This is a genomic window from Lysinibacillus capsici (genome assembly GCF_003367505.1).
In the GTDB taxonomy this organism is placed as follows: domain Bacteria; phylum Bacillota; class Bacilli; order Bacillales_A; family Planococcaceae; genus Lysinibacillus; species Lysinibacillus capsici.
The window spans coordinates 1-57,671 of sequence record NZ_PXXX01000025.1 but is presented as its reverse complement, the minus strand read 5'-3'; the positions used below and the strand labels follow the sequence as shown (position 1 = coordinate 57,671).

58 protein-coding genes and 1 riboswitch (1 of these 59 running past the window's edge) are annotated in these 57,671 nt (G+C 37.6%); of the genes, 41 read left to right on the top strand and 17 right to left on the bottom strand.

The window, feature by feature from the left end; translation table 11 throughout:
* The 5 genes from C7B89_RS21165 to C7B89_RS21145 all read left to right on the top strand — a co-directional run.
* Nucleotides 1-311, top strand: partial view of a DEAD/DEAH box helicase gene (locus C7B89_RS21165; protein WP_004225614.1) — the 3' portion only. The gene continues 838 nt to the left of window position 1, outside the view; only the last 311 of its 1,149 coding nucleotides appear in the window; its start codon lies beyond the left edge, outside the window; it ends in the stop codon at nucleotides 309-311.
* Between the two features lies 1 nt (nucleotide 312).
* Entirely contained in the window at nucleotides 313-1,542 is a 1,230-nt protein-coding gene (locus C7B89_RS21160; protein ID WP_004225611.1) for an aminopeptidase, read from the top strand.
* A 31-nt stretch (nucleotides 1,543-1,573) separates the two neighbouring features.
* Nucleotides 1,574-2,476, top strand: a complete 903-nt coding sequence (locus C7B89_RS21155) for an SGNH/GDSL hydrolase family protein (protein ID WP_115674543.1) — start codon at nucleotides 1,574-1,576, stop codon at nucleotides 2,474-2,476.
* 140 nt (nucleotides 2,477-2,616) lie between these two features.
* The gene (locus C7B89_RS21150; protein WP_115674542.1) at nucleotides 2,617-3,774 is read left to right on the top strand and encodes an exonuclease SbcCD subunit D; all 1,158 of its coding nucleotides are present in this window, start codon (nucleotides 2,617-2,619) and stop codon (nucleotides 3,772-3,774) included.
* Nucleotides 3,771-6,851: an AAA family ATPase gene (locus C7B89_RS21145; RefSeq protein WP_115674541.1), complete on the top strand. Its 3,081-nt coding sequence runs from the start codon at nucleotides 3,771-3,773 to the stop codon at nucleotides 6,849-6,851. Before C7B89_RS21150 ends, C7B89_RS21145 begins: the two co-directional genes overlap by 4 nt.
* Before the next feature lie 40 nt (nucleotides 6,852-6,891).
* On the opposite strand, the gene C7B89_RS23485 is transcribed toward C7B89_RS21145, so the two are convergent.
* Both C7B89_RS23485 and C7B89_RS21140 read right to left on the bottom strand, forming a co-directional pair.
* Nucleotides 6,892-7,014, bottom strand: coding sequence for a hypothetical protein (locus C7B89_RS23485; protein WP_004225603.1), 123 nt, complete (start codon nucleotides 7,012-7,014; stop codon nucleotides 6,892-6,894).
* Between the two features lie 55 nt (nucleotides 7,015-7,069).
* Nucleotides 7,070-7,393: a magnetosome magnetite crystal formation protein family gene (locus tag C7B89_RS21140; RefSeq protein WP_115674540.1), complete on the bottom strand. Its 324-nt coding sequence runs from the start codon at nucleotides 7,391-7,393 to the stop codon at nucleotides 7,070-7,072.
* 125 nt (nucleotides 7,394-7,518) lie between these two features.
* A riboswitch (TPP riboswitch) is annotated at nucleotides 7,519-7,626 on the top strand.
* 134 nt (nucleotides 7,627-7,760) lie between these two features.
* Here C7B89_RS21140 and thiT point away from each other — a divergent pair.
* Nucleotides 7,761-8,321: an energy-coupled thiamine transporter ThiT gene (gene thiT / locus C7B89_RS21135; protein ID WP_036076950.1), complete on the top strand. Its 561-nt coding sequence runs from the start codon at nucleotides 7,761-7,763 to the stop codon at nucleotides 8,319-8,321.
* Nucleotides 8,322-8,483: 162 nt separating this feature from the next.
* A complete protein-coding gene (map, locus tag C7B89_RS21130; protein ID WP_048394807.1) occupies nucleotides 8,484-9,239 on the top strand; it encodes a type I methionyl aminopeptidase in 756 nt (251 codons plus the stop codon).
* A 29-nt stretch (nucleotides 9,240-9,268) separates the two neighbouring features.
* On the opposite strand, the gene C7B89_RS21125 is transcribed toward map, so the two are convergent.
* Complete coding sequence (locus tag C7B89_RS21125; RefSeq protein ID WP_115674539.1) at nucleotides 9,269-9,982, bottom strand: hypothetical protein; 714 nt, start codon at nucleotides 9,980-9,982, stop codon at nucleotides 9,269-9,271.
* 199 nt (nucleotides 9,983-10,181) lie between these two features.
* Here C7B89_RS21125 and C7B89_RS21120 point away from each other — a divergent pair, with 199 nt between their 5' ends.
* Nucleotides 10,182-11,006, top strand: a complete 825-nt coding sequence (locus C7B89_RS21120; RefSeq protein WP_115674538.1) for a polyphosphate kinase 2 family protein — start codon at nucleotides 10,182-10,184, stop codon at nucleotides 11,004-11,006.
* A 160-nt stretch (nucleotides 11,007-11,166) separates the two neighbouring features.
* A complete protein-coding gene (locus C7B89_RS21115; protein WP_054549012.1) occupies nucleotides 11,167-11,754 on the top strand; it encodes a GNAT family N-acetyltransferase in 588 nt (195 codons plus the stop codon).
* A 72-nt stretch (nucleotides 11,755-11,826) separates the two neighbouring features.
* Here the strand turns inward: C7B89_RS21115 and C7B89_RS21110 are convergent, their stop codons facing one another.
* The 3 genes from C7B89_RS21110 to C7B89_RS21105 form a co-directional block, all read right to left on the bottom strand.
* Nucleotides 11,827-12,390: a beta-class carbonic anhydrase gene (locus C7B89_RS21110; RefSeq protein WP_004225593.1), complete on the bottom strand. Its 564-nt coding sequence runs from the start codon at nucleotides 12,388-12,390 to the stop codon at nucleotides 11,827-11,829.
* 180 nt (nucleotides 12,391-12,570) lie between these two features.
* Nucleotides 12,571-12,705, bottom strand: a complete 135-nt coding sequence (locus C7B89_RS23480) for a hypothetical protein (RefSeq protein ID WP_004225590.1) — start codon at nucleotides 12,703-12,705, stop codon at nucleotides 12,571-12,573.
* A gap of 140 nt (nucleotides 12,706-12,845) precedes the next feature.
* The gene (locus C7B89_RS21105; protein WP_112116680.1) at nucleotides 12,846-14,087 is read right to left on the bottom strand and encodes an aminopeptidase; all 1,242 of its coding nucleotides are present in this window, start codon (nucleotides 14,085-14,087) and stop codon (nucleotides 12,846-12,848) included.
* Between the two features lie 191 nt (nucleotides 14,088-14,278).
* On the opposite strand from C7B89_RS21105, the gene motA reads away from it, so the two are divergent.
* Both motA and motB read left to right on the top strand, forming a co-directional pair.
* A complete protein-coding gene (gene motA / locus C7B89_RS21100) occupies nucleotides 14,279-15,082 on the top strand; it encodes a flagellar motor stator protein MotA (RefSeq protein WP_004225583.1) in 804 nt (267 codons plus the stop codon).
* On the top strand, nucleotides 15,066-15,830 hold the full coding sequence (gene motB / locus C7B89_RS21095) for a flagellar motor protein MotB (protein WP_115674537.1): 765 nt from the start codon (nucleotides 15,066-15,068) through the stop codon (nucleotides 15,828-15,830). The genes motA and motB overlap by 17 nt, the downstream gene beginning before the upstream one ends.
* A gap of 55 nt (nucleotides 15,831-15,885) precedes the next feature.
* On the opposite strand, the gene C7B89_RS21090 is transcribed toward motB, so the two are convergent.
* A complete protein-coding gene (locus tag C7B89_RS21090; RefSeq protein WP_004225580.1) occupies nucleotides 15,886-16,107 on the bottom strand; it encodes a DUF1128 domain-containing protein in 222 nt (73 codons plus the stop codon).
* A gap of 177 nt (nucleotides 16,108-16,284) precedes the next feature.
* Here C7B89_RS21090 and C7B89_RS21085 point away from each other — a divergent pair, with 177 nt between their 5' ends.
* Together C7B89_RS21085 and C7B89_RS21080 are read left to right on the top strand one after the other, a co-directional pair.
* Nucleotides 16,285-16,611, top strand: coding sequence for a YtxH domain-containing protein (locus tag C7B89_RS21085; RefSeq protein WP_115674536.1), 327 nt, complete (start codon nucleotides 16,285-16,287; stop codon nucleotides 16,609-16,611).
* 22 nt (nucleotides 16,612-16,633) lie between these two features.
* Nucleotides 16,634-17,551, top strand: coding sequence for a YihY/virulence factor BrkB family protein (locus C7B89_RS21080; protein WP_004225576.1), 918 nt, complete (start codon nucleotides 16,634-16,636; stop codon nucleotides 17,549-17,551).
* Nucleotides 17,552-17,725: 174 nt separating this feature from the next.
* On the opposite strand, the gene C7B89_RS21075 is transcribed toward C7B89_RS21080, so the two are convergent.
* Complete coding sequence (locus C7B89_RS21075; RefSeq protein WP_115674535.1) at nucleotides 17,726-19,630, bottom strand: heavy metal translocating P-type ATPase; 1,905 nt, start codon at nucleotides 19,628-19,630, stop codon at nucleotides 17,726-17,728.
* A gap of 271 nt (nucleotides 19,631-19,901) precedes the next feature.
* Nucleotides 19,902-21,440, bottom strand: coding sequence for a fumarate hydratase (locus C7B89_RS21070; protein WP_048394791.1), 1,539 nt, complete (start codon nucleotides 21,438-21,440; stop codon nucleotides 19,902-19,904).
* Between the two features lie 188 nt (nucleotides 21,441-21,628).
* Between C7B89_RS21070 and C7B89_RS21065 the strand changes: the two genes are divergently transcribed.
* The gene (locus C7B89_RS21065; protein WP_115674534.1) at nucleotides 21,629-22,429 is read left to right on the top strand and encodes a YwqG family protein; all 801 of its coding nucleotides are present in this window, start codon (nucleotides 21,629-21,631) and stop codon (nucleotides 22,427-22,429) included.
* Nucleotides 22,430-22,469: 40 nt separating this feature from the next.
* On the opposite strand, the gene C7B89_RS21060 is transcribed toward C7B89_RS21065, so the two are convergent.
* The gene (locus C7B89_RS21060) at nucleotides 22,470-22,655 is read right to left on the bottom strand and encodes an SE1561 family protein (protein WP_016995373.1); all 186 of its coding nucleotides are present in this window, start codon (nucleotides 22,653-22,655) and stop codon (nucleotides 22,470-22,472) included.
* A gap of 372 nt (nucleotides 22,656-23,027) precedes the next feature.
* Between C7B89_RS21060 and C7B89_RS21055 the strand changes: the two genes are divergently transcribed.
* Both C7B89_RS21055 and C7B89_RS21050 read left to right on the top strand, forming a co-directional pair.
* Nucleotides 23,028-24,212 (top strand): MFS transporter, encoded by a 1,185-nt coding sequence (locus tag C7B89_RS21055; protein WP_115674533.1) that lies wholly within the window; start codon nucleotides 23,028-23,030, stop codon nucleotides 24,210-24,212.
* A 238-nt stretch (nucleotides 24,213-24,450) separates the two neighbouring features.
* A complete protein-coding gene (locus C7B89_RS21050; RefSeq protein ID WP_115674532.1) occupies nucleotides 24,451-25,086 on the top strand; it encodes a hypothetical protein in 636 nt (211 codons plus the stop codon).
* Between the two features lie 325 nt (nucleotides 25,087-25,411).
* On the opposite strand, the gene rlmD is transcribed toward C7B89_RS21050, so the two are convergent.
* The 3 genes from rlmD to C7B89_RS21035 all read right to left on the bottom strand — a co-directional run bounded on the left by rlmD (nucleotide 25,412) and on the right by C7B89_RS21035 (nucleotide 28,629).
* A complete protein-coding gene (gene rlmD, locus C7B89_RS21045; RefSeq protein WP_115674531.1) occupies nucleotides 25,412-26,791 on the bottom strand; it encodes a 23S rRNA (uracil(1939)-C(5))-methyltransferase RlmD in 1,380 nt (459 codons plus the stop codon).
* Nucleotides 26,792-26,828: 37 nt separating this feature from the next.
* Nucleotides 26,829-27,653: a polysaccharide deacetylase family protein gene (locus tag C7B89_RS21040; protein ID WP_009371550.1), complete on the bottom strand. Its 825-nt coding sequence runs from the start codon at nucleotides 27,651-27,653 to the stop codon at nucleotides 26,829-26,831.
* Nucleotides 27,654-27,720: 67 nt separating this feature from the next.
* Complete coding sequence (locus C7B89_RS21035; protein WP_115674530.1) at nucleotides 27,721-28,629, bottom strand: TIGR01777 family oxidoreductase; 909 nt, start codon at nucleotides 28,627-28,629, stop codon at nucleotides 27,721-27,723.
* A gap of 205 nt (nucleotides 28,630-28,834) precedes the next feature.
* On the opposite strand from C7B89_RS21035, the gene recX reads away from it, so the two are divergent.
* From recX to C7B89_RS21020, 3 genes are read left to right on the top strand one after another with little or no spacing between them, the layout of a single operon-like run.
* Nucleotides 28,835-29,638: a recombination regulator RecX gene (gene recX / locus C7B89_RS21030; protein ID WP_115674529.1), complete on the top strand. Its 804-nt coding sequence runs from the start codon at nucleotides 28,835-28,837 to the stop codon at nucleotides 29,636-29,638.
* A complete protein-coding gene (locus tag C7B89_RS21025; RefSeq protein WP_036076977.1) occupies nucleotides 29,635-29,964 on the top strand; it encodes a YfhH family protein in 330 nt (109 codons plus the stop codon). Before recX ends, C7B89_RS21025 begins: the two co-directional genes overlap by 4 nt.
* The gene (locus C7B89_RS21020) at nucleotides 29,965-30,234 is read left to right on the top strand and encodes a YfhJ family protein (protein ID WP_048394780.1); all 270 of its coding nucleotides are present in this window, start codon (nucleotides 29,965-29,967) and stop codon (nucleotides 30,232-30,234) included. It abuts the gene before it with no gap.
* 36 nt (nucleotides 30,235-30,270) lie between these two features.
* Here the strand turns inward: C7B89_RS21020 and C7B89_RS21015 are convergent, their stop codons facing one another.
* Nucleotides 30,271-31,257: a metal-dependent hydrolase gene (locus tag C7B89_RS21015; RefSeq protein ID WP_054549020.1), complete on the bottom strand. Its 987-nt coding sequence runs from the start codon at nucleotides 31,255-31,257 to the stop codon at nucleotides 30,271-30,273.
* A 197-nt stretch (nucleotides 31,258-31,454) separates the two neighbouring features.
* On the opposite strand from C7B89_RS21015, the gene mutY reads away from it, so the two are divergent.
* The 18 genes from mutY to C7B89_RS20925 all read left to right on the top strand — a co-directional run bounded on the left by mutY (nucleotide 31,455) and on the right by C7B89_RS20925 (nucleotide 51,280).
* Complete coding sequence (gene mutY, locus C7B89_RS21010) at nucleotides 31,455-32,504, top strand: A/G-specific adenine glycosylase (protein WP_048394777.1); 1,050 nt, start codon at nucleotides 31,455-31,457, stop codon at nucleotides 32,502-32,504.
* 77 nt (nucleotides 32,505-32,581) lie between these two features.
* Nucleotides 32,582-32,761, top strand: coding sequence for a gamma-type small acid-soluble spore protein (locus C7B89_RS21005; RefSeq protein WP_004230485.1), 180 nt, complete (start codon nucleotides 32,582-32,584; stop codon nucleotides 32,759-32,761).
* A 318-nt stretch (nucleotides 32,762-33,079) separates the two neighbouring features.
* Nucleotides 33,080-33,631, top strand: coding sequence for a nucleoside tri-diphosphate phosphatase (ntdP, locus tag C7B89_RS21000; RefSeq protein ID WP_004230486.1), 552 nt, complete (start codon nucleotides 33,080-33,082; stop codon nucleotides 33,629-33,631).
* Between the two features lie 179 nt (nucleotides 33,632-33,810).
* A complete protein-coding gene (locus C7B89_RS20995; RefSeq protein WP_048394775.1) occupies nucleotides 33,811-35,556 on the top strand; it encodes an ABC transporter ATP-binding protein in 1,746 nt (581 codons plus the stop codon).
* Nucleotides 35,557-35,852: 296 nt separating this feature from the next.
* Nucleotides 35,853-36,866: an ABC transporter ATP-binding protein gene (locus C7B89_RS20990; RefSeq protein ID WP_115674528.1), complete on the top strand. Its 1,014-nt coding sequence runs from the start codon at nucleotides 35,853-35,855 to the stop codon at nucleotides 36,864-36,866.
* A complete protein-coding gene (locus C7B89_RS20985) occupies nucleotides 36,841-37,821 on the top strand; it encodes an ABC transporter ATP-binding protein (RefSeq protein WP_112116672.1) in 981 nt (326 codons plus the stop codon). The genes C7B89_RS20990 and C7B89_RS20985 overlap by 26 nt, the downstream gene beginning before the upstream one ends.
* Nucleotides 37,822-37,851: 30 nt before the next feature.
* Nucleotides 37,852-39,468 (top strand): ABC transporter substrate-binding protein, encoded by a 1,617-nt coding sequence (locus tag C7B89_RS20980; protein ID WP_048394768.1) that lies wholly within the window; start codon nucleotides 37,852-37,854, stop codon nucleotides 39,466-39,468.
* Nucleotides 39,469-39,693: 225 nt separating this feature from the next.
* Entirely contained in the window at nucleotides 39,694-40,698 is a 1,005-nt protein-coding gene (locus C7B89_RS20975; protein ID WP_048394767.1) for an ABC transporter permease, read from the top strand.
* A 12-nt stretch (nucleotides 40,699-40,710) separates the two neighbouring features.
* Nucleotides 40,711-41,607, top strand: coding sequence for a nickel transporter permease (gene nikC / locus C7B89_RS20970; RefSeq protein WP_054549024.1), 897 nt, complete (start codon nucleotides 40,711-40,713; stop codon nucleotides 41,605-41,607).
* 277 nt (nucleotides 41,608-41,884) lie between these two features.
* Complete coding sequence (locus C7B89_RS20965; RefSeq protein ID WP_048394762.1) at nucleotides 41,885-42,502, top strand: TerD family protein; 618 nt, start codon at nucleotides 41,885-41,887, stop codon at nucleotides 42,500-42,502.
* 30 nt (nucleotides 42,503-42,532) lie between these two features.
* On the top strand, nucleotides 42,533-43,114 hold the full coding sequence (locus C7B89_RS20960) for a TerD family protein (RefSeq protein ID WP_048394760.1): 582 nt from the start codon (nucleotides 42,533-42,535) through the stop codon (nucleotides 43,112-43,114).
* Between the two features lie 34 nt (nucleotides 43,115-43,148).
* Complete coding sequence (locus C7B89_RS20955) at nucleotides 43,149-43,724, top strand: TerD family protein (protein WP_016994007.1); 576 nt, start codon at nucleotides 43,149-43,151, stop codon at nucleotides 43,722-43,724.
* Nucleotides 43,725-44,045: 321 nt separating this feature from the next.
* Complete coding sequence (locus C7B89_RS20950; protein ID WP_103118831.1) at nucleotides 44,046-45,239, top strand: HpcH/HpaI aldolase/citrate lyase family protein; 1,194 nt, start codon at nucleotides 44,046-44,048, stop codon at nucleotides 45,237-45,239.
* Nucleotides 45,220-46,575 carry a phosphoribosyltransferase family protein gene (locus C7B89_RS20945; protein WP_115674527.1) on the top strand — a complete coding sequence of 452 codons (1,356 nt, stop codon included), beginning with the start codon at nucleotides 45,220-45,222 and terminating at the stop codon, nucleotides 46,573-46,575. Before C7B89_RS20950 ends, C7B89_RS20945 begins: the two co-directional genes overlap by 20 nt.
* Nucleotides 46,572-47,672: a cysteine protease StiP family protein gene (locus tag C7B89_RS20940; protein WP_115674526.1), complete on the top strand. Its 1,101-nt coding sequence runs from the start codon at nucleotides 46,572-46,574 to the stop codon at nucleotides 47,670-47,672. Before C7B89_RS20945 ends, C7B89_RS20940 begins: the two co-directional genes overlap by 4 nt.
* A gap of 11 nt (nucleotides 47,673-47,683) precedes the next feature.
* Nucleotides 47,684-48,496 carry an HAD family hydrolase gene (locus C7B89_RS20935; protein ID WP_115674525.1) on the top strand — a complete coding sequence of 271 codons (813 nt, stop codon included), beginning with the start codon at nucleotides 47,684-47,686 and terminating at the stop codon, nucleotides 48,494-48,496.
* Between the two features lie 95 nt (nucleotides 48,497-48,591).
* Nucleotides 48,592-50,223 carry a YceG family protein gene (locus C7B89_RS20930; protein ID WP_115674524.1) on the top strand — a complete coding sequence of 544 codons (1,632 nt, stop codon included), beginning with the start codon at nucleotides 48,592-48,594 and terminating at the stop codon, nucleotides 50,221-50,223.
* Between the two features lie 22 nt (nucleotides 50,224-50,245).
* On the top strand, nucleotides 50,246-51,280 hold the full coding sequence (locus C7B89_RS20925) for a toxic anion resistance protein (protein ID WP_115674523.1): 1,035 nt from the start codon (nucleotides 50,246-50,248) through the stop codon (nucleotides 51,278-51,280).
* Between the two features lie 124 nt (nucleotides 51,281-51,404).
* Here C7B89_RS20925 and C7B89_RS20920 read toward each other — a convergent pair whose 3' ends face one another.
* Nucleotides 51,405-52,493, bottom strand: coding sequence for an FUSC family protein (locus tag C7B89_RS20920; protein WP_048394747.1), 1,089 nt, complete (start codon nucleotides 52,491-52,493; stop codon nucleotides 51,405-51,407).
* A 135-nt stretch (nucleotides 52,494-52,628) separates the two neighbouring features.
* Entirely contained in the window at nucleotides 52,629-53,915 is a 1,287-nt protein-coding gene (locus tag C7B89_RS20915) for a glutamate-1-semialdehyde 2,1-aminomutase (RefSeq protein ID WP_115674522.1), read from the bottom strand.
* A 129-nt stretch (nucleotides 53,916-54,044) separates the two neighbouring features.
* On the opposite strand from C7B89_RS20915, the gene bcp reads away from it, so the two are divergent.
* The 3 genes from bcp to perR all read left to right on the top strand — a co-directional run bounded on the left by bcp (nucleotide 54,045) and on the right by perR (nucleotide 56,027).
* Nucleotides 54,045-54,521: a thioredoxin-dependent thiol peroxidase gene (gene bcp / locus C7B89_RS20910; RefSeq protein ID WP_115674521.1), complete on the top strand. Its 477-nt coding sequence runs from the start codon at nucleotides 54,045-54,047 to the stop codon at nucleotides 54,519-54,521.
* Nucleotides 54,518-55,462, top strand: coding sequence for a D-2-hydroxyacid dehydrogenase (locus C7B89_RS20905; RefSeq protein ID WP_115674520.1), 945 nt, complete (start codon nucleotides 54,518-54,520; stop codon nucleotides 55,460-55,462). The genes bcp and C7B89_RS20905 overlap by 4 nt, the downstream gene beginning before the upstream one ends.
* 121 nt (nucleotides 55,463-55,583) lie before the next feature.
* A complete protein-coding gene (perR, locus tag C7B89_RS20900) occupies nucleotides 55,584-56,027 on the top strand; it encodes a peroxide-responsive transcriptional repressor PerR (RefSeq protein WP_004230508.1) in 444 nt (147 codons plus the stop codon).
* Nucleotides 56,028-56,049: 22 nt separating this feature from the next.
* Here the strand turns inward: perR and C7B89_RS20895 are convergent, their stop codons facing one another.
* Nucleotides 56,050-56,400, bottom strand: coding sequence for a YgzB family protein (locus C7B89_RS20895; RefSeq protein WP_048394737.1), 351 nt, complete (start codon nucleotides 56,398-56,400; stop codon nucleotides 56,050-56,052).
* A 149-nt stretch (nucleotides 56,401-56,549) separates the two neighbouring features.
* Here C7B89_RS20895 and C7B89_RS20890 point away from each other — a divergent pair, with 149 nt between their 5' ends.
* Nucleotides 56,550-57,437, top strand: coding sequence for a nucleotidyltransferase-like protein (locus tag C7B89_RS20890; RefSeq protein WP_016994017.1), 888 nt, complete (start codon nucleotides 56,550-56,552; stop codon nucleotides 57,435-57,437).
* Nucleotides 57,438-57,671: the final 234 nt, after the last annotated feature.

Sequence of the window (57,671 nt, the reverse complement as noted above, 5' to 3'; positions counted from 1 at the left end):
CATTCCGTAAAGGAGATGCACGTATTTTAATTGCAACAGATATTGCAGCTCGTGGTTTAGATATTGCAGGTTTAACACATGTTATTCATGTTGATGTCCCACGAACAATTGAACAGTATTTGCATCGTTCTGGTCGTACTGGGCGTGCTGGAGCTGATGGTGAAGTATTAACCTTATTATCTTATCGTGATGAAAAAACCTATAAAAAATGGACAAGGGAAATTCCGGGCAAGCCTGTGCAAAAAATATGGCATGATGGCGAGCTGATTGAAGGTAATTCTAAAACAATTGGACAGAAGCGAGGGAAATAGTATGACATTTGAAGAGAAATTACAGGCATATGCAGAGCTTGCAGTAAAAGTGGGGGTGAATATCCAACCAGGCCAGTACTTATTAGTCAATACATCTGTGGATGCTTTAGATTTTGCCCGTTTAGTTGTAAAAGAGGCTTACAAGGCTGGGGCAGGCCGTGTTCATGTAAACTTTTCCGATGATGAATTGGATCGTGCTTATTTTGAGCATGCATCCGATGAGGAATTTAATCGCTTCCCTGAATGGGTTGTGAAAATGCGTGATGAACTGATTGAACGTAAAGGAGCTCTATTATGGATTGATGCAGCAGATCCTGATAAGCTAACAGGAATTCCAGCAGACAGACTAGCAACACATCAAAAAGTATCAGGGGCAGCATTGAAAAACTATCGCAATGCAGTCATGAAGGATTTAATTGCTTGGTCCATCGTAGCAGTTCCTTCAGCTAAATGGGCAGCAAAGGTTTTCCCTCAATTAACAGAGGAGCAGCAAGTACCTGCATTATGGGAAGCTATCTTTAAAACGGTTCATATTGGAGAAGGCAATGCAGTTGATAATTGGCGTCAGCATGTAGCTAATTTAGAATCTCGTGCACAGCTTTTAAATAATAAAAAGTATGCAAAGCTTCACTATACAGCACCTGGTACAGATTTAACAATCGCTTTAGCACCACAACATAAATGGCTAACTGGTGGTAGTAAAACACCAGAAGATAATGTCTTTGTGGCCAATATGCCAACAGAAGAAGTTTATACACTGCCAATGAAACAAGGTGTAAACGGTTATGTTAGTAATACGAAGCCATTAGTCTATCAGGGCAATATCATCGATGGCTTTAAATTAACATTTGAAGAGGGCAAAATTATTAAGGCAGAGGCTGAAGTAGGACATGATTTATTGCAAGAGCTTATTCAAGTGGATGAAGGCTCAAGCTACTTAGGTGAAGTAGCACTTGTCCCTCACGAGTCACCAATTTCAGCGTCGGAAATTTTATATTTTAATACGCTGTTTGATGAAAATGCTTCAAACCATTTAGCTATTGGTGAGGCATATCCGACTTGCTTAGAGGGTGGTAGAGACCTAGAAAACGGTCAACTTGAAGCATTGGGTGCCAATATTTCTGTGACACACGAAGACTTCATGATTGGCAGTGGAGAAATGGACATCGATGGTATTTTACCAGATGGTACAGTTGAGCCAATTTTCCGCAAGGGTAGCTGGGCATTTTAAATTTTTAGTCAATAAGAAAAGAGGGAAGCAGATGAAACGATTTTGTAGCTTGATAGGTATGACAATAGTATTCATGACAATTGGGGTTTCATCTGCTTTTGCTCAAACAGAAACCTATGTGGCTATTGGCGATTCCTTAGCAGCAGGTCAAACACCCTACAAAGAAATTGATGTAGGGTATAGTGATTTGATTGCCATGAAATTAAGTTCGATTGATCAATTATCATTTTACACAAAAGAACTTGCTTTTCCTGGCTTTACTACGGCAGATGTATTAGAACGAATACGATCTGAGGAAGCGCAAAATTTATTAGCAAATGCGACGCTTATTACAATTTCAGCAGGGGCTAATGATTTATTACGTCTTGTCCAGGTAAACCCAAATGCAGGGACCTTAGCTTTTTCACAGCTTCAGGCAGATTACGCTTTAAATTTGGCAAGAAAAAATATGCTATCGATTTTGGATGAATTAGAAGAACGTGCGCCTAAAGCAAAAATCTATGTTATAGGGTATTATTTTGCTTATCCAACAGTTCATCCGACGCAAAAAGAAGGAACCAATGCCCAGCTAGTTAGATTAAATACGATTTTACAACAACAAGCAGAGCAAGCTGGCGCAGCTTATATAAATGTCTATGATGCCTTTGGATTGAATGCAACCAACTACTTACCAAATAGTGCTGATGTTCATCCAAATATTGAAGGCTATCGACAAATGGCTAACTCATTTTTACAAGTTTATAGTGGTAGTGATGCTTTAAACATCTCTTCAGCAGAATTGCCAAAGCCAAATCCCAAGTCATTTGAGGAAATCCTAAAGCAACAATCATCAGCAAAGCCTCAGAAGCAAAATGTGACACAACATCAATCTCCTCGTATGACTTACGTAATTCAGGGATTCCCGGGATATAAGGCATTTATCAAATACATCTAAATAACAGGTATCTAAGGCATCTTACTTATAAGATGCTTTTTTCTATGAAAACCAATTTTGGCTAGAACTACTAAACCTTTAGTGTTCACTAGATTGGGAATAGTCATGCTAAAATATAGAGAAGACTAGGAGGTACTAGAATGAAAATATTTCATACAGCAGATTGGCATTTAGGAAAGCTTGTTCAAGGTGTCTATATGACAGAAGATCAACATTATATTCTTCAACAATTTATACAAGCGATTGATGAGGAAAAACCAGATGTAATTATCATCGCAGGTGATTTATATGATCGTTCGATGCCTCCTATTGAGGCAGTTAATTTACTAAATGATGTATTAGCGAAAATAGTATTAGAGAAGAAGATTCCTGTTCTAGCAGTGGCGGGAAATCATGATAGTGCAGGTCGTTTAAATTTTGGTAGCCGTTTAATGAGTGATAGTGGTTTATATATTAAGGGCCAATTTACAAAAAATCATGCACCTATTGTTTTGAATGATCAACATGGGGAAGTACATTTTCACCTAGTGCCCTATGCAGAGCCAGCTGCTATTCGCAACATCTTTGAAGATGAATCAATCCGTTCTCATCAAGACGCCATGCAAAAAATTATTGAGTATATCACGGAAGACATGGACACAAGTAAGCGTCATGTTTTTGTTGGACATGCCTTTGTGACGAAGTATGGTGAGGAGGAAGCAAATACTAGTGATTCCGAGCGACCCCTTTCCATTGGAGGCTCAGATTGTGTGAATGCAGCTTTATTCAAACCTTTTCACTATACGGCGCTTGGGCACTTACATAAGGCACATTTTGTTTTAAACGAAACCATACGCTATGCAGGCTCTATCTTAAAATACTCGTTATCTGAGCATTTACATGAGAAAGGATTTTTAATCATCGAATTAGATGAGCAAGGTAACACCATAGTAAGTAAAAGAAAGCTTGTGCCAAGAAGAGATCTACGAGTAGTAGAAGGTCAATTAGAGGAGTTATTAACGCTCACACCAAGTGAGGATTATGTATTTGTTAGATTGACGGATAAAATATCTGTGACTTCACCGATGGAACGTATTCGTAGTGTATTTCCGCACGCTATGCATGTGGAGCGGAAGGTACTAAGACAAGATATGCCACGTGAACTACAAGTAGTAGAAGCTGAAAAACTAGAAGATATTGATTTATTCCGTTCATTCTTCACCAATATTATTGGCATTCAGCCTGATGAAGATACGGAACGCCTATTCACAGAGATGTTACAGGAGTTATTAGATGAGGAGCGAGAGACTGTAAAATGAAGCCTTTAAAGTTAACAATTACAGCGTTTGGTCCATATAAAGACACGGAAGTAATTGATTTTCAAGAGCTAGGGGAGCATCGATTGTTTGCCATTTCTGGAAAAACTGGTGCTGGTAAAACAACCATTTTCGATGCTATTTGCTATGCTCTTTACGGATCAGGTAGTGGGGAGGACCGGCAGGATACAGCTTTACTAAGAAGCGGCTTTGCACATGATGAAGTTTATACAGCTGTAGAACTCGTCTTTGAAATGCATGAAAAGGTCTATCGAATAGTACGACAGCCAGGACATATTAAAGAAAAAAATAAAACGGTTACTGGAAAGAAAATAGAGCTAGCAGAAGTAAAAGACGGAAAGCTAGATTATAGCATTGTAGAGAAACAGCAAACGCTTGAAGTCGATAAGAAAGTGCAGGAAATCATAGGTCTCACAAAAGATCAATTTAGCCAAATTGTCATGCTACCTCAAGGTGAATTTAGAAAACTATTAACCTCTGATTCAACAAATAAAGAAGTAATTTTACGGAAAATCTTTAAAACAGATCGTTTCGGTGTCATGGCGAAAAAGCTTGATGCCAAGCGTAAAGAAGCAGAAAGTGATCTTGAGCGTGCCAAACAATTAAAAGAACATTTACTTGGCCAAATTGTGGGCGCCTTACCACAACGTTCTTCCGCTTTATTCACATTGATTGCTGATAATACCGAAAATTTACATCAACTGACAGAGGCACTTGATGAGGAGCTTAGCTACTATAAGAAATGTGGAGAAGATGAACAGTCATACTATGAAGAAGCGTATAGCCTTCATCAAAAAGAGCAGGAATATTATCGCTTAGCAAAAACGCTAAATGAGCAATTTGATGAACAAGCTAATCGACAGCAACGGCTGCAAATGCTTTTACAACAGCAGGATTTATACCAAGCAAAGGAGAAGGAGATTGCTTTAGCAGAACAAGCAGAGCGACTGGTGGTCCTCGAACAACAATGCAAGGATTTACGTGCTGAACTGAATGTTAAAGAGATAGCATTTCAACAAGCAAAGGTTAAGCAACAGCAGTCACAAGAAAAGTTGCAAGAAGCGCAAGAAAAATATGAGATAGAGCAGGCTAAAGAATCTGAACGACAGCAAATCTTACAGCAGGAAATGCAGATGTTAGCGCTATTACCGAAATTTGAAGCCTATGAAAACAATATACAGCAGCTGCAAATAGCGGAGCAATATGCTGAAAATGCAAAACGAGCAGTAAATGATAACGTCAAACTTTTGGAAAATGAACAAGAGCAATTACAGCATTTTTCTCAATCATTAGAAGGCTATGAAAAACAGGTTGAACCCTATGAAAGCTATTTAGAACAATTACCGAAACTACGGGAACAGGTTGCTTTAATCAAGCAAGCGGATAAATATAAACATGCCGTTGATTTAGCTAAGCAGGATGTAGTTGCTTCAGAAAGTCTCTATCAAGAAAGTAAAGAGGCTCTTCAACTTTTGCAGCAACGATGGCTGACAAGTCAAGCTAGTATTTTAGCAAAACAACTGAAGGAAGGAGAACCCTGTCCTGTTTGTGGTAGTATGACACATCAGAAAGCACACAATGAGCAACTGGAAGTTATTGAGCTTGCTCAAGTGGAAGCATTAAGAGCGAAGGCATCATCAGACGAGCGTAAGTATTTAGAGAAAGAGGCATTTTTAGCATCAGCGCAGCAACTTCTTCAAGATACATGGCGACAACTCGAGGCTCAACATATTAAACAAGAAGACCAACCACAGATCACCGCTACTTTACATGAAGTGGAACAAGAGATTGCTGCATTAAAAATTATTCAACATCAATTAGCTGATGTGCGATTAAAAATAAAGCATCAGCATGACCGAATAGAGCAGCTACGAAATAAGCATATGAAGCTAGAGCAATATTTAGCAGAGCAGATAAAAGAATGGACAAAATTACAAGCGGTTGTAGACGAACAACTTAAGCAGATGCCCCCTAATTTACCAACTTTACAGCAATTAAAGCAACAACTTAATGAAGTTAGTAAACAGAAAGAAGAGCTTCAAAAAAGTTGGCAAGTGAGTCAAGAAAATTTGCATGCAGCAAAGGAAGCAGCTAGCAATGCAACACTAACTGTAGAAATTGCCAAACAGTCCTTTGAGGAATTACAGCTTAAAATGAATGAAAAGCTTCAGCAATTTTCAGCAGATATGCAAGAAATAGGTTTCGAAAGCTATGAGGCTTATGCAACTGCTAAACGGAGTGCCATACAATTGGATGCACTTCGAAAAGCATGTAGCGACTATGCTTTACAAGTACACACGTTGCAAATTCAGATTACCGAAGGGGCTACATACCTTCAAGGAAAAGAGAAGCAAGATTTAGAGGCGATGGAAGCAAGAGTAGAACAGCATCGAGTTTCCTATGAGGAAGCATTTAAACGTTTACAACAGATCAATGGCTTTATACAAGCATGCCAAGGCTTTAGTAAAAAGGTGGAAGAAATAGCGAAAGAGCTTGATTTACTTGAACAAGAAGCAGGGCGAGTAAAGGAGCTTTATGGATTATTAAATGGACAAAACTCGAAAAAGCTATCCTTTGAGCGTTATATACAAATTAACTACTTAGATCAAATTACAGAAGCTGCCAATATACGTCTGTATCATTTATCAAACGGTCAATTTGAGCTTAGACGTTCAGATAGATTAGAAAAGCATGCGAAGCAAAGTGGCCTTGGTCTTGATGTTTATGATGCTTATACAGATCAATTACGAGATGTCAAAACTTTATCAGGTGGCGAAAAGTTTAATGCTTCGTTGAGCCTTGCATTGGGGATGGCAGATGTGATTCAAAGCTACCAAGGTAATATTCATATTGAAACGATGTTTATTGATGAGGGCTTTGGCTCGCTCGATGAGGAATCACTAAATAAAGCAATCGATACATTAATTGATTTGCAGGATTCTGGTCGTATGATTGGCGTTATTTCGCATGTACCTGAATTGAAATCCGCGATGCCAGCAGTTTTACATGTGGAAAAAACATTAAATGGCCATAGTCAAACCCATTTTGAAGTGAAATAAAACGAAGGCGTATTTCCTCTAAAAGGAATACGCCTTCGTTTTATTTTTTTCGGGTTGTGGTTGTAGGCGTTGTGCCTTTTTTTGCAGCCATTACTTTTTTGACGATAGGAATAACAATAGGTGCTAACTTAACGGCAGTTTTTACAACGTTTGATACTTTCATCCCAAAACAGCTCCTTTTACAATTACTACTACCTGTTTCACTTAAAAATAAAACATTAACGGATAACACGAACAGCCTGAATTATATTCCAAATCACAATACCTAGTGAGACGAGAGCATAGATGGCGAATGAAGCAAACCAAATAATCATCACTGTATTATTACTGGAGGTTGGATCTAAACTAAATGTGGAAAAAACAAAGACAATAAAGAACAGGATGCCAAAAACAAAAGGAACTAAATGAGAGACAAGTGCACGAATCGAATGTTTTTTTACATCACTATCTTTTGTCACGAAATATACAATTAATGGAACGATAAAAGGGGCGAAGAAAATACTAAGATAACTAAAGGCAGCTAAAATTTTTTGATTCTCCATAGTTGTACCTCCTTTTTAAATATTTACGCATGAAAAACAGCAAAGTTTCAAAAAAATGATGTATGGAAGGTTGTAATCCTTCAATCCTTTGCGTACAATGAGAGTGTTCAAATAAATTCAGATGTAACGACCACAAGGGGAGCTGATGATGTCAGCTGAGACTGGGCACGTAATGCCTTGACTCTTCGAACCTGTAAGTTAACGCTTGCGTAGGGATGTGGATAGAAACCGACACTTGTACGATGTGAGGCTCTGTCCTGACATCGTTTTTTCGTCCGTAAAGGAAAAAAGGTGTCAGAAAGAGACATATCAGCGCTTTTCTATTCCTGCTCTTGTATCCTACATCGGAACAAAGGAGAGAATATGTATGGACAAAAAAAGACTATTAATGCTAGTGGAGATTGCGATTTTTGCAGCGATAGGTCTCGTACTGGATCAGGTTTCCTTTAAAGTATGGGCACAAGGCGGCTCAGTTAGTCTTGTTATGGTACCGATTATGTTAATAGCATTTCGCTGGGGCTTAGTAGCTGGTCTTACTACGGGACTACTTGTGGGTGTTATGCAAACAATGTTTGGTTCTTATATCGTCCACTGGCTACAAGGGTTACTGGATTATGGCGTTGCTTTTACTGTTGTAGGATTAGCGGCGGTTGTACGTGGACCAGTGTTAGACGCTGCTAAACATATGAACAAAACAAAAATGGCACTTTATATAATCATAGGTACCGTTTTCGCAGGCTTCTTACGATACACAGCTCATACAATTGCTGGTGCTGTATTTTTTGCCGAATATGCGGGTGACCAAAATGCATGGATCTATTCCATCATCTACAATGGTACATATATGCTACCAGCAACCATTTTAACGGCTATCGTTGGTGTTCTTTTATTCACAGCCGCTCCCCAATTAATGCAAAGAAAAGCTTAATGCTAGTCCCTTCACAGGAGTGGAGGGACTTTTTTGTCGTGAATAACTCTTTTAGCACTTTGCAAAGTAGGAAAGCATACAATATTTAAAGCGTTTATCGTTATACGCATAAAAAGTTATGTTATATTAAAGAATAGATATTAGATGAAAGGGACGTTATACATGATTGTAAAAACGCAAGAAGAGATTGAAGCTTTTAAAAAAATAGGACGCATTTGTGCTGAAATTCGCGAAGCAATGAAAGCTGCCACAAAACCAGGTGTTACAACACTTGAGCTTGATGAAATTGCTGGTCGCATGTTTGCAGAGGCTGGCGCTATTTCAGGACCAAAGGGAGAATATGATTTTCCAGGGTATACATGTATTAGCGTCAATGAAGAAGTAGCACATGGTATTCCAGGAAAGCGTGTTATTCAAGAGGGAGATATCGTAAATATTGATGTTTCAGGCTCTTTAAATGGCTATTTTGCTGACACAGGTATTTCATTTGTTGTGGGTGATGGCTATGAGGACAAAGAAAAGCTTTGCCGTGTTGCTAAAAGTGCCTTTGATCGAGCAATGACAAAGGTAAAGGCTGGATCTAAATTAAATCAAATTGGTAAAGCTGTTGAACGCGAGGCAAATGCTAATGGGTTAACTGTTATTATGAATTTAACAGGTCATGGCTTAGGTCAATCTTTACATGATGAACCAAACCATATTTTAAATTATTACGATGCATGGGATACTACTATTATGAAAGAAGGTATGGTCCTTGCGGTTGAGCCATTTATCTCAGCAAATGCAGAACATATCGTAGAAGCAGGTGATGGCTGGACATTCGTGACGCCTGATAAATCACTTGTAGCACAAATCGAACATTCAGTCATTGTAACAAAAGATAAACCAATTATCTTAACGTCATTAGACGAAGAATAGGATGTAATGAAAAAATCCTGCTAACCAATTTATTTTTGGTAGGCAGGATTTTTTTTAATAAATAAAATGCCAACAAAGAGAACACCGCATAAAAATAAAGCAGCTGTAGTGACAAGTAGCTCATCAAAACCATTATGTATGGCGATTCCAATATAAGCCCAAATAAAAACACTTGGATACATAACATCAAAGTGATGGAAACGGATATGTAGCGCAATGGCTCCTCCTAAAGTAAGTAAAATCACTGCCCAAAGAGGCGTACTAAGACCAAAGCCGTTCCAACCATAAGCCGTTAACGTAAAGCTTGTATTTGTGATAAAAATAAATGTCATCCATGCTAAATAAATAGAGAAAGGAATACGACCAAACAAGGATTTGTCATGAAGAGGGTACGTATTATACAACATAAACAAATACAAGACTAAGAGTAATGTAATGCCAAGAGAAACAATAAATAACTCATGGTGCCAGACATATATCGTCAATGCTTGTAATATATTTATGCAACTAAAAAGCGCAGACTGTTTCAAAGTTGTCTTTTTCATGTTCATAACTAACCAATAACCGAGTAAAAAATAAATGATAATCCAAATTACATGACTTACACTAACTGGTGCAAATACAACAGAAAAACGATTAGCGATTTCTAGCGAAGATTGACCGTTGATGTTCACGAAAAAGGATGAAAAGGTTAGGATGATTGAGACAAGATAAGAGATTGTCATCAAGATAAACCGAGGCATGTTTTCCTCTCCCTTCGTGTTAGATTGTATAGGGAAAAGACAAATAAGTATAGTACTGTCACTTTTTTTATTATAACGGAAATTTCCAACAATGTATCGTGTTGTTTTTCTATTAATACCTACAATTTACCATGTCTAATAGGCATCCATATATTTCTTTAGTACAATAAGAATAGCCAAATAAAAGGAGTGAAGTTTCATGACACAAAATTTGAAAAATCTAGATCTAACTGTTGAACTAGACAAAAAGATGTATAAAAAGAAATTAAAAGTACTCCAATATGAAATGTTGAACGCACAACAATTTTTATTAAAAAACAAGATTGGCTTGATCTTGGTATTTGAAGGAATGGATGCAGCTGGTAAAGGTGGCGCTATTAAACGATTAATCGAACGTGTCGATCCCCGCGGTTATGTTGTACATCCTATTTCTGCTCCTCAAGCTCATGAATTACGCTACAATTATTTACAACGATTTTGGAGAAAATTGCCTCAACATGGGCAAATCGCTATTTTTGATCGCTCGTGGTATGGCCGCGTACTAGTAGAACGCATCGAAGGATTCGCAACAAAGGATGAATGGTCTCGTGCTTATGAAGAAATTAATAATTTCGAGAAGATTTTAACTGCAGGAGATTACATAATTATTAAGTTCTGGCTTCATGTTTCAGATGAGGAGCAATTAAAACGCTTTAAAGAACGTGAACAAAACCCTTATAAATCTTGGAAGTTAACAGCCGAGGATTGGCGCAATCGAGATAAAACACCTCAGTATATTGAAGCAGCAAATGCGATGTTTGAAAAGACAGATAAAAAAGATGCACCATGGGTCTTAGTCGCTGGAGATGACAAAAAGTATGCACGTGTTCAGGTGCTACAGGAAACTATTGCACACATTGAACGAGAGGCTCAAAGACGTGGTCTTCATTTAACAAATGTATTAGACAATACTCAACTAGAGGATGCTGATTCCTCCAGCTTAGAAATAGTAAACGTGAAAAAGAAAGAACAAAAAACTAAATAATTGAATTGTGCTGCTATGACAATAAGACATAAGCTGTTTTGGTTGTAGCAGCCTGTTTTTTTACATACAATGAAATATAAATAGGGTTTGCAATTATGGCTTGTAGCCAATGAAACAAAGAGAAACGTATTGATTTTTATTGGAAGGCTAGTGTGGAGAAATGGTGCTTAAAATTTGGAATCTATTAAGAAAAAAGGGTGGGAATGTGGTAACAATAAAGGGGGAAAAATGCTACATCCGCACATTCCAAGAAAAAGATGCACGAAGTTTAACGGGTCTCGTAAGCCGTAATAAATACTTTTGGTCTATATACGAGCCACTGCAAAGACCTGAATACTATACAGTCGATGCTCAATACAAAAAAATTCAAGAAAGTCTCTATTTAATGGAGTCTAAGCGTGAATTTACTTTTGGTATTTTTGAGCATAGTACAAATAATCTAATAGGGCATATTGCACTTTATGCTGTCAAACGCTTACCGTACTCGAGTGCATTTGTTGGCTATGCGATGGATGAGATTTATGTTGGAAAGGGCATTGTCACAGAAGCTGTGAATATGGTGGTCCGATTTGCATTTGAACAAATTGGTCTACATCGTGTAGAGGCCTACGTATCGACACAAAATAATGCCTCCATGCGTGTATTAGAGAAGGCTGGATTTCAGCAGGAGGGTCTGCTAAGAAAGCTACTGTATATCAATGGTCATTGGGTAGATCACTATATGTATGCACGTTTAGAGGATGAATAGAAAAATAAGTGCCTATCTTCTACATAGAGAGGATAGGCACTTGCTCTTTTATGAATGTATGAAGAAATAATTTTATTGTTTATTTCCATCTTCAATTAAATCTAGATGACCTGTATTTGGATCAATTATTAAACCATGAACAGGTACGTCTTTTACCATTAATGGATGATTACGAATTGTATCGACACTTTTCTTAACACTTGTTGCTACATCACCGAAACCTCGTAAAAACTCTTTCAAATCAAAACCAGAATATTCCAACATTTTGATTGTTTCTGGATCGATGCCTCGTTGTACCATTTCGCTAAGCATGGCGTCAGGATCAACCGCACTCATACCACAGTCATAATGTCCAACAACATACACTTCATCAGCTTGTAGGCCGTAGACAGCAACTAATAAACTACGCATAACTGCACCGAAAGGATGGCTCACTAACGCACCAGCACTTTTCACTATTTTTACATCGCCATTACGCAAATTCATCGCTTTTGGTAAAAGCTCTACAAGACGAGTATCCATACAAGATAAAACAACAATACGTTTATCAGGATATTTCGTAGTGATGAATGGCTCATATTTTTTTTCTTGTACAAACTCTTTGTTAAATTCTAGAATATCTTGTAACATTGTCATGAATATTGCTCCCTTCCTTACAAAAAATATTGTAGAGCAAAATTTTCAATATGCAAACAATAAAGACTTTATTCAGATAATTTTTACAATAAAGGAGCAGTTTCATACGCTTTAGTAGATGAAATAACTTGTAAGCTATAAAAAAACAGCTACCTATAAATAGTAGCTGTTTTTTACACATTAAAATTTTTCGTTTGGCTTTGGATCTACAGTTACTGAAGACTTGCTATCTAAACCAACTTGTAGGTAGTGGATGAAGAATCCCGTTGAAATTAATAAAACTGCTGAAAAGCCAAGAACAGTTGTAATGAACATTATTAGAGCTCCTCTCTACTTAAATGATCTACTAAAATTCCCTAAAACAATTATACAATAGGTTACTAGGAAAATCTAAGGATAATTTATGACAACCTTAACATACTTAGCCTAGAATACTATTAGTAGGAATGGATTATTTAGAATGCCCAATTTCCATCACGGAATATTGGGTCTATTTGATCATCATGTGTTATTCCATCTATATTCATTTTGGTAGAGCCAATCATAAAGTCTACATGTGTCAAGCTTTGATTGAGACCATGCGCGCTTAGTTCCTCAGAAGTCATTTCTTTGCCGCCCTCAATGCAAAAAGCATATGCACTACCAATGGCAAAATGATTGGATGCATTTTCATCAAACAATGTATTGTAAAATAATAGGTCGGATTGTGAAATAGGTGATTGATGTGGTACTAATGCTATTTCACCAAGGTAATGAGAACCTTCATCTGTTTCAATAAGAGAAGCTAAAATTTCTTGGCCTTGCTCCGCCTTGACGTCAATGATTCGACCATCTTTAAATGTTAGTGTGAAATTATCTATAATATTGCCACCATAGCTTAAAGGCTTAGTGCTTGATACATAACCATTAACACCTGTTTTTAACGGTGCTGTAAAAATTTCTTCAGTTGGCATATTGGCCATAAATGTTTGGCCTTGAGTATTTATACTACTACCCCCTGTCCACACATGGTGTGGAGGCAGCTCAATTGTTAGATCTGTGCCTGGTGCAGTATAATGCAGTGATTTAAATTGCTTTGTATTTAAATAATCAGCTTTGCTATGTAATTCCTGATCATGTGTATGCCAAGCTTCAACAGGATTTTCAACGTCTATACGTGTGGCTGCAAAGATAGCTTCCCATAATGCATCCATTTGCTGTTCTTCTGGAAGGTGAGGAAAGACCTTTGCTGCCCAAGCTTTAGATGGAGCAGCAATGACAGACCAGCTAAACTTATCTGCTTGTAACCATTGATAATAGTTGGCAAGTGCTTGGCCAGATGCTTTTTGAAATGCCATGATTCTATCGCGCTCAATACCTTTTAATAAATCGGGATTTTGTGAGCTAATGCTTAAGAAAGCAGCACCATGTTCAGCTAACCATTCACGTTCCTGCACTTTCCAAGGTGGGAAGAAATCAAATGAGTCTTTTGGTGCCCCTTCATAGCGAGCACGTACAAGTTCATCATCGGATATATCGACAAAAACTTGTTTAGCACCATTTTTATAGGCAATTTTAGTAATTATTTGTGCGAGTTTTAGGTTATCAGTCGAACAGCTTATATAAAGATACTGATCTTTTTGGATATTTACTCCTACTTTCACCGCTAACTCGGCATATTTTAGTAATTTTGTGTCAAACGATAATAACAAAATCATATCCCCTTTCAATTTAAGACAGTTAAGTGTAATATTCTTAATTCAATATAATCAAAAATGGTCGAAATGTGAATAAAAAGCATTAATTACATCGAAAAATATATGAAATACATTTATACTAGGAATATATATATTTAAAATATGGAAAAAAAGACGAAATAACATTAGATAGTAGATTTGGAGGTTCTAGAATGGATAAGTCGTCGATTATAGGGTTAATACTTGCTTTAGTAGCACTATTAACAGGGATGGTAATGAAGGGTGTAAGTTTATCTGCATTTTATAACCCAGCAGCTATCCTAATTATCATTTTTGGTACTATTTCCGCAGTAACAATTGCCTTTCCTATGCAGGAGTTAAAGCGTGTGCCGAAGCTATTTAAGATTCTTTTTAAAGAAACAAAATTAGCAAATGATATAGAGATTATTAAAATGTTTTCACAATGGGCTGACTTAGCTCGTCGCGAAGGGCTATTAGCACTTGAAAGTAAGGCCTCAGAGATTGAAGATCCATTTTTGAAAAATGGCCTTACATTAGCAATTGATGGTCAAAATGCTGATTACATACGTGATGTCTTAACAGAAGAAGTAGAAGCGATGGAAGAGCGACATACTAGTGGAGCAGCTATTTTTACACAAGCAGGTACATATGCACCTACTTTAGGGGTTCTTGGTGCAGTAGTAGGGTTAATCGCCGCATTGGCTGATATGAATGATATCGAAAAGCTAGGACATGCTATCTCAGCTGCCTTCATGGCTACATTACTCGGTATCTTTACAGGGTATGTTTTATGGCATCCATTTGCGAACAAGCTAAAACGTAAATCTGCTTTAGAGGTAAAACAAAAGAGAATGATGATTGAGGGTATCCTTTCAGTATTAGAAGGGGAGGCTCCACGTGTAATTGAACAGAAACTATCATCATACTTAACGATGGAAGAACGTCGTCAAATTTCTGGTGAAAGCGGGGCGGGTGGCCTTGGCAAAGAAAGCTAAGAAGAAAAAGCATGATGAACATATTGATGAATCTTGGTTAGTGCCATACGCAGATATTTTAACTTTGCTGCTAGCCGTGTTCATTATTTTGTTTGCCTCAAGTTCAGTCGATCAAGAAAAGCTAGAAAGAATGTCGGCAGTTTTTAGTCAAGTCTTTGATGGTGGAACTAGTTTTCTAGAGCAACCTGCACCAGTCCCTACTCCGAATGCGGATAGCGACCAAACGCCACAGCAAAACTCTGCCTATTTAAAGGATCAACAGGAGTTAGCTGAAATAAAAGATAGTGTGGATAATTTTATTGCAGTCAATGAAATGGAAGATCAGTTTGCCACAGAAATGACGGATGAGGGATTACTAGTGACAATCCGCGATAGTATTTTATTTGACCCAGGGCAGGCAAAAGTTAAACCTGAGTATGTCCCTATTGCCAAAGAGCTATCAACTATGCTGGTATCTGATCCAGCTCGAAATATTGTCATCACAGGTCATACAGATAATGTACCAGCAGGTCCGAATTTCTCATCAAACTTTGAACTATCTGTTTTGCGTGCAACGAATTTTTTAAATCTTCTTATTGAAAGTAATGACCAGTTAGATCCTACGCGCTTTAGTGCAAAAGGAAACGGTGAGTATCGTGCAATTGCACCAAATGACACAGCCGAAGGACGCGCAAAGAATCGTCGTGTAGAAGTTTTAATTCAACCATTAGTTACAGAGGATGGTTCAGAAACAAAGAGTACACCGTAATAAAAGAGCTATTAGCAGCAGACAAATGTCTTGAGCTAATAGCTTTTTGTTTTACCTATTTACGTAAAGATCCTAATTCAGCAACAATCGCTTGCATTTCGCTTGGACTAAAAGTTTCTCTCTTCATAACCATTTCATATAGATACACTAAATCTTCATAATTTGCTTCATCGAAGTTTTCTGATTTCATTGCATCGACATTCACCATACGAAGCTTGTCCTTCATTTGATCAACCATATACATAACGTTTTCTTTAGATGGAACTGATAAATCCATTTTTTACCCTACCTTTCGTCATCCTCGCACATATCATTTCATTGAATAAAAAAAATGTCAACTCCGTATTTGGGCATTGCTTTAAAAATAGACTGTTATTGGGTAGAATAAGTGCAGAAGACTGTTTATTTATGAAATAATAGGGAATATGCAACTATACAAGCAGGGGGTTTTAATATGGGTCAAAGTAAATTATTAGCATCTATTGTAGCAGGAGCAGCAGTAGGAGCAGCATTAAGTATGTTAGATCGTGCTACACGAGAAAAAACAATTGCCTCAACAAAAAAGATGAAGGAAGCCATCTCATACTATGCAGCAAATCGAGAAGAATTGCAGGTTTTGGTAGAGGAAAAAGTACTCGCGGCAAAGGTGCTTTGTGAAAGTGTGTCAGATAATGTCAACACAATTGCTGAAAAGGTAGATGAATTTAAGGATTTACCTTCCACGATACAGGGAATGATTGAAGATACGAAATCAGCCTTTACTTTACCTCATAAGGAGTAAAGGTCGTTTTAGGAGGAATTGTATGGAAAAGAATAAAGCAACATTGCATAACGCTTTTGGGTTTGTAAAATCGTTTGTTTCTCCAGAGGAGGGAGCGATTGATATTATGACATCCAAAGGCTTTATCCAAGATTTAATAGGTCGGCTCAAGCGAGTTGAAATATCTGCGCTTGCTGCACAATTGGCTTATTTCTTTTTACTATCGTTCTTCCCCTTACTTATTTTCTTGGTGACACTATTACCATATCTTAACTTAGAAACAACTCAGGTCTATTCATTTTTAGTGAATATCTTACCTGATGAAGTGTATAAGCTGATTGAAAATACACTGAATGAGATTTTAACAAATCGCAACAGTAGTTTACTGTCCATTGGGGTTTTAGGTACTATTTGGTCTGCATCTAAAGGCATTAATGCATTACTTCGTGCTTTAAATAAAGCCTACGATACAGAAGGGAGAGCAGGCATATTAGATAGGGGTTTATCACTTGTTTTTACAATCGCTCTCGTTATTGTTATTGCCGTTGCGCTCTTATTACCGGTCTTTGGTCAGCAAATTGGACATTTCCTATTCTCAATCGTCGGAATAGAGGAGCAATTTGAATCAGTTTGGCATAGATTAAGATGGTCAATCCCGCCATTATTGATTTTCATCGTATTAATGGGCATCTACTGGTTTGTGCCAAATACAAGTCCTCGTTTGAAAATAATGGGCGTATGGCCAGGAGCGTTATTTGCCACGCTTGCTTGGTTAGCAGTCACATACGGTTTCTCTTTTTATATTAATAATTTTGCAAATTATTCTGCTACATACGGTAGTATTGGTGGCGTCATTATTTTAATGCTCTGGTTATATTTTACGGGAATCATTTTAATCTTTGGTGGCGTATTAAATGCTACAATGCAGAAAAGAGCACTTCAAAAGGAAATTCGTCGATAAGGAAATGATCATTCATTAACAATAGCCTCGCTAAACTCATAAAGAGTAGCGAGGCTATTTTACTTGATTTTACCTGATTAAATGCATCAATTATTCAATGAAAGCCACAGCGCATGTCACAGGAAGAGTAGCTTCAAGCAAGCTGGACTCAATTATGCTGAGGCTTACTTGATGTTAAACATTTTTATTGAGCATACGTAAACCATTTAGAATAACTAGAATTGTACTACCTTCATGCCCGATTACGCCTAATGGCAAGTCGACAACTTGTAAAAAGTTAGAGGCGATTAATAAGATAATAACCCCGATAGAAAAGAAAATATTTTGTTTCACAATACGTTGCATTTTACGTGATAAACGAACAGCATAGGCGATTTTTGATAAGTCATTTTTCATTAGCACGACATCCGCTGTTTCAAGCGCCACGTCTGTGCCTTCACCCATAGCGATGCCAGTAGTTGCGGTAGCCAATGCAGGGGCATCATTAATACCGTCGCCGACCATGCCAACAAATTGATGCTGTGTAAGTAGGCGTTTCATTTCAGTTACCTTCGTTTCTGGCAGACATTCTGCGACGTATTCAGTAACGCCAGCCTCCTTCGCGATAACTTTCGCTGTTTTTTCGTTGTCACCTGTAAGCATCACCACTTGAATACCAAGCTCTTTTAATAATGTAACAGCTTTCTTAGCTTCAGAGCGCACAGTATCTTTTAATGCTGTTAATGCAACAATACCATGTTGATCGCGAATGAAAATAACTGTTTTTCCCTCTGCTGCAAGTTTAGTTACAGCACTATTTGCAAAACTGTTAGCAAGTTGTACATCAACAAACTCTGGTTTGCCTACTTGATACTCCTTGTTTTGAATCGTTCCTTTAATACCCCAGCCAGGAATATCTTCAATTGTTGCTTGTGGCAGTATGTCGATTCCTTCAGCCTTAGCATAGGAGGTAATCGCTTGGGCAAGGGGATGATTGGATTGAGATTCAATTCCTGCAAGAATTGCTAGAGCCGTCTCACGTTCTACTCCATCACGGACAATAAAATCTGTAACAACTGGTTTTCCTTGCGTTAAAGTACCTGTTTTATCGACCGCCAATGCACGTAACACACTAAGATGCTCTAAATGTAAACCACCTTTAAATAGCACACCATTTTTTGCACCATTTGATATAGTAGCGAGTGTTGCAGGCATAATGGAGGCAACGAGTGCACAAGGTGAAGCAACCACTAATAACACCATTGCTCGGTAAAAGGTTGTTGTCCAGTCCCAGCCGAGTAAGAAGTGGGGAAGAACCATCATAATGGCAACACCAAGTAAAACAAATTTTACATAAGTCCCTTCAAACTTTTCGATGAATTGTTGAGAGGGAGATTTTTCACTTTGGGCACTTTGAACGAGCTGTATAATTTTTTGGAAAAGGGTCTCTGAATTCGCCTTTGTCATTTCCATAGTAATAGCACCATTTAAGTTGACTGTGCCTGCAAAAACTTCGTCTCCTTCGCTTTTTGAGATTGGCAGTGGCTCACCGCTAATAGCTGACTCATCAATAGAAGATTGGCCTTTAAAAATAATGCCGTCTGCTGGAATTCGTTCGCCAGGTTTAATCAATAAATGATCCCCGATTTGTAATGTGGAAACTGATACTTTCATAGGCTCAAATCCGCCACGCACTAACCAAGCTTCTTCTGGCTGTAAATTCATAAGTGCAGATATTTCCCGATGACTTTTATTCATCGCATAAGTTTCAAGTGCACCACTTACTGCAAAAATAAATATTAGGATGGCCCCCTCTGTCCAATAGCCAATTGCAGCTGAGCCAATTGCAGCTAATACCATCAACAGCTCAACATTTAGCTTTCGCTCTTCTATGGTTTCTTCAATGCCTTCTTTTGCTTTCGCGAAACCACCTACACAAAAGGCAATTAAATATAGTAGAACGGAAGCTGTTGTTTGTCCACTTGTGTCTAAACGCCATGCTAGTAAGATGAAAATTCCAGCCATTAATGCAGCAATTAATTCTGCATGTTCTTTTATTTTCTCAATTATGTTTATGTTTTCTCGATTAGAGTATTCCATCTTTATCCCTCCTGATAATGAAAATCAATATCAAAACCTTTATAAATTAGCGTTGTTTGAGCTATTCAATTGAAAATGGATTTCAATTACCTTCTCTTTTGTTTAGAATTATTATAACAAAGGAATTTATAAAAATAAAGTAGGAAGTTTGATGGAGATTTTTAAACAATTTGCGAAAGGATTGAAAAAGGCACAGTCTATTCACTAGGAATATTCTGTGCCTTACAAAATTGTGCAATAAAATGAGTTACTACTGCTATCTATTATTTAATTAGAAGACTCTTTCTGCATGCAGAGCAAGTTTTTCTAATGATGATTTATCCACATCTGCATGTAGTGAGTTACCATGTGAATCCATTGTTACAACTGCTGTAAATTTTTCAACATTTAAGTGCCACATGGCTTCAGGAATACCGAATTCCATTAAATCAACACCATCAACGCCTTTAATACAGTCCGCATAGTATTGTGCTGCTCCACCAATTGCATTCAAGTAAACGCCACCATGCTCATTAAGCGCTTTTAATGTTTTTGGTCCCATTCCACCTTTACCAATAACAGCACGGATACCGAATTTTTTCATGATATCGCCTTGATAAGGCTCCTCACGAATTGAAGTAGTTGGGCCAGCAGCTTTCACTGTCCAATTGCCTTCTTCATCCTTAGCCATTACAGGTCCGCAGTGATAAATAACTTGTCCATTTAAATCAACTGGTGCATCGTGGCTCATTAAATGGTGGTGGATTGCGTCACGGCCAGTATACATACGACCAGTAATAGAAACGACATCTCCAACTTTTAATGAACGAATTTGTTCTTCAGTAATTGGCGCAGTAAGTTCTACTACATCTGTAGTTGTATCTTCTGTTGTAGCAGCTACTTCATTCTCTTTGAAGGTAATTTTTTCACCCTCTTGATAGTGCCAATTCAAAATTTCGCCAGTTTGAGGATCGATGTCCACAGCCATACGACGGTAAGCCCAACAATTATATGCTACTGATACATAGAAAGAGGCAGGTATACGGTGCATTACGCCAATTTTACAGCCTAATAATGTTGCTTCACCACCGAAGCCCATTGTACCGATACCAAATGTGTTAGCCGTTTTAACAACATACTCTTCTAACTTAGCAAGATCTGCATTTGGATTTGTATCTTCAACATGGCGGAATAATTGCTCTTTTGCTAAATCATAGCCCGAAGAACGGTCTCCACCAATACCTACACCAATGAAACCAGCAGAACACCCTTGACCTTGTGCTTGGTATACAGAGTGTAAAATACATTTACGAATACCATCTAAGTCACGCCCTGCACGACCAAGACCTTCTAGTTCACATGGTAGACTGTATTGAATGTTTTTATTTTCACAGCCGCCACCTTTGAGAATTAACTTAATTGTAATGTAATCTTTTTCCCATTGCTCAAATTTCATTACTGGCAAACCATCACCAAGATTATTACCACTGTTTGCACCAGATAATGAATCCACCGCATTAGGACGTAATTTAGCATCTGCAGTTGTATCGTTGATTGCTTTTTTGATTGCAGCTTTAATTTCTAATTGGTTTACGCCAACAGGAGTATAAATTTTGAAAGTTGGTAGCCCTGTATCCTGACAAATTGGTGACACGTTATCTTCTGCCATAATAATATTATTTGCAATTGTGTCTAAGCTCATTGCTGCACGAGTACCAGCATTCTCAGCTTCTTTTGCTTTTTTAATAGCACGACGTACATCCTTAGGTAAATTCGTAGATGTTTCAGTAATTAAATCGTAAAGACTTTTCTCCAAATTTTGTAGATTCATTGGTATTGCCCCCCATAGAAAAATTGATTATTTCCACGTTACATTATACTCTTTTCAACTAATGAAAAAAAGGGTCCTTATCTGAGACCGCTAAATTAAAACATATTTTAATAATATAGAAGGAGAGTATTGATTTTATAGAACGTTTGTTCTAAAATAGAATAAATCCAATATTAGGAGGAACTTGCATGACTGCTAAAACTTTACTTGAATTACCCGAAGCATTCGAGCAATATAGACCATTAATAGAAGGGACAATGAAGCCTGTTGTATTGGTTAATACGGAAATAAGTAAAACAACTTTATTTCAAAGTAAGTTTGCAGGAGATCCTTATTTCCCATTGGGAATGGACTATCCAAAAAACATGAAGGGACAACCGTTAAAGCTATTAGCTCAAATTAACTTTGCAGAGGTTCCTATGCATTTACCCAATTTCCCAGAAGAGGGAATATTGCAGTTTTATATTGATGGTTATGACGATGTTTTAGGAATGGATTTTGATAATGGACAAAATCAAGAAGGCTTTCGTGTAATATTTCATGAACAAGTTATACAAGATGAAGCACAGCTTATTCAAGATTTTTCTTTTATAGAAATAGATGATGAAGAATTATATTTTCCTGTCGAGCGTGAAATGGCATTATCCTTTACTACAGGCGTTGAGCCGATGTCGATTGATGATTTTAGAAGCAATGAAAAGTATGCTAGCATCTTAACAGCTTTGGAGGATGACGAAGCATTAGAAGACAGCTTCTACGATGCTATGACTGGTGATGGTCATAAAATTGGAGGGTATCCATTCTTTACGCAAGAGGATCCTCGAGCATATGGAGATTATAAAGATTCAATCATTTTGCTGTTACAGATTGATAGTGTCGGCGACAATATTCTTTGGGGCGATTGTGGCGTTGGCAATTTCTTTATCACAGAGGAAGAGTTAATGAATAAAGATTTTAGCAAGGTACTTTATAATTGGGATTGCCATTAAAAAACAAGCGAGCACACGATGCTCGCTTGTTTTTTATTCATTATTGTTCACGAGCATGAAATTGCTCCATTTTGTCCTCTAAATCATCCATCATTTGGATTAAGCGATCAATATCTTCTAACTCAGCTGTTTCAGGATCAAGGGCATCTAATACTTCTAAAAACATCTCCAGACGCTCTTTTAAATAGGTTACTTGTTGCTCTTTATCAGTGATTGGCTTTGACATTCGTACACCTCATTTCATCCCTTTCATCGTAGCTGATTTGAGCTTAAATTTCAATGTTTAGGGAAACACCTAGGACTAAGAGATTAATTTTAAAAAAACAATAAACAGAATATTTACAATATTGAGGGTGTATGTTAAAGTTGTTTTAAGATAAAGTAAAGGAGCTGATTGGAAAAAGTCATCTGCAACGCTAACTCGAAAAGGAGGGAGTTTAAACAAGTAATCGGTAATATTCAAAAGCCGAAAATCGTGTTTATACAATTAAATGAGGATAAGTATTAGTTAAGCCTTAGCGTAAAATCACATGTGGTGAGCGCTAAGGCTTTTTGGTATGCTGTTCTTTGGAAGAATGACTAGATAGTGGAGGGAAAAATGACGTACTTCTCAGATTACAGCAAAAAAAGATTTACCATTTTAGTAGTAATTGTATCCATATCAGGCTTTTCACAAGGGATGCTATTACCGCTTATTTCAATAATATTTGAACGTGATGGGGTATCCTCTGCATTGAATGGCTTGAATGCAACAGGCTTATACATAGGAACATTACTGATTTCACCATTTATCGAGCAGCCCTTACGCAGGTGGGGCTATAGACCGATTATTTTAATTGGTGGAGCACTAGTTTTTGCGTCTTTACTTGCATTTCCTCTATGGAAAAGTGTGACCTTTTGGTTTGTCCTTCGTTTATTAATTGGCGTAGGCGATCATGCCTTGCATTATGCCACACAAACATGGATTACTAGTACTGCAGATCATAAAAGCTTAGGGAAGGGGATGGCCATTTATGGCTTATCATTTAGCATAGGTTTTGCTGTTGGGCCACTTATGGTGAAGCTCATTGAAATTGCTGAAGCGCTACCGTTTATCGTATCTTCAATAATGTGCCTCTTTGCATGGTCCTTTGTATTTCTCTTACAAAATGAAAAGCCTGAGCGTTTAACAGGTGATTTAAATGCCAGAGGATGGCAACGGTATAAAATGGCTATTGTATTTGGGTGGATTGCCTTTTTAGGTCCATTTGTTTATGGTTTTCTGGAGTCTTCACTAAATGCCTTGTTTCCTGTCTATGCACTACGCAAGGGCTTTGAAGTCGGCATGATTCCTATCATTTTATCTGTGTTTACATTTGGTGGTATTTTAACGCAAGTACCGCTTGGTGCACTAGGAGATAAAGTAGGGAGAAGGAATATTTTGATGATTGGGTCATTTGGTGGCGCAATTATTTTTGCGATTGCAAGCTTTTTAGAGCATTCACAATTCGCTGTGGCTGTCGCATTTTTCTTAACGGGTACGCTGGTTGGCTCGATGTTTTCTTTAGGGATTACATTTATGGCTGATTTGACACCAAAGGAGCTACTGCCTACGGGGAATTTACTTTGCGGAATTGCTTTAAGTATTGGTAGCTTAACAGGTCCATTTTTAGGTGGAGTTTATTTAGAATATGTAAAAAATTATAGCTTCCTTTTACTTGTGGCTATGCTTTTGTTAGCCGTTGCAATCGTTTTATTTATATTTGGACGCCGCAAGCATCAACAACCAAGGATGGCAAAATAAAAAGAGCGGGGCTCATCTCCCGCTCAAAAAACAAAAAACGCCCAGCAAATCCGTGCTGTTATGGCGTTTTTTGCGTAACAAGGATGTTCCGTCCAAGTTACATAGGTTTGGCACCTAGAAAATTATTATACAGACATGTTCTAATGAAAGCAATAAAAAAGAAAATGGGTATTTTTGGACATTATCCATCTTTCTATTTATAATAAAAGAACACTTGCTTAAAAAGGAGGTTTTTATCATGACAGAAATGAAAAAACTATCTATCCACCGTGCTTTAACAGAATTAAAAATGCTGACTCTGCGAATTGAAGCAGCAACAAATGAGGTTAGTGCAGTCGTAGCTAATCGAAAAAGCAATCGTAAAATTAATGGTGTAGACATTCCTGAATATGAAAAACAAATGCAAGCATCCTATGATAAAGTGCTAGGTTTAATTTCCTATCGAAATAAAATAAAAGCACTAGTTGTGCAGTCCAATGCAAACACAAAGGTGTTGGTGGGCAAAGAGGAAATGACTGTAGCGGAGGCAATTGAACGGAAACAATCCATTCAATACGAAAAGAATTTGCTAGAAGTTATACAGCATCAGCATCGTTCAGCTATCAATACGATTGCCAAAGAAAATGATGCATTACCTGCAAAGCTGGAAACCTATTTAATTAACATATTGGGCAATAAAGATAAACAATCATCAGAGGAAGTCAAATTACATACCGAAACATTTATGAAAAGAAATGAGTTTGAAATTATTGATCCCCTAAATGTTAAACAACAAATTGAGAAATTGAGCAATCGGATTGAAGAATTTGAATCAGAGGTGGACGCTGTCTTATCAGAGTCGAATGCCACAACCTTTATTGAAGTACAAGTTTAAAAAGATTTGCATGTCCTAGCGAAAATGGAAAACGAAAAGTCGCTCGCGCTTCAAGGCATGTGTGCGAGTTAAAACGTAAAACATGCCTTACTCCAATGGTAACTTTCAACTAACTGATTTGAAAGCTCAAAGGTAAAAGGTGAAAGTATAAATCTTACGTTTTAAAGTTCTTTGAATAAAAGCTGAAAATTTAACATTTAATAATTATTTAAATCCTGGGTTATTGGTTAAGGTATCGACTTTTCTGGACCATCCATCATCCACCAGGCAGCTTGTGCTGTGCATTAGAAAAAGGACGTCTCCTAGGGGAAACGTCCTTTTCATACTATTTGTTTTTTAAAACAAGTTTTGCAACGCATTCCACCTGCGCCGTTTGTGCGAACATATCCACAGGCTGAATATACTCAACATGATAAAGCTTAGATAATTGTTGTAAGTCCTTTGCCAAAGTGGATGGGTTACAGGAGGTATAAACAAAACGTTTAGGTTTTAGTTTAAGGACTGTTCGAATAAATTCAGGTGCTAGTCCTGTACGTGGTGGATCTACCGTAATTACATCAGGAGTAAATCCTTCCTTACGCCATTTCGCTAGAACACTTTCCGCTGTACCGACTGCATATTTCGTATGCTTGAAGCCATGATTTCGAGCATTTTTACGAGCATCCTGAATGCTTTCAGGAATGATATCCATTCCACGAACTTCCTTCGCTTTATCCGCTAACCATAATCCAATTGTGCCAACGCCACAGTATGCATCAACCACTGTTTCTTTTCCCGTTAAAGCAGCAGCCTTTTTAATTTCATCATAAAGATGAACTGTTTGCTTTGGATTTAGTTGGAAGAAGGCGCGGGCAGATAAATCAAAGGCCAATTCGCCAAGCTCTTCATGAATGGTTTCTTTGCCATCAAGAACAACAGTTTCATCACCGAAGATTAATGATGTTTTTTCACGGTTAATATTTTGTGCAATGGATACAATACTCGGATCAATTTTTTTAATACGTGTAATCAATTCAGCTAAATGAGGGATTTCTTTCCTTGTTGTGACAAGAACGACTTGTGTCTCCCCGGTACGAATACCTGTACGTACAACAATCGTACGCACTAAACCATCTAGGGTACGACCATCGTAAATAGTGATATTTAGCTTTTGCAAAATTTTTCGAGTGGCAACGGTGATTTTGGAAGTAATTGGGTGCTGAACAAGGCAATCATTAATGTTTAACAGCTTATTACTTCCTTCAGCAAATAAACCTGCGTAAACACGCTTGCTTTCTTTACGTACTTGGAATTGGCTTTTATTACGATAATGCCAAGGATCATCCATGCCAAGTGTTTTTCTCACTTCAATTGTTTCGAGTAAAGGTTTGGCATAACGCTCTAATGCTTGTATAACAATGTCTCGCTTTTCTATTAGCTGTTTTTCATAGGTCATATGCTGAAGCTGGCAGCCCCCGCACTCATTGTACACTGGGCAAGGTGCTTCCTGACGATGTTTTGAAGCTTTACGAATGGCTAATATCTCTGCTTCAGCAAAATTACGTTGTGTTTTTGTTACTTGAGCTGTGATCTCTTCACCAGGAATGGCTCCTTTTACAAATATCACATTACGTTTATAAAAACCTACACCTTCACCATTAATGCCTAGCCTTTTTATTGTTAGTGGGAATTTTTGTCCCACGGTCATTGTTGTTTGCTGCGTCAAACGTTCCACGTCCCTGCTCTATATTGTCATCTCCCCATTATAGCGAAGGAGCAGGCGATTGCAAAGCAACAGGGAAATCTTCATATTCTAATACTAAATCGTCAAGCGATAAGAACGTATAACCTTGCTTTTTAGCTTCTGCAATAAACATTGGTAATGCTTCCGCATTATCCTGTGCTACGGTATGCATTAAAATAACGGCACCAGGATGCAGTTGTTCCATAAGTGCATTATAAGCATAATCTGCCCCACGACGCTCATCCTTCATCCAATCCTTAAAGGCCACAGACCAGAAAATATGACGATAACCTTCTGCATTGCCCACCTCTAGCACTTTTGCATTAAAAATTCCTTCAGGTGGACGAGCATATGTTGTACGATCGATGCCTGTCAATTCACGTAACTTGCCATCGAACTTTTGCCATTCTGCACGCATGCCATCTGGTGAAAGTCGAGCCATATTAGGGTGACCATAGGAGTGATTCCCGATAGTATGACCATCCTTCACCATGCGTTTCACTAAGTCGCTTGCACTGTCTAAGTAATGGCCTGTTAAAAAGAAAGTAGCAGGTACATTTTCTTTTTTCAATGTATCCAAAATACTTTCAGTAAAGCCGTTTTCATAGCCATTATCAAATGTTAAATAGGCAATTTTTTTATCTGCCTTCCCTTTATAAATCGCACCATATTTGTCAAGTAACTGATCGAGCTGTGCTCCTGCCTCTGCCTGCTCACCGTTTTTAGCACGTTTAAAGCCCCAATGGTGTTCATCAGAACCAGCAGCAAAAAATGGATTAAAGCTAATTCCTGCGGCAATAATAAAAGTAGCAATTACCGCACCAACAATATGTTGTTTCCACATAAAAACGCATCCTTTCTTTTTCATTAGAATGCGTAATTACTAAAAAAATTATCCAACTTAATTTTTTCTAATTTTGAGCCTTTAACAAATTTTCAAGTGCTTGCTTTAAATAAGGGTATTTAAATATAAAATGTTGTTGTTCTAATAGGGTTGGTAGCACTTGTTGTCCTTCTAAAACAAGTGTGCTTTGTTCGCCGAGAGCTAAACGCATCGCAAAGCTAGGAACAGGCAGCCAATGACGTCTGCCCATGACTTCGGCAATCGTTTGACCAAATTCCTTCATTCTCATAGGATGCGGGGCTGTTATATTAAATGGTCCATGAATATTTTCATTTGTAATAGCGAAATAAATAGCACGTGCTACATCTTCAATATGTACCCACGAAAGCCATTGCTCTCCAGAGCCAATCGTTCCACCTATATGCATTTGATAGGGCAATAGCATTGGTGGAAGTGCGCCACTATTTCTACCTAAAATGACACCAAAGCGTGCAAGAGCCACACGAATACCTAATGCTTCTGCTCGTTTCGCATGTCGCTCCCAATCGTGGACTGTAGTGCCTAAAAAATCAGTTGCGTAATCCGTAAAATCTTCATCATAGATGGCTTGTGTGGAAGTTGGGTATATACCAACTGCACTAGCATTGACAAGGACTTTTGGTTTTATCGTGAGCATGTCCATTATACGTATAATCTCTAATGTGGCATTCATTCTGCTCCAATAGATAGCTTTCTTTTGCTTTTTTGTCCAACGACCATTATTTAATGAAACACCTGCTAAATTCACAAAGGCATCTACACCTTCAAAGATTTCCAAAGCTTGCTCATGCTGATGTAGCCATTGAACATAGTGAACGCCATTTTCTAGCTTTGACTCATGACGCGTTAAGACAAAAATGTCGTGTCCGTTGTGCTGCAATAGCTGTATAAGAGCATTTCCAACAAAGCCAGTGCCACCTGCAATCACTATTTTCATAACAAGCACCTCTTTTCTCGAATAAAACGCTTACTTTTAAGTTTATCATGTAACCAAAAAGTAAACATCTTTAGGCATTAATTGCAGAGAAGAAAGTTTACCCGTGGAAGGGAAGAGAATGCCCGCGAACATAGGGAAATTAACCGTGCTAATTGTCAGATCCCCCATAAAGAAATGCTATAATGATAATAGTGAGGTGTTTGCTATGCGTATGATTACAAAAATTGCACGTCAAAAAAACAATCCTGAACGCTATAATATCTATTTAAATGAAGAGTATGCTTTTCCGGTTGATGAAGCCATTCTCATTCAATTTGGTTTAACAAAGGGAAAAGTGCTCGATGAATTCGAAATTCAAGAGATTGCCTATGAAGATGAGATACGTAAGGCATTTAATAAGGGGTTAAACTTCCTTTCATATCAAATGCGAAGTGAGCATGAGGTTAAGAAAAAACTGCTCAACTTAGAATTTGGAGAAGCTGTAGTGTTAGAGGCAATCCAAAAGTTAAAATCCTATGGCTTTATTAATGATGAAAACTTTTCAAAGGCTCTGCTTGATACAAAGAAAGCTACTATGAAAAAAGGACCAAGAGCCATTAGACAAGACATGATCAAAAAAGGCATTGAGAAAAACTTGCAGGATGAGGTGCTTGCTACATATAGTTTTGAGGAACAAGTAAAACTGGCGAAGCAACTGGCAGAGAAAATTGTTCGAGCGGAGAGCAAGAAGACCCCAACACAGATTAAGACCAAAATTCAGGATTACTTATTAAGAAAAGGGTATGCTTTCTCGATTGTAGAAGAGGTGCTTAGCCAAGTTGAGATAGGGCAGGATGATGACAACTGGCAGCAGCTACTTGATGCTCAAGGCGAAAAAGTTTGGAAAAAGTACGTATCGAAGTATACTGGTTATGAGCTAAAAATGAAGGTTAAACAGGCGCTCTATCAAAAGGGTTTTCCTATAGAAGTAATAGATCTTTTTATAGAAGAGAAGGAGAATGAAGAATGAGTGAAAAAAATTATGCAGCTATGTCTGAACATGAATTGCGAGAGGAAATTGCTTTTCTAAAAGAGAAAGCTCGAAAGGCAGAACAGCTAGGGATCATCAATGAGTTTGCTGTTTATGAACGCAAAGCTTTAATGGCTGCGGCTTATTTAGTGGATCTTGATACAATCGTTCCAGGAGAAATGTATCGTATTGATGGTTCAGATAATGAGTTTTTCCAAGTAGATTATTTGAAGGGACGCTTTGCTTGGGGTCATCGTTTAGGCGGAGACAAGTACCAAGAGGCACTACCAGTATCTATCCTTTCACCAGTAAAGGTGGGCAAATAAATGGATGAAAAAATTGAGAAACTAACACAAGAGTTACTTGCAAAGAATCCTCAGATGTCTGTTGGACGGGCACAGGTTTGGGTGGAGTTGTTATGGAGTGACTTTGAATCAACTGCCGCGAAAGCAGGGTATGATTATCGTGGGGCAGAGTATACAGAAAATCTTGTTCGTCAATTAATTGCTAGCTATGGTGATAAACTACATGCTTTTGCAGGGCGCAATCCGAAGTATATACATTTACTAGATGCTAGTGATGATATGGTACAATAATAAAAACCCTGACCAATATTGGTCAGGGTTTACTGCTTAATTACTCGCACCAATTTGTAGTTTTTTCTGTAGCTTATCTTCTGTAAAGATCCAGCCTGTGTAAGACGTAATAATGTCATTCGCATCATTTAAATGTGCTACGGCAACGAAAGGATAGCGATTGTCACTACGGTAACGCAAATCGATTAACCTTACTTCTATTAGGCCGTTTTCAAGCTCGGAAATCTCCCATCGATACATAGGAGAGAAAGACACAAATGCAGCTAAGTTAGGATCTTTCATTGCAGCATCTACAAGCGCAGTTTTAGGCAAAGGCTTAATTTCGAATTTATCGTAAATATTAACAGTCCTTCCATAAGCACGGCCAACATAATAATGAGTTTTGGACTTTGCTGCGATTCGCCAGTGGAAGAAGCGCATAGTAGGTGCTACAATGACATATTCTTCATCTTGAATAGTATGATGCACCGCGTTTTTTACTGCTTTTTGCACAGCAAAACGCAAAATATAGTAAATCACGATAACCACGTACATGATACTGAATGTCCATACTGGATTTGTGCCAAATGCCCATAACACAATACCTACACAATGTAAGGTAAAAATGATGGGATCGAAGGTATTAATGACACCTAACGCAACCCATTTTCGAGAGAAAGGTCGAATTGCTTGTGTACCATACGCGTTAAAAATATCGACAAAAACATGAAGTGCAACAGCTAAAAATGTCCAAAGCCATAAATGTAACACATTCACATCTTGCAAAATCAGTGATAAAACAATTGTAATTAAAATAGGCCATATAGCTACAGCTGGTAGTGAGTGTGTAATTCCTCGATGATGTCTGATATAGATGGCGTTATTACGTAGTTTTAACACAGTGTCGACATCTGGAGCTTGTGAGCCAATAATTGTACCTGCCATTACTGCTGTAAAAGTCATTGAATGATTGGCTACTACAGGGTCAGCTAATGCAAGACCGCCAAGGGCAATACCCATAACGAAATGTGTACCTGAATCCAAAAATATCCACTCCTAGTATGCATTAAAATCGAGTACAATGTGCATACAACTTTATTTCGAACATAATAAAAGGTATATTGAAATATTCTGACACTCGTGCGAAAGCGACGATTATTGTCGATCTTCCACGAATATTCTTTTCTTCATTGTATACCCTTTTCATCATAAATTAAATCGTAAAAACAACGGAGGTCACTGTGAATTACCCATATGTAACAGAATTTCGACAATCATTAGTTGACTGGTTTAACACAGAGAAGCGTGATTTACCGTGGAGACACACAACAGATCCTTATAAAATTTGGGTATCTGAAGTGATGCTACAACAGACACGTGTCGACACAGTTATTCCTTATTACAATCGCTTTATGGAAAGTTTTCCAACATTAGATTTGCTTGCAGAAGCACCCCAAGAATACTTATTAAAGCATTGGGAAGGTCTTGGCTATTATTCTCGTGCTCGCAATTTACAAGCAGGTGCTCGTGAGGTTATAGAAAATTACGGTGGTATAGTACCTGACAATCGCCATGAAATATCTAAATTAAAAGGTGTTGGTCCCTATACTGCAGGTGCTATTTTAAGTATTGCCTATAATAAGCCTGAACATGCAGTTGACGGTAATGTTATGCGGGTTCTAAGTAGAGTGCTTGATATACATGAAGATATAGCTATTCCCAAAACGAAGAAAATTTTCGAAAGTGCGGTTGAGGAACTAATTGATCCTGATCATGCTTCATCGTTTAACCAGGGCTTAATGGAGCTGGGTGCACTTATTTGTACACCTACCTCTCCAAAATGTTTATTATGCCCAGTCAGAGAGTATTGCACAGCTTTTAATGAGGGAGAACCAGAAAAATTACCTGTCAAATCAAAAAAGATAAAAATGAAGCATCTCACATATGATGTTCTCGTATATGAAAATGACAAAGGACAATTTTTAATGCAACAACGTCCTGAGCAAGGCCTGCTAGCTAATCTATGGCAATTTCCAATGATTGATACAAGCCAATCTTCGGTAGAAAACTTTACAATGGAATATAAAGTAATTGTCCAAGCCAAACATGAATTACTTACATTTAAACATGTTTTTTCACATTTAACTTGGCATTTAAATAGCTATTATATAAAATGCGAATCGACTGAGCTAGGTGATTGGCTAAATCGTGAGCAAATAGAACTTTTACCGATGCCTGTGCCTATGCTAAAAATTTGGGATGAAGTAAAAAAGCAAACAGCAGGAAAATAAATCCTTCTTAAAATCATTGATTCATGAGCATAAAAGTCATCACCTCCGTACACAATAACTAGCGTGGAGGTGAATGAATGATGAAAAAACAAAACAACCAAAATTTCCAACCGAATAAAAACATGCAACGTCAAAGTGAAGAGTTTGGTTATGAAACGGACGTAAATGAAGTGCAAAAGCAAAATGCGAAAGCAGAGCAAAAGAAAGCTCCAGCTTCTGGCCGTTTCTCAAAAACTAACCAAGATCTAGGTGAGTAACACTTTGTAACTGCATAATTGCATTTACCTCTAAGGGGCTGTCTTAAATCCGAACAGATGAAAAAGACAGCCCCTTTCAAATTGTTTAGGTAAGTAAATCGTCCGCTTAAAAGGAAATTCTCTATGGCATTAACTAAAAAATCCCATCAAAGCTGACATTATAATAAAATTCGCTTATAATTGACTAAATTTTATACAAATTCAAAATAGCGTAGTGAAATTTGTGGTTTTCTAACTACACCTTTCGCGTACACATTGCTATAATATACTAGAGACTGCTAGATTTAGGTAGCATAGACGAAAAGGTGGGCTAACAAAATGGCATTACCGGTAGAAGGAGAAACGATACAAATACATAGTTATAAGCACAATGGCCGTATCCACCGTGTTTGGCAAGAAACGATGGTTTTAAAAGGAACGAAAAATATCGTAATCGGTGCGAATGAACGGACACTTGTGACAGAATCCGATGGTCGTACATGGCTAACGAGAGAGCCCTCTATTTGCTACTTCCATGCGGAACACTGGTTTAACATCATCTGTATGCTACGTGAAGACGGTGTGTATTATTATTGCAATCTAAGCTCACCATTTGTTTTCGATAATAATGCCATTAAATATATCGACTATGATTTAGATATTAAAGTTTTTCCTGACATGTCTTATACCCTTTTAGACGAGGATGAATATGAGCTCCATCGTAAGGAAATGTCTTATCCTGATGTCATAGATAAGATTTTAAAGCGCAATGTCGATAAATTAATAAGCTGGATTCAACAAAAAAGAGGACCATTTGCACCCGATTTCATCGATGTCTGGACAAATCGTTACAAGTTCCAGCTTGATATGCAGTCAGATGATCAATCATGACACCTATTAGTTTAACTAATAGGTGTTTTTTTATTGGAGGGGACAGAGTGTTGTTAAGGTAAAGGTAAAATAGTTCGCTATAAAGTCATCATAACTGTATTTTAATCAAAATATTGCTATAATACTTAGGGCATTCATCTTCGGATGTCTGTTTCTTTTTGTAAGGATGTGATGATAAATTGGGAAGCATTAAGCGATATATGCGCTTTGTTAAACCATATACATGGGAAATTATTTTAACGATTATCATTGGTATAGTAAAATTTGCTATTCCACTATTTATTCCACTGCTCATTAAGATTGTGCTAGACGATATTATTGCAGCAGATGACTTAACAGATGTAGAAAAAACAAAAGAACTATTTTATTGGCTAGGTGGAACTATTATTGTGTTCTTTATTATTCGTCCACCTATTGAGTATTATCGACAATATTTTGCACAACACGTAAGCAACAAGGTACTATTTGATATTCGTAAGGAAATTTATGCACATTTACAGCGTTTAAGCTTAAGGTATTATGCCAATACACGGGCAGGGGATGTTATTTCAAGGGTAATTAATGACGTTGAACAAACAAAAACCTTTGTCATGACGGGGTTAATGAATGTTTGGTTAGATTTGGCGACGATTGTAATTGCGATTGCCATTATGCTAACCATGGATGTGAAGCTAACACTAGTAGCGTTGATCGCATTTCCATTTTATGCTTTCAGTGTGAAATACTTTTTTGGCAAATTGAGAGATTTGACACGGAAACGTTCTCAAGCACTTGCAGGTGTACAAAGCTATTTACATGAACGTGTAGCTGGTATGAGCATTATTAAAAGCTTTACTTTAGAAAAGCATGAACAAAAATTGTTCGATTCAGCAAACGGTGAGTTTTTAGAAAAAGCGCTTGATCAAACAAAGTGGAACGCAAAATCATTTGCTGTCGTGAATACCATTACAGATGTAGCACCATTACTAGTTATAGCCTATGCGGGCTATCAAGTAATAAATGGGTCACTTTCAGTTGGAACAATGGTTGCTTTTATTGCTTATATTGAACGTTTATATGGCCCACTTCGTCGACTTGTTAGCTCGTCCACAACTTTAACACAGTCAATCGCTTCAATGGATCGAATGTTCGATTTAATAGATGAACCTTATGAAGTGAAGGATAAGGACTATGCTGGTGAACTCCCACGTGCAAATGGGCAGGTTCGCTTTCACAATGTATCCTTCCAATATGAAGAAACTGGCTCACCTATTATAGATGCTATCGATTTAACGATAAATCCTGGGGAGACTGTTGCCTTTGTAGGGATGAGTGGTGGTGGTAAGTCAACGATTATCAGTTTAATTCCTCGCTTTTATGATACAACAAGCGGGCAAGTGACCATTGATGGAAAAGATGTACGGGATGTCACTTTACATTCCTTACGATCTCAAATTGGTATTGTCCTGCAAGATAATATACTTTTTAGTGATTCTGTCAAAGAGAATATCTTAATGGGGAGACCAGATGCAACAGATGCACAGGTCATCGAAGCTGCGAAAGCGGCAAATGCCCATGACTTTATTATGAGTCTACCTAATGGTTATGACACAAAGGTTGGAGAAAGAGGAGTAAAGCTCTCTGGCGGACAAAAACAACGAGTTGCTATTGCGCGTGTATTTTTAAAAAATCCACCGATTCTAATCCTGGATGAGGCTACTTCTGCATTAGATTTGGAAAGTGAGGCACTGATTCAAGAATCATTAGACAAGCTTGCTCATGAACGAACAACTATTATTATTGCGCACCGTCTTTCTACAATTACCCATGCTGACAAGATTTTCGTCATCGATCATGGTCAATTAATCGAAAGTGGAACACATGAACAGTTAATGGACAGTCAAGGAACATATTATAATTTATTCCAAGTACAGCACTTAGATTAAAATTTCCCGAAAATTACACGGTTTAAGAAATTTTTTCAAAAAAGGTCTTTCATTTATTCGAAAATGGAAGGCTATTTTTTTTTGAAAAATGTAAAAAATTATCTCTTTATAAGATTTTATTATTATGGAAGGCGATTATTGTAGAAATTCTATGTAATTTGCAGAATATTAATGATTGAAAGAGTAAGGATTTTTAGTTAGAATTATCTGAAAATAAGGAATTTAACGAAAGTTATAGTATTCTATTAATATTATTATACATTTAAGTAAAATATAGGTAGGGTGGGGCGTTACACATGAGGAAAAAACTACTAGAAATAAAAGGTTTGAAAACAACCTTTTTCACAGATAATGGGCAAATTCCTGCTGTAGACGATATCGATTTTTCTGTCCATGAAGGAGAAATTTTAGGGATTGTAGGAGAATCGGGAAGTGGTAAAAGTGTTACGTCGCTGTCCATCATGGGATTAATTCCATCACCACCAGGTAAAATAACGGGTGGAGAAATTTTGCTAGATGGCAAAAATATTGCTAAATGTACGGATAAGCAAATGCAAAAAATACGTGGAAAAGACATTGCAATGATTTTCCAAGAGCCAATGACTTCGCTAAACCCTTTGTTCACAATTGGTGACCAGTTAAAGGAAGCTATATTAATCCATAATCCAAAATGGTCGAAAAAGGAAGCGTTTGCAAGAGCGGTTGAAATTATGAAATTGGTGGGTCTACCACGTGCTGAGGAATTGCTAAAGGACTACCCACATCAGCTGTCTGGCGGTATGCGTCAACGTGTGATGATTGCCATGGCACTTGTCTGTGATCCTCAAGTATTAATTGCAGATGAGCCTACAACTGCATTGGATGTTACAATACAAGCCCAAATTTTACAGCTTATGAAAGACTTAAATAAACGATTGAATACAGCTGTGTTGTTAATTACACATGATCTGGGGGTTGTCGCGGAAACCTGTGAGCGAGTGATTGTTATGTATGCAGGACAAATAGTGGAAGAGGCGCCGATTCATGAAATTTTCACTAATCCTAAACATCCCTATACACAAGGACTCATTCAATCAGTACCTGACATGCGTTATAAAAAGGAAAATTTATACTCCATTCCTGGAAGTGTACCGAAACCAGGAAGTATTCAAGTAGGCTGTCGTTTTGCAGCACGATGTCAATATGCAATGGAACGTTGTTTACAGGAAACACCACCTTTATTTGAAGCAGCAGAGAATCATAAATCGAGATGTTTTTTACTAGAAAAACAGGAGGTGGAGCAACGTGTCGAAAGCGTTATTAAAGGTTGAGGGGTTAAAAAAATATTTTCCGATTCGAAAAGGAGTCCTTAATTCACATGCCGGGGATGTAAAGGCTGTAGATGATGTTTCCTTTGAAGTCTTTGAAGGAGAAACATTAGGAATTGTTGGCGAATCAGGCTGTGGTAAATCCACAACGGGTCGCTTATTAATGCGTTTACTAGAGCCAACTGGAGGCAAGATAGAATTCGCAGGTAAAATGATTTCAGAATTATCCAACAATGAAATGAGGAAGGCACGTAGAGATATTCAAATGATTTTTCAGGATCCCTATGCCTCACTAAATCCTCGTCATAACATCGGCAAAATTTTAGAGGAGCCTCTTATTGTTCATGGGATAGGTAATGCCAAAGAGCGAAAACAAAAAGTGTTGGAGCTACTTGAGATTGTTGGATTGAATGAATATCATATCAAACGTTATCCGCATCAATTTAGTGGAGGGCAAAGGCAACGTATTGGCATTGCTAGAGCCCTGATGACCAATCCACGCTTAATTATTGCGGACGAGCCAGTATCTGCACTTGATGTATCCATCCAGGCACAGGTTTTGAATTTATTGCAAAAGCTGCAAAAGGATTTAAGGCTAACTTATATTTTTATTTCCCATGATTTAGGGGTTGTGCGTCATATTAGTAATCGAGTTGGCGTTATGTATTTAGGTAAATTAGTTGAGCTGACAGCGAGTGAGGATTTATATGCTGAACCGCTTCATCCATATACACAAGCACTTTTATCTTCGGTTCCTGTTCCAGATCCTACGTTTGAACGGGAACAGATCATCATTTCTGGAGATATTCCAAGTGCATCAAACCCGCCAAGCGGTTGTACTTTCCATACGAGATGTCCGTTTAAAAAGGATCAGTGCTCACAGGTAGTACCTAAAATGCAAGAAGTGAAACCAGGTCATTATGTTGCTTGCCATCTTTACGAGGCACTCCAACATTAAATGATATAAAAACTCATAGGGGGAAATTCGATGAAGAAAAAGAAGTTTTGGACTTTAGGTGTAATGCTACTCCTTATTCTCTCGACAATCTTAGCAGCATGTGGCGGCTCAGATACTAAGGATACGGGTAGTAAAGATACTTCAACTGGTGGCGATACAGCTAGCAGTGGAGAACCAAAAATTTTAGTGTATGGTCGTGGTGGAGATTCTGTAGCACTTGACCCTGCTGTTGTTACAGACGGTGAATCCTTCACAGTGACAGCTAATATTTATGAAACACTTGTAAACTTCGGAGAGCAAGATGTAACAATTCAACCAGGCTTAGCCAAATCATGGGAGGCATCAGAGGATGGTTTAACGTATACTTTCCAGCTACAAGAAGGTGTGAAATTCCATGATGGCACAGATTTCAATGCTGAGGCTGTTGTTAAAAATATTGAACGTTGGAAAACAGGTGCAGATAAACACCCTTACTTTAGTTCGCAATTTGTCGTTGGTGATAAGCAAGTAATTGAATCAGTAACTGCAGAGGGAGACTACACAGTTGTCTTTAAGTTAAGTCAACCTCAAGCACCATTCCTGAAAAATTTAGCAATGTCTCCATTTGCGATTGCTTCTCCAACAGCATTTGAAGCAGATGAAGAAGGTTTATCTGCAAATCCTGTAGGAACAGGTCCATTCAAATTTGTTAGCTGGGTACGTAATGATTCAATCACAATTGAGAAAAACCCGGATTACTATATTGATGGCTATCCTAAATTAGATAAAGTAATTTATCGTTCTATTCCAGAAAACTCAGCACGTTTAAATGATTTATTAGCAGGCAATATTGATGTAGCTGATGGCTTAAGCCCATCTGATAAAGCAACAATCGAAGGTGATGCTAATTTACAGTTAATCGAACGTCCATCTATGAACGTTGGTTACCTTGGTTTAACTGTTACACGTCCTCCTTTTGATAATGTAAAAGTGCGTCAAGCAGTCAACTATGCAATTGATAAACAAGCATTAGTAGATGCATTTTATGAAGGGCTAGCTGAGCCAGCGAAAAACCCAATGCCACCAGTAATTTCTGGTTATAACGATGAAGTGACAGGCTATACGTATGATCCTGAAAAAGCGAAAGCATTACTTGCTGAAGCAGGCTACGATGGCAAGGAAATTGAGCTATGGGCAATGCCAGTACCACGTCCATACATGCCAGACGGACAAAAAGTGGCTGAAGCGATTCAAAAGAACTTAGAAGACGTGGGTATTAAATCTAAAATTGTGTCATTTGAATGGGCTACGTATTTAGAAAAAGCTCAAAACGGTGAAGCGGATGCATTCCTACTTGGCTGGACAGGCGATAATGGGGATGCGGATAACTTCCTATACACGTTATTAGACGGCGATAATATTGGTTCTAATAACTATACGTTCTATGATAATCCAGAATTACACAAGATATTAACAGCTGCTCAAACTGAGATTGATGAAGACAAGCGTAATGAACTTTATAAGCAAGCTCAAGTAATTATTTCTGAAGATGCTCCATGGGTTCCACTTGCTCACTCTATTCCAATTTTAGCTGCTAACAAGAAAGTTACAAATTACATTGCGCATCCTACTGGTTCTGACCGTTTAGATGCAGTAGATATTCAATAGTAAATTTCATCATTTTTAATTGAACAAAGGAATGTGAAGAATCTGCTTGCTTTTCTGCGGGTAAGCCGTGGAAATCTCGCAGATTCTTTTCAAGTAAAGATAATGATTATTTCCTGTATGAAAGAATTCAACTAAACATTCAAAACCGTTTAGTGAAGGCTCAACCTTTCAACAGTATATAAAGACTTCACAGTAGATTATGAAAATCATAGAGAGGTGATGAAAATGCTTCACTATATGGGGAGACGTTTACTTCAACTAATCCCAGTTTTGCTTGGAATGACTTTTATCGTCTTTATGTTGATACGGGCAATTCCTGGAAATCCAGCACAAGTTATTTTAGGACAACAGGCAACAAAAGAGGCGGTCGAGGCGTTAAACGCAAGTTTAGGATTAGATAAGCCTTGGTATACACAATATTTTAGTTACTTAGCAGGTATTTTTCAGGGAGATTTAGGGGTTTCCCTACGTACGAAACTACCTGTATCAGAAGAAATTTTCCCATACTTAGCAGCAACGGCCGAACTTGCACTATTTGCGATGATCATTGCGATTGTTATTGGTGTGAATGCTGGCATTATTTCTGCGTGGTTCCAAAATTCTTGGTTTGATTATACAGCAATGATTATAGCGTTAATCGGTGTATCTGTACCCGTGTTCTGGCTTGGATTGATGGAGCAATGGACATTTAGTAGTAAGCTTGGATGGCTGCCTACATCTGGTCGAGAAGATGTGCGAAATCCAATTACCGCCATAACCCATTTCTATTTATTGGATACGCTTATTCAAGGCCGCTTTGATCAATTCATCGAAGTTATAAAACGATTAATATTACCAGGAGTAGCACTTGCAACGATTCCGATGGCTATCATTGCCAGAATCACAAGGTCCTCCATGCTGGAAGTTATGCGTTCAGATTATGTAAGGACTGCAAGAGCAAAAGGACAAAAAATGTTTATTGTTGTTTATAAGCATGCATTAAAGAATGCAGTTATTCCTGTGTTAACGGTAATTGGTCTACAAACTGGATTACTGCTAGGTGGTGCCATTTTAACAGAGACGATTTTTAGTTGGCCAGGAATTGGTCGTTATATTTATGATGCGATTGGCTTCAGGGATTATCCCGTTATTCAATCAGGTATTCTCGTCGTTGCATTTATTTTCATCATGATTAACTTAATCGTGGATTTACTGTACACAGTAGTCGACCCACGGATTAAATACAAATAGAAGGGAGTTGCAATGATGACTGGAGCAATCGATATAAAAAAAGAAGTATCACCAGTTCGAGAAAAGGCAGTAGGTCCATGGCTCGAAGGGTGGCGTAGTTTTAAAAAGAGTAAAGTATCCCTTGTTGGAGCAGGAATTGTTATATTTTTTATTATACTAGCTGTCATTGGTCCGTTCATTGCACCACAGGGCATCAATGAACAAGATTTAACGAAGCGTTTACTGGCACCATCCGCTGATCATTGGTTTGGAACGGATGATTTTGGACGGGATATTTTTTCCAGGATCATTCACGGTGCAAGGATTTCGCTATGGGTAGGCTTTTTCTCTGTTATTTTGTCCGTGATAATTGGTAGTTTACTTGGCATCATTGCAGGTTATTATGGAAAATGGATCGATACGATAATTTCACGTATTTTTGATATTATGCTAGCTTTCCCTAGTATGCTACTAGCGATTGCAGTAGTATCAGTGCTTGGTCCATCTTTACAAAATGCATTAATCGCCATTGCTATTATTAACGTACCGAATTTTGGGCGCTTAATCCGTTCTAAGGTTTTAAGTGTCAAGGAAGAGGAATATATAGTAGCGGCAAAAGCAATTGGTATGCGTGATGCACGAATTCTATTTTCGCATATTTTGCCGAATTCCATAACCCCAATAATTGTACAGGGAACACTAGCAATTGCGACAGCCATTATTGAAGCGGCAGCATTAGGTTTTCTTGGGCTAGGGGCTCAAGCTCCAGCACCAGAATGGGGAAAAATGTTAGCGGATGCACGGAAGTTTTTATTAAATGCTCCGTGGACGATGATTTTCCCTGGTTTAGCTATTATGTTAACAGTTTTAGGCTTTAATCTAATGGGTGATGGACTACGAGATGCACTTGATCCAAAAATGAAAAGTTAGTAAATAAGACAATAGCCTTCTACAAGTTAGAAGGTTTTTTTAGCTGCTTGGACCATTGGATATAAAAGGAACATTTTTACTACAAAAACGTTTTATAGTATAGAACAAGACGTGAGGGGCTTTCAAAAATAAGAGAAAACACCTTTTTGGAGCCATTAATTGAATTTTTTGTCACGTTATTTTAGACTTAATTTAAGTAGAAATCTTTTAGCTTAGTAGATTATTGCTTACCATAAAATCTTTCGACTGAAATACATATTTTAGGAGGGTGTTAGAATTGGGGATTAATTTACAAAAAGGACAAAGAGTTGATTTAACAAAGGGTAACGCAGGATTAAATAAAATTAAAGTTGGTTTAGGGTGGGACCCTGTAGGCCAAGAGAAAAGTGGCGGCTTTTTAGGTGGTTTATTTTCTAGCAGAAATAGTGGCAGTGGCAGAAGTATCGACTGTGATGCTTCGGTATTAATGTTACAAGATGATAAGGTTGTAGCGGGTGACGATGTTGTTTATTTCGGAAAATTAACAAGTAGCTGCGGTTCTGTTCGACATTCAGGTGATAATTTAACAGGTGATGGTGATGGTGATGATGAGGTAATTACAATTGAACTATCGTCTGTACCTTCGCAATATAACAAGCTTGTGTTTGTTGTAAACATTTATGATGCGGCAGGTCGCAATCAACACTTTGGTATGATTCATAATGCATATATTCGTGTGTATGATGACAGGACAGGAAGCGAACTAATTCGCTATAATTTAACTGATAATTATTCGAATTTAACGACGTTAGTATGTGGAGAAATTTACCGTCATAATAACGAATGGAAATTTGCTGCGGTTGGTACGGGAACAAATGACATAAAGCTTGGCGACGTTGTTCGAAGATATCAATAAATAATTGACTAAATAGGAGGAATAAAAATTATGGGCATTTCACTACAAAAAGGTCAAAAGGTAGATTTAACTAAAACAAATCCAGGATTAACGAATGTGGTTGTAGGTTTAGGCTGGGATACAAATAAATATGATGGTGGTCATGATTTTGACTTAGACTCCTCTGTGTTTTTACTTGCTGATACAGGTAAAGTTGCAGATCAAAATGATTTTATTTTTTATAACAACACTACAGGTGGCAATGGTTCAGTTGAGCATTCAGGCGATAATTTAACAGGTGTAGGCGAAGGTGACGATGAAGTGGTGAAAGTGGCATTAACTCAAGTACCTGCTCATGTTCAGCGACTAGCCTTCACAGTAACCATTCATGATGCAGAGTCTCGCAGTCAAAACTTCGGTATGGTGTCTAATGCCTATATTCGTATTATGAATGCTGCTTCCAACGAAGAAATTATTCGCTATGATTTAGGCGAGGACTTCAGTATTGAAACAGCTATTGTTGTAGGGGAATTATATCGTCATAACGGAGAATGGAAATTTAATGCGATTGGTGCAGGCTATCAAGGTGGCTTAGCTGCTTTATGTAATGATTATGGCTTAAGTGTAAACTAAAATTTCATCTTTGGACGGAAAGGGAGATTTTTGAATGGCTATACAATTAAGTAAAGGGCAACGCATTGATTTAACAAAGCAAGATCCAGGCTTAAATAGCATTGGCATTGGTTTAGGATGGGATGTAAAGCAATTTGATGGTGGACAAGACTTTGACCTGGATGCATCTGTATTTTTACTAGATGCTTCAGGTAAATGTCGTAATGAACAGGACTTTATTTTCTATAATAATCTAGCCAGCCCAGACCAGTCTGTTGTCCATACAGGAGATAATCGTACAGGTGCAGGGGATGGGGATGATGAAAAAATTCTTGTCAACTTAAAGCAAGTATCACCTCAAATAGAAAAAATTGTAGTGACAGTTACTATTTACGATGCCGAGGGACGTCATCAAAACTTCGGGCAAGTCTTAAATGCCTATGTACGATTGACGAACGAAGAGTCGGGATCAGAGGTATTGCGTTACGATTTAGGTGAAGATTTCAGTATTGAAACGGCTGTAGTATTTTGTGAGCTGTACCGACATAATGGTGAGTGGAAATTTGCTGCAGTAGGTTCAGGTTACCAGGGTGGACTAGCTGCTTTAATCAATGCATATGGCCTACAGTAACTATGGGACATAGGTGCATGGTGGAGGATCTGATGTGGATGTATTAAATGAGATATTAAATACATATGCACAGTTTTTAAACTAGCAGATGTAACAGGGGCTTATCATAATACACTGAAAATGTGTGTTAGTATATTGGGGCTACCATCCTTCGCATGAAATTTTCGTTATTATTTTAATAGCTGCATTCTTATTGACATTTGTTATTTACAAGTTGAAGAAGAAAATAGCAGTGTAAACAAGGCACTGTATTAGTCTGTATGGAACAGGCTGATACAGTGCTTTTTTCACAAAAGGCATAGTTACTGGGGAGAGGATTAGATGCAACATTTTGCAACAGAAGCAGAGATGATTTTTTATAAGAAGCCACAGCCGTTTACAAAATGGGAAACGGCGGATATTTTGTCATATGCCCTAGGTGCGACTTTGTATATGCCAGCTTCCATGCCTACGATTGTGAGCTTGATCCGATCACAAAAATATAAGGAACTCACATCACTTGTCATTGATTTGGAGGATGCAGTTGGAGATGCAGAGTTAGTAGATTGTGAAGCTAAGCTGATAGAGGATATTAGTGAATTATATGCACTCTATCAGCAAAAACAGCTATTACTTCAGGAGCTCCCTTTACTTTTTGTTCGAGTACGTCATGTTGAGCAATTTCAAAGGCTAACAACTGTTTTAGGGAAAAAGCAAGAAATATTAACTGGCTATGTCTTTCCGAAGTTTACAGCAGAACAGGGTGCCCGTTATTTCGAGTTGCTTGAACAAACCATTTTAGAAAATGATTTAATTTTATATGGTATGCCAATTTTAGAAAGTCGTGAGGTACTATATAAGGAATCTCGCATGGAAGCGTTATTAGACATTAAAGCGGTTCTACATCAATACAAAGCCCGTGTATTAAATGTACGAATTGGTGCTACCGATTTTTGTGGTATTTACGGAATTCGCCGGCGTATGGATTCTACCATTTATGATATTAGTGTCATACGAGATTGTATTGCAGATATTGTCAATATCTTAGGTCGTGAGGAAGATGGTTTTATTATTTCTGGGCCTGTGTGGGAGTATTTTAATAATCAGCGTGTATTAAAGCCCGCACTTAGAGTGACACCATTTAGTGAGAAAGGCGCGCTTGATACAAGGAAAGCGTTATTAGACGATTGTTTAGATGGATTAATGAAAGAAGTTTTAATGGATAAACAAAATGGCATAGTGGGAAAAACAATTATTCATCCGAGCCATATCCGTGTTGTGCATGCCCTGTATGCTATTTCGTATGAGGAATACTTAGATGCGCTAAGTATTATAGAAAATAATGATGGACAAAAAGGTGTTATGAAAAGTCACTATGCTAATAAAATGAATGAAATTAAGCCACATATGAGATGGGCACAACGGATTTTAAAACAGGCTCATGTCTATGGTGTTTATCATGAATCTGTCGATTTTGCCTCACTTTTATTACAGTCTGAAATAGGTGGTAGTGTATATGCAACAACAAATGAGTAAATTAAACATTTTACCGAATTATTCAATTGATATTGAAATTACCTACAATCCGCATAATTTTGCGCTAACCGATTTGTTTAGAATGGCGGCTCGGATTAATAAGAAGAGACAATTTTTGTTTGTAAGCACGGTACTAGGCAAACATTTGGCTGTCCGTCCGCAAATCCCTTTACTGACAGGAACTCTTTTAGCAATGATGTATCAGCAGCATCTTACGGGACAAAAGGTAATGGCTTCGTCTGTCGTTACAGCTTTAAAAGACGGAGCTAATTTGGATGAAGTACAAAAATCCATAGAAGGAACCCTAGAATTAACGGATGAAACATTGTTTATTGGCTTTGCTGAGACAGCAACAGCACTTGGACACGCAGTATTTAATGCCTTTCACTCGAATGCTATGTATATCCACACAACACGTGAAGTGTTGCCCGATTTTGAGCCATTTGTTACGTTTGAAGAAGAACATTCACATGCGACAAGCCATAGAATTTATACGGAGGAACCAGAATTTTTACTGCAAGCTAAGCGCATTGTGTTAATTGATGATGAGATTACTACTGGAAATACGGTCATTAATATTATTGAGACTTTAATACAGAAATTTCCTTTAGTGAGACAATATGCGGTACTATCTATTTTAGATTGGCGTTCCCAACAGCAGCAAACAATCTTTCAGCAATTAGAAGTACAATGGGGTATCTCTATAGAATTCATCTCCATTATGTGTGGGAATTTTAGCTGTTCAGGCATTCCAAGCTTAACCAGTACACAACCAAACTTACTAACACAGGTTGCACGAGATATGGACATTTGTCCGATTCAAGTATCTGTTGATCGCAAATTCTATCGTTCTGTTGCGGAGAATGGATTAATAAATAAGTACCCCTATTTACTAGCAACAGGGAGATTTATGCTCACGTCAAAACAGCATGTTGACCAAAAGCAAACGATACAAGCTATTGCTATGGAATTACAAGAGCTAAGAAATGGACCAGCGCTTGTTATTGGCACGGGTGAGTTCATGTATGTTCCTATGCAAATTGCCTCTTATTTAGGAAATGATGTTTATTTTCAGTCAACTACTCGTAGTCCAATCTATTGTACGGATGATTTAGGATATACGATTAACGATAAAATAGCCTTTGAAAGTCCAGAAAATAACGGGGTCACTAATTTTTTATATAATCTTCAAAGCCAGTCTTACACGGAACTTTTTTTCATAGTGGAACGTATAGCAAGTAAAGAGGTAGTTGCTCGTGTGGTAAAGGCATTACAAGAAGCCACTAACGCCAAAGTATATGTAATTAGTATGCATGAATTGGAGGTAGAACGATGATATCGACTTTGCAGCCAGATAAAATGGGGAGTTATGCACCAGAGGACGTTATTTTTTTATTGCGTGATATTGGAAGTGCATTCCTTGAAATGGATAATGAGAAACGTGAACAACTCATTCAATCGGGTATACATTATTCGGAAATGCTGCCAGTGGAGAAGCAACCATCGGATACCTACATGAATCTTTTTTATAAAGCGCTAGATGTTCATGCAGAAAGAATAGCAATCGCCGTTGGAGTAGTGGCAGAGCAAATCATTGAAAAAAGAGGATTAGAAAATTTAATTCTTGTGAGTTTAGCTCGTGCAGGTACACCCATTGGTATTTTAATCAAACGGTATATAGCCATGCATTATCATGTGAATGTTCCACATTACTCCATTTCTATACTGCGAGGTCGTGGGTTTGATGAAACGGCAATTCGTTATATTTTGACACAGCATCCTCTAGGAAGTCTGCAATTTATTGATGGTTGGACAGGAAAAGGGGCAATTACCAATGAATTAATTCAATCCTGCCAAAAGTTTAATTTACAATATCAAGAACAGTTAAGTGCCGATTTAGCTGTTTTGGCTGATCCTGGCCATTGTGCAGCTATTTATGGAACTCGTGAGGATTTTTTAATACCATCTGCTTGTTTAAATTCCACTGTATCTGGATTAGTAAGTAGAACGGTATTAAATTTGCAGTTTATGGATGCAAACGATTTTCATGGTGCAAAATACTACAAAGAATTAGAGGCAATAGATGTCTCCAATCTGTACATAGAGCGTATCGTCACATGTTTTGAACAAGTACAGAGTAAAATTGTGCAACAAATTCAAGAGCAAGAAATCTCTCCAATTACATGGGAGGGTATGAAGTCCGTGCAAATAATTCAACGAGATTTTGGTATTGATAATATACATTTCATTAAGCCAGGTGTTGGGGAAACGACAAGAGTTTTGCTGAGAAGGATACCTTGGAAGATTTTAATTAATCCACAGTACATGCATGAATTGAAACATATTTTATTATTAGCGCAGGAAAAAAATGTATTGATTGAAGAGTATTCGAATATGTCCTATGCATGTTGTGGTTTGATCAAAGAATTATAGAGGAGAATATGATGATATTATTTACATCTGATTTAGATAGAACCCTTATTTATTCTAAACGCATGATGGAGATGTTTCCGCCAGCTACAGAGACAATCGTCGTTGAACACAAGGACGAAACAGCAATGAGTATGATGACACAGGCAACAGCACCCCTATTGCAACAGGTACACCAACATACTTTATTTGTACCTGTTACGACAAGAGCTTTACATCAATATAAAAGAATCCATTTTATTCATGATTTATGCCCTGCTTTTGCAATTACAAGCAATGGGGGTACAATAGTAGAAAAGGGTCAGCCATATGAAAAATGGACACAAACATTATCTAGACGTATTGAAGATTCCTCGATCCCTCGTATGGATATGCTAAAGCTTTTTCAGACAATTAAATCTGATACATGGCTACAACAATCTCTGTATATAGATGAGCTTTTTTATGTACATCATGTAGATATTGATATTTTACCATACGATGAATTACAAGCGATGATTCAAGAGTTTGATATGCATGGTTGGCATGTTCTGCTACAAGGAAAAAAATTGTATTTTATGCCCAAGGTGCTGACAAAGGAAGCGGCTATAGAATATATAAAAGAGTTCTGTACATACGATGTGCATATAGCAGCAGGTGATTCTATTATGGATTATGGCATGCTTGCAATGGCTGATTTAGGTTTTACACCAAATCATGGAGACTTAAAGGATAAACAGCCAAAATTTTTACAAAATACAACTTACTCGCCTCACAATGGTGAAGCATTTACAAAGAATTTATTGGAAACAGTTTTACAGATGGCATCACAACAAACGATCGTATAGATGTTCAAATATTTTTGTTGTCATTAGGTGAGACGTCCTATGACAAATGAATGCTTTAGCATAGGCTGAGGATGATTTTTAGGAGGTGCGTTTGTATGCAAACAATCACAATTAAATCAGTGTTGGAGCGTCATCCTGATGATTGGCTACAGGCGTTTCAAGATTCACCAAAGGATCGTGCATTTTATGAAACAACAGAGCAGCAAGTGAGCTTTAGTAGAATTGCTGTTCGTGTATTGGGCGTACCAATCGAAGAAGATGATTATTTCAATTCGTTATTTACATTGTCACAGAACACTAACATCCATATTTTAAGTGAAGAATTAAATAAACATATTGAACCAAAAGACTTTCAGGCAATACAAACAATCCTTTCGCAGCATCAACAAACTCCACAAGGTCTATCTATTAATCGTTTAGTGGCAATGATGTATGGTTATCAATTAATTCCTAAGCATGATGACAGTGTAATGAATCGCCATTTACAGTTAGCAACCATTAAAGTAGTAGAGCTCTTTCAAAAACAGCAATCGTTAGGTTTGCTAGCAAATGACTTTCGCCGTTTTTTAATTGATATGGTGAAATGGCTAAAAAACCATTGGATTCTATGGACAAAATCCATGAAACCAACAGATGATTTTCCTAAAGTAGTTTGGTATGGGGAAGCAACTCTAAGTCAGCGCTATTTCTTATTGTTATTAATGGAGCTCGGTTGTGATGTGTTAATTTTTCATCCAGCTAAAATAGATGAATTTGCTGAGATTGATCCTAATGATACTTTCTCTATCACATATGCGTATGCCAATCAAACAACTTTACAGCCATTTCCTGATAAGTTGCGTGACCGGCAGGCAACGGTTGGATATCGATCTAGTCAGCATTTTGAGCAATTAATGCATGATCAGCAATCAGGTGTCTATAAGCCTTGGCAGTTTAAAGATTTTATGCCACGCTCCTTAACATTACGGATGACATATGATGATATTTTTATTTATGCAAAAGAGAAAGCTTTGGTTCGACCACAGTTTGAAGTAATTGGGGATGAGATTCTCATTCCAGTCATATTTGCCAAAATTAGTGGGGTTTCGAGCAGACGGGAAGAATACTGGTATTATATGCATCAGTTATTAGCAAATCCGCAAACTGTTTTTGTCCAAAAATTCCCCTATGCACCAACGAGTAGAGCCAATTTTCACTTTCACTATAAGCATTGCCTAGTAAATGGAGAACTATCAGTAGAGCGTATTATGCAAAGTGATTGGTGGCAATACGGTGAGTTAACATTGGAGCTACAGCGTGCGATTGCACACACGATAAAAACTTCCTGTGAGCAGCCCATGTTGAAACAGCAGCCAAATGAGACCTTATATGATTTGCAGTTATTTTTATTTAAACAAATGTCGATGATTCCACTGGAGATCCTAAGATTACTACAAAGCTTTGACTATTCCCAAGAGGTACCGAAGCTGGTATTATATCAAGCACCTCAACAACCAGCTTTATCACGTGAAGATATAGCATTATTGGCCTTTTTAAATCGATTTGGTGTGGATATTGTTTTTTATAATCCGACAGGACAACTAGATTTAGAAAAGCATTTGCAAGAGGATAGTTATGATGTACACCGTTTAGAGCATATGCTGTTTGACTTGCACTATGAAGAACCAAAGCCACAGAAAACTGCACCCGACAAAATCATAAAAAAACTCTTTAATCGTTTTTTCTGATGATAGGAAGGAGGCGGCACGAATGTCGAATAACTCGTTGACGCTGAAGCAGCTGACACTGGAAACAGCAGAAGCCTTCAAAGAACAGTTAAGGGATCATGCAGAGGTACGGCAAATTGCCAATCAAATCAATATAAAAAATCAGATAGAGCTATTAGCTTTGGGAAAAGAGCCGTCTACAAAATTAGCTACATTTGCAGATCAAATTTTAGCCATCATCACCCAGTCAACAACTTTCGAATCAAATGAATTATTTAAGCAGCTTGAAGCCCTTATGCAGACATTCGACAAACAAGATTTTACAGAGCAAAAGGGCTTTTTTAAAAAGCTGTTTGCACGTAAGACCAAAAATGATGGCGATTTATTTACGAAATATAATGGACTGGGGAGAGATATTGAGAAAATCCATTATCAATTTGTACTGATGGAAGAGGAATTAGCGAAGGATAACCGAGTACTTGCACGCTTATATCAAGAAGACCTCATGTACTATCTTGAACTAGAAAAGTATATCGTAGCAACTGACATGAAGCTTCATGAGGTCCAAACAACATTGATTCCGATGTATGAAAAACAGAGTGAAGCAGGAAATCAGCTGGCGAAAATGGAGCTAAATCGTTTGCAAGGTATTGCAGAGATGCTCCAGCAAAAAATAGATGACTTAGAAAAATCGCGTATGGTGGCTATTATCACAGCCCCTCAAATCGATATGCTACGTAATGGTAACAGTGAATTGATAGAACAAATTAATGGGGCTTTTGTTAAAACCATTCCTGTTTTTAAAATGGGTTTGATGAATGCAGTTAATGAAAGACGTCAACAATTACAAAGTCAATCAGCCTCTGCCTTTGAAGATCGTATGAGGCAATTTGGGGGAGCTAGCAAGGAAGCGGTGCAATTAAGTACTGCCATGGCTCAACAATCCAACACTACCAAGACTCTTGAAGAAATGTGGGATACTATTGTATCAGGCATTGCCAATTATCAGCATTTACGTGCTGAACAAACGGTCAAACGCCAACAAGCAGAGCAACAATTGCTAACATTGCGTTCTTAGCTCCTTTCCTCTAAGTAGATTACTACTTGGAGGTTTTTTGTATAAAAAAAGCCGACAGACTTATCTTATTCAATGGGTGATCAAAATCCCCCTGAATCAAGGTAATCTGTCGCCAAAATGTTAGCTATATGAATTCTTCTTCAAATTCTACATTGATTTCATGTCCATGATAGCTTTGGTAAGAAACAATAAGTGTATCAAGATGTTCTAAGTTTTCCTCATAATCTAAAATACGCGATAAAATATAGAGTAGGTGATAGCTAGAAAACTCCGTATCGCCTTCTTCACGAGCAAAGTTGATTTGCTTGATGAAAATTTCCATCAGCTCATTACGTTGGACATAGTCAATGCTTTTACTCCACTCCGAATGCTCAGGCTTTAGCTTCCCTGTATATTTTAAGAGCAATTGCTCATGGTACGTTAGCAAGGAATCAAGTCTCTCCTGAATCATTAAATGAAATTGGGTAGGGAGCTGAGCTAATTCATTTTCGTGATTATGCAAACGCTGTAGCAATTCCAAGCTTTTCTTGGAAGTTAAAATCATTTGACGATAGACTACTAGTTTGCGAGCTTTGACATATTTTTTATTTTTAAAGTAATTACGCTCTTCCTTATATAAATCATACAGCGTATCCACTCGTAGCATACGGTTTTTAAACTTACTTAATGCTGTTTTTGTGGATGTATGCTCAGAAGCTTGCCGTACAGCCAGTCGTGTCCAACGAATAATATCATCTTGTAAAATATAAATTTTGCGAAATAGTTTTACCTCGTATTTAGGTGGTAAGAACACAAGATTTACGACAAATGCTGCTAATACCCCAACTAATATCGTAACAAAGCGTATCAAACCAAATGTTAAAAAGTCATCCCCTTGAAATTCCATAATAGCTACAACTGAAACCAACGCTAGCGAAAGTGATTTTTCGAGTCTAAACTTTAACATTAAACCGATAGCTATTATGACAGCTATACCAATGGCAACGACATGGTGGCCAAAAAGTAAGCCAAAAATGACGGCAATTGTCGCACCTATAATATTCGCTTGTACTTGCTCCACAATGGTTTGGTAAGAACGATAAATAGAAGGCTGAATAGCAAAAATAGCTGCAATTCCAGCAAAAACAGGTGAAGGTAGTTTCAACAACTCTGCAATAAATAATGCAAATACGATAGCTACACCAGTTTTAAATACACGGGCACCTAATTTCATAAAGATGTCCTTTCTGTCTAATATTTTTTAGCTTCTTTACATTATAGAAGGAAGTGCTCATAAAATACATAGATTTGCATGGATGAATAAGAAAAAGGCGACTTCTACTTGCAAGTCGCCTTTTTCTTGTCAAGATTATAATTGAGAAAACGCAATATCTACTGCTTCAATTGTTTCCTGAATATCTGCTTCTGTATGCTCAGTTGTTAAGAACCATGCTTCATATTTAGAAGGAGCTAGATTAATACCTTGCTCAAGCATGTGTTTAAAGAAGCGTCCAAATATTTCACCATCAGAGCTTTCAGCTTGCTCATAGTTTTCTACCTTCACATCTGTAAAGTAAATAGTAAGAGCTCCTTTAAGACGATTTAACGTGATGGTTACGCCATGTTTTTTAGCAGCAGCTAAAACACCTTCTTCTAAAATTGCGCCTAATCTATCCATTTCCTCGTATATACCTGGTGTTTGTAGAACTTCTAGGCAAGCAATACCAGCTTGCATAGATGCAGGATTTCCAGCCATCGTACCCGCTTGGTATGCTGGGCCGAGAGGTGCCACAGTATCCATAATCTCTTTACGTCCGCCATAAGCACCGATTGGTAAACCACCACCAATAACTTTACCAAGTGCAGTTAGATCAGGTGTTAGGTCAAGTAAATTTTGAGCGCCACCATAGTGGAAGCGGAAGGCCGTGATGACCTCATCATAAATCGTTAGGGCCCCTTTTTCCTTTGCTGTAGCATGTACTAATTCAAGAAAGCCTGGCTTTGGTTCAACGATACCGAAGTTTCCTACTATTGGCTCGATTAAAATAGCTGCAATCTCCTCGCCCCATTTATCCATGGCTTCTGTAAAGGCTTCAGGGTTATTAAAAGGTACAGTAATAACTTCTTCAGCAGTCGAAGTTGTCACGCCCGCTGAATCAGGTGTTCCTAATGTTGCTGGACCTGATCCGGCAGCCACTAATACTAAATCAAAGTGCCCATGGTAGCAACCAGCAAATTTCATGATTTTTGTACGTCCTGTATAGGCACGTGCCACACGAATCGTTGTCATAACAGCTTCTGTACCAGAGTTGTTAAAACGTACTTTATCCATCGACGGAATGGCTTCCTTTAACATTTTTGCGAAAGTAACTTCATATTCAGTCGGCGTCCCAAACAATGTACCATTTTCAGCTGCGTGCGTAATGGCCTTTGCAATATGAGGATGACCATGACCAGTAACGATTGGACCATATGCTGCTAGATAGTCGATATAACGATTGCCATCTACATCCCAAAAATAAGCGCCTTTTCCTCGCGCCATGGCTACAGGAGAACCGCCACCTACTGCTTTATATGAACGAGAAGGGCTGTTTACACCACCAACAATATGCTGTAATGCCTCTTCATGTATTGCTTCAGATTTTGCATGATTCATAGAATTGCCTCCTAACTTTTTATACGTAATCTATTGTAGACCTATCGGTGTAAGAAATCCAAAGAAATTAAGGGATATGACTTGATTTGTTACTTAGAGTAAAATAGGACCTACAGAGGAGGAGATTGTATGACATTACTAGAAGGACAAAAGGCGCCGGATTTTTCTCTATTGAACGAAAAGGGCGAGATGGTGCATTTAGCTGATTTTAAAGGAAAAAATGTTATTTTATACTTTTACCCAAAGGATATGACACCAGGCTGCACGATGGAGGCATGTGATTTTCGCGATAAGTTTGAGGACTTCAGTCATTTAAATGCTGTTGTTCTGGGTGTTAGCCCAGATAACGCAAGCAAGCATATAAAATTTATTGATAAGCATGGTTTGCCATTTTCATTATTAGTGGATGAGGACCATGCTATTGCTGAAGCTTATGATGTATGGGTTTTAAAGAAAATGTATGGACGTGAATATATGGGCATAGAGCGTTCAACGTTTTTAATTGATGCTGAGGGGAAGCTTGTAAAAGCTTGGCGCAAAGTTCGAGTGAAAAATCATATTGAAGAAGTATATGCTTATTTAGCAGAACAGGAGGCAAAACAATGAGAATCTATTTTACATTTGAACCTAGACCAGATTTACGAGAACCATTAGTAGCAGAATTTCCACAGCTTGAATTTATCTTTGAAAAGAGCATATCAAATGAAGAGCTTCAACAAGCGGATGTATTAGTTACATATGGTGAAGATTTAACAGAAGAGAGTATTCAATCTGCTACAAAGCTAAAATGGATTTTTGTTGCATCGGCAGGTATAGAAAAAATGCCAGCTCAGGCTATTATTGAACGCAGGATTCTAGTTTCAAATGTTCGTGGCATTCATAAAACGCCTATGGCTGAATCGATTCTTGCTCATATTTTAGCCATTAAACGAGCTTTGCCTTGGATGTATGAGCAGCAAAAGAAAAATGAATGGTCGAAAAAAACACAACAAACGGAATTACGAGATAGTACGGCACTTATTTTGGGGCCAGGTGCCATTGGTTCGGAAGTTGGGCGTTTATTGCAAGCTTTTGGTGTTACAACAATTGGCTGTAACCGCTCTGGTAAAGAAGCGGCCTATATGAATACGATGATTAGTTTTACCAATTTGAAAGAAGCACTACCTCTTGCAGATATCGTTATTTCTGTATTACCAAAAACAACAGAAACGACCCATTTATTAAAAGAAGAGCATTTTGTTGCGATGAAAAACAATGCGATCTTCATGAATTTTGGTCGAGGTAATTTAGTTGATGAAAACGTACTCATTCAAGCGATTGAAAGAAAGCAAATAGGACACGCAGTTTTAGATGTATTTGAAGAGGAGCCTCTGACATCCGACAATCCATTATGGACATTACAAAATGTTATAGTATCACCTCATGTATCCAGTCATTCTTCTCGTTATGTTGAGCGTAGCTTAGAAATTTTCAAGCCAAGCCTAACAAAATGGCTAAAGGGTGACACGGATTTAGAAAATGTTATGGATTTATCAAGAGGATATTAAGGAAAAAACCATTGATTTATTGAGGATAAGCAATGTGTGATTGTTGACGAAGTAGTACGAATTGGATACACTATTTATAACAATTATAAATTAATAATACTTATGGAAGAGGTGCATGACGATGTCTGCAACGCATTTACAAGATGCACTGGACACGTTGAAAACAACTGGTGTACGTATTACTCCTCAGCGTCATGCTATTTTGGAATATCTAATTCAATCAATGGCACATCCTACTGCCGATGAAATTTATAAAGCTCTTGAGGGTAAGTTCCCTAATATGAGTGTAGCGACTGTTTATAACAACCTGCGTGTATTTCGTGAAGTAGGTCTTGTGAAAGAGCTAACTTACGGGGATGCTTCAAGTCGCTTTGATTTCGTGACAAACGATCATTACCATATGATTTGTGAATGCTGTGGTAAGATCGTCGATTTCCATTATCCTGGACTCGACGAAATAGAGCATTTTGCATCACAGGTAACAGGCTTTGATGTGCATTCGCATCGCTTAGAGATATACGGCACTTGTCCATCATGTAAAGTTGCTACTGCTAAAGTACAATAAAAATCCTAGCTCTTAAAAAGGGCTAGGATTTTTTTGTTTTATTATAGGATTGATCGAACTCTTTACCTTCTAGAGTAGGATCAAGTGTTAATGGCTCATTGCAGTACATGCACATATCTACTCGGCCTAAAACCTTTGTATGTTTATGGCAATTAGGACACTCTACTTGAATCGCTCTTGTTGACAGTAATCCGATCCACGCATATACAACTGTGCTACCGATAATACAAAGAACACCTAGTGACATGAAAATTAAAACTAATATCGGGCTGTTTTTAAAGAAAATCCCTCCGTACATGACAATAAAACCAAAAAAGATTAGTGCTAATGCGAATGAACGAATTTTATTAATTTTACTTTTATAAGGTTTCATATTTCATCTTGCCTCCCAATCTAAAATCTACTATAACATATAAGGGCAAAGTATTTTAGCTTTGAACTGAATGAAAGAAGGAATACTTTTAGAGTATGTCGAAATTTTAACGGAACAAAACAACCTATATGAATAAAGGAGGGCTGAACATGGAGCAAGTACTGCGTCCGATATATCAAGAACGTGCGAGTCAGTCGAATACATTAGGCGTAATTTTAGTGGAAAAGCGTGAAGAACAAAGTAACGTTACAGATACATTTGATACGGTTTTACTCATTATCGTAAAAGAAGCAGAGCAACCAGTCTTTTCAAAACATTACTTATATGAAGGAAATAAAATCGCTCTACATACTGTTACGGAGAAATTAATTCGAAAATGGTTACTCATCGGTTCAAATAGAAAGGTTGTTGATTGGATATTCTTCGGTAGAGTATTATTTGATCGGAATGAATTTCTGCATAAACTAAAAATCGAATTGCAGGAATTTCCGTATAGTGGTCGTAAAATTAAAACAGGTATTCAATTTTCAAAGTTAATTCGTCGCTATTTGGAGGGGAAAGAATACTTTGATAAAGGAAGTTACTTAGATGCTTATAATCATGTTGTGGATTCCCTACATCATCTAGGCCGCCTATCTATTATCGATAGTGGCCTGTATCCTGAAGTAACTGTTTGGGCACAGGTGAAAAAAATCGAGCCAGCCATCTATAAGCTGTATGAAGAGCTAGTGACAAGTAATGAGCCAATAGAAAAGCGCTTAGAATTATTGTTTTTAGCAAGTGAGTTTTTAATCCACTCTCGTACACGAGATGGGGCACAGCATATATTAGAAGTCATGCAAACAAAAGAAATGTGGACTATTCAGGAATTACATGATCATCATGAACTTGTTAACTACTCAGTGGATTTAGAAGTGTTTGTTGAGTATCTAGTGGATAAAGGCTATATTCAAATTGAACCCATTGCAGCGAAAAATGATAGGATATTTCACCGTCATTACAAGGTAAATAAAGATGCTCTAGAAATGGGGCAATGACTGTAGTATGCTTGTAATCGAGGTATCTAAAAAATACCTCGATATTTTTTTAGAAAAGTAGTTGACGAATAATATCTTAGTATTGTATTATATTAATTGTCGCTAAGACATAAACGAATAACTCAGAAAAACACAAAAAACTTTTTTAAAAAAGTTGTTGACATGTTTTGAATGAGATGTTAATATAAAGAAGTCGCTGAAAAACGACTTAAATAATGAACCTTGAAAACTGAA

Bases quoted from the DNA above. Each gene is read 5' to 3' on its own strand.
- C7B89_RS21160 (WP_004225611.1), top strand. From the start codon at position 313: ATGACATTTGAAGAGAAATTACAGGCATATGCAGAGCTTGCAGTAAAA.
- C7B89_RS21155 (WP_115674543.1), top strand. From the start codon at position 1,574: ATGAAACGATTTTGTAGCTTGATAGGTATGACAATAGTATTCATGACA.
- C7B89_RS21150 (WP_115674542.1), top strand. From the start codon at position 2,617: ATGAAAATATTTCATACAGCAGATTGGCATTTAGGAAAGCTTGTTCAA.
- C7B89_RS21145 (WP_115674541.1), top strand. From the start codon at position 3,771: ATGAAGCCTTTAAAGTTAACAATTACAGCGTTTGGTCCATATAAAGAC.
- C7B89_RS23485 (WP_004225603.1), bottom strand. From the start codon at position 7,014: ATGAAAGTATCAAACGTTGTAAAAACTGCCGTTAAGTTAGCACCTATT.
- C7B89_RS21140 (WP_115674540.1), bottom strand. From the start codon at position 7,393: ATGGAGAATCAAAAAATTTTAGCTGCCTTTAGTTATCTTAGTATTTTC.
- thiT (WP_036076950.1), top strand. From the start codon at position 7,761: ATGGACAAAAAAAGACTATTAATGCTAGTGGAGATTGCGATTTTTGCA.
- map (WP_048394807.1), top strand. From the start codon at position 8,484: ATGATTGTAAAAACGCAAGAAGAGATTGAAGCTTTTAAAAAAATAGGA.
- C7B89_RS21125 (WP_115674539.1), bottom strand. From the start codon at position 9,982: ATGCCTCGGTTTATCTTGATGACAATCTCTTATCTTGTCTCAATCATC.
- C7B89_RS21120 (WP_115674538.1), top strand. From the start codon at position 10,182: ATGACACAAAATTTGAAAAATCTAGATCTAACTGTTGAACTAGACAAA.
- C7B89_RS21115 (WP_054549012.1), top strand. From the start codon at position 11,167: ATGGTGCTTAAAATTTGGAATCTATTAAGAAAAAAGGGTGGGAATGTG.
- C7B89_RS21110 (WP_004225593.1), bottom strand. From the start codon at position 12,390: ATGACAATGTTACAAGATATTCTAGAATTTAACAAAGAGTTTGTACAA.
- C7B89_RS23480 (WP_004225590.1), bottom strand. From the start codon at position 12,705: ATGTTCATTACAACTGTTCTTGGCTTTTCAGCAGTTTTATTAATTTCA.
- C7B89_RS21105 (WP_112116680.1), bottom strand. From the start codon at position 14,087: ATGATTTTGTTATTATCGTTTGACACAAAATTACTAAAATATGCCGAG.
- motA (WP_004225583.1), top strand. From the start codon at position 14,279: ATGGATAAGTCGTCGATTATAGGGTTAATACTTGCTTTAGTAGCACTA.
- C7B89_RS21090 (WP_004225580.1), bottom strand. From the start codon at position 16,107: ATGGATTTATCAGTTCCATCTAAAGAAAACGTTATGTATATGGTTGAT.
- C7B89_RS21085 (WP_115674536.1), top strand. From the start codon at position 16,285: ATGGGTCAAAGTAAATTATTAGCATCTATTGTAGCAGGAGCAGCAGTA.
- C7B89_RS21080 (WP_004225576.1), top strand. From the start codon at position 16,634: ATGGAAAAGAATAAAGCAACATTGCATAACGCTTTTGGGTTTGTAAAA.
- C7B89_RS21075 (WP_115674535.1), bottom strand. From the start codon at position 19,630: ATGGAATACTCTAATCGAGAAAACATAAACATAATTGAGAAAATAAAA.
- C7B89_RS21070 (WP_048394791.1), bottom strand. From the start codon at position 21,440: ATGAATCTACAAAATTTGGAGAAAAGTCTTTACGATTTAATTACTGAA.
- C7B89_RS21065 (WP_115674534.1), top strand. From the start codon at position 21,629: ATGACTGCTAAAACTTTACTTGAATTACCCGAAGCATTCGAGCAATAT.
- C7B89_RS21060 (WP_016995373.1), bottom strand. From the start codon at position 22,655: ATGTCAAAGCCAATCACTGATAAAGAGCAACAAGTAACCTATTTAAAA.
- C7B89_RS21055 (WP_115674533.1), top strand. From the start codon at position 23,028: ATGACGTACTTCTCAGATTACAGCAAAAAAAGATTTACCATTTTAGTA.
- C7B89_RS21050 (WP_115674532.1), top strand. From the start codon at position 24,451: ATGACAGAAATGAAAAAACTATCTATCCACCGTGCTTTAACAGAATTA.
- C7B89_RS21040 (WP_009371550.1), bottom strand. From the start codon at position 27,653: ATGTGGAAACAACATATTGTTGGTGCGGTAATTGCTACTTTTATTATT.
- C7B89_RS21035 (WP_115674530.1), bottom strand. From the start codon at position 28,629: ATGAAAATAGTGATTGCAGGTGGCACTGGCTTTGTTGGAAATGCTCTT.
- recX (WP_115674529.1), top strand. From the start codon at position 28,835: ATGCGTATGATTACAAAAATTGCACGTCAAAAAAACAATCCTGAACGC.
- C7B89_RS21025 (WP_036076977.1), top strand. From the start codon at position 29,635: ATGAGTGAAAAAAATTATGCAGCTATGTCTGAACATGAATTGCGAGAG.
- C7B89_RS21020 (WP_048394780.1), top strand. From the start codon at position 29,965: ATGGATGAAAAAATTGAGAAACTAACACAAGAGTTACTTGCAAAGAAT.
- C7B89_RS21005 (WP_004230485.1), top strand. From the start codon at position 32,582: ATGATGAAAAAACAAAACAACCAAAATTTCCAACCGAATAAAAACATG.
- ntdP (WP_004230486.1), top strand. From the start codon at position 33,080: ATGGCATTACCGGTAGAAGGAGAAACGATACAAATACATAGTTATAAG.
- C7B89_RS20990 (WP_115674528.1), top strand. From the start codon at position 35,853: ATGAGGAAAAAACTACTAGAAATAAAAGGTTTGAAAACAACCTTTTTC.
- C7B89_RS20980 (WP_048394768.1), top strand. From the start codon at position 37,852: ATGAAGAAAAAGAAGTTTTGGACTTTAGGTGTAATGCTACTCCTTATT.
- C7B89_RS20975 (WP_048394767.1), top strand. From the start codon at position 39,694: ATGCTTCACTATATGGGGAGACGTTTACTTCAACTAATCCCAGTTTTG.
- nikC (WP_054549024.1), top strand. From the start codon at position 40,711: ATGATGACTGGAGCAATCGATATAAAAAAAGAAGTATCACCAGTTCGA.
- C7B89_RS20960 (WP_048394760.1), top strand. From the start codon at position 42,533: ATGGGCATTTCACTACAAAAAGGTCAAAAGGTAGATTTAACTAAAACA.
- C7B89_RS20955 (WP_016994007.1), top strand. From the start codon at position 43,149: ATGGCTATACAATTAAGTAAAGGGCAACGCATTGATTTAACAAAGCAA.
- C7B89_RS20950 (WP_103118831.1), top strand. From the start codon at position 44,046: ATGCAACATTTTGCAACAGAAGCAGAGATGATTTTTTATAAGAAGCCA.
- C7B89_RS20945 (WP_115674527.1), top strand. From the start codon at position 45,220: ATGCAACAACAAATGAGTAAATTAAACATTTTACCGAATTATTCAATT.
- C7B89_RS20940 (WP_115674526.1), top strand. From the start codon at position 46,572: ATGATATCGACTTTGCAGCCAGATAAAATGGGGAGTTATGCACCAGAG.
- C7B89_RS20935 (WP_115674525.1), top strand. From the start codon at position 47,684: ATGATATTATTTACATCTGATTTAGATAGAACCCTTATTTATTCTAAA.
- C7B89_RS20930 (WP_115674524.1), top strand. From the start codon at position 48,592: ATGCAAACAATCACAATTAAATCAGTGTTGGAGCGTCATCCTGATGAT.
- C7B89_RS20925 (WP_115674523.1), top strand. From the start codon at position 50,246: ATGTCGAATAACTCGTTGACGCTGAAGCAGCTGACACTGGAAACAGCA.
- C7B89_RS20920 (WP_048394747.1), bottom strand. From the start codon at position 52,493: ATGAAATTAGGTGCCCGTGTATTTAAAACTGGTGTAGCTATCGTATTT.
- C7B89_RS20915 (WP_115674522.1), bottom strand. From the start codon at position 53,915: ATGAATCATGCAAAATCTGAAGCAATACATGAAGAGGCATTACAGCAT.
- bcp (WP_115674521.1), top strand. From the start codon at position 54,045: ATGACATTACTAGAAGGACAAAAGGCGCCGGATTTTTCTCTATTGAAC.
- C7B89_RS20905 (WP_115674520.1), top strand. From the start codon at position 54,518: ATGAGAATCTATTTTACATTTGAACCTAGACCAGATTTACGAGAACCA.
- perR (WP_004230508.1), top strand. From the start codon at position 55,584: ATGTCTGCAACGCATTTACAAGATGCACTGGACACGTTGAAAACAACT.
- C7B89_RS20895 (WP_048394737.1), bottom strand. From the start codon at position 56,400: ATGAAACCTTATAAAAGTAAAATTAATAAAATTCGTTCATTCGCATTA.
- C7B89_RS20890 (WP_016994017.1), top strand. From the start codon at position 56,550: ATGGAGCAAGTACTGCGTCCGATATATCAAGAACGTGCGAGTCAGTCG.